The organism is Janthinobacterium sp. P210005 (genome assembly GCF_036231865.1).
In the GTDB taxonomy this organism is placed as follows: Bacteria; Pseudomonadota; Gammaproteobacteria; order Burkholderiales; family Burkholderiaceae_D; genus Janthinobacterium; species Janthinobacterium kumbetense.
In genome coordinates this window covers 1-57,671 of sequence record NZ_JAZARC010000009.1, presented here as the reverse complement: position 1 = coordinate 57,671, position 57,671 = coordinate 1, and the positions used below count along the sequence as shown (strand labels likewise).

The window sequence follows — 57,671 nt, the reverse complement described above, 5'->3', positions numbered from 1 at the left end:
GTAGCGGTTCGGATCTTCGCCGCCTTCGCCCGTGTTCGACTTGCCGCCGATGCGGTTCATGGCCACGGCCAGGGTCGCATGCGCTTCCGTGCTGATGGAACCGAGCGACATGGCGCCCGTGGCGAAGCGCTTGACGATTTCCTTGGCCGGTTCCACTTCGTCGAGCGGGATCGCCTTGGTCGGGTCGAGCTTGAATTCGAACAAGCCGCGCAAGGTCAGGTGGCGACGGCTCTGGTCGTTGATGATTTGTGCATACTCTTTATAGCTGGAGAAATTGTTGCTGCGCGTGGAATGCTGCAATTTCGCAATCGCATCCGGCGTCCACATGTGGTCTTCGCCGCGCACGCGGAATGCGTATTCGCCGCCCGCGTCGAGCTTATCCACCAGCACGGGATCGTTGCCGAAAGCCAGCGCGTGCAGGCGCAGCGCTTCTTCCGCCACTTCAAACACGCCGATGCCTTCCACGTTCGAGGCCGTGCCCTTGAAGTATTTGTCCACCAGCGACTTGTTCAAGCCGATGGCTTCGAAGATTTGCGCGCCGCAGTACGACATATACGTGGAAATGCCCATCTTCGACATGACTTTCATCAAGCCTTTGCCCACTGCCTTGGTGTAGTTGTAGATGGCTTTGTCGCCCGACAAATCGCCCGGCAAGCCGTGCGCCATCTCGACCAGGGTTTCCATGGCCAGATACGGGTGGACGGCTTCCGCGCCGTAGCCAGCCAGCAAGGCAAAGTGGTGGGTTTCGCGGGCCGAGCCCGTTTCCACGACGAGACCGGTGGACGCGCGCAAGCCCTTGCTCACCAGGTGCTGGTGCACGGTGGAGGTGGCCAGCAGCGCGGGGATCGCCACCTGGTCGGCGCAAATGGCGCGGTCCGAGACGATCAGGATATTGTGGCCCGACTTGACGGCGTCGACGGCTTCCGCGCACAGCGAGGCCAGGCATGCTTCCACGCCTTCCTTGCCCCAGGCCAGCGGGTAGCAGATGTCCAGCTCGTACGACTTGAACTTGCCGCCCGTGTGGGCGCTGATGTTGCGCAAGCGGACCATGTCGTCAAAGCCCAGCACGGGCTGCGCCACTTCCAGGCGCATCGGCGGATTGACGTTGTTGGTATCGAGCAAGTTCGGTTTCGGGCCGATGAAGGACACGAGCGACATCACCATCGCTTCGCGGATCGGGTCGATCGGCGGGTTCGTCACTTGCGCGAACAGTTGCTTGAAGTAGTTATACAGCGGTTTGAGCTTGTTCGACATGACGGCCAGCGGCGAGTCATTGCCCATCGAGCCCGTCGCTTCTTCGCCGGCCACGGCCATAGGCGCCATGAGGAATTTCAAGTCTTCCTGCGTGTAGCCGAACGCCTGCTGGCGGTCCAGCAACGATGGCGGCTCTTTTTCGCCCTGGGCGCGGTCCTGTTTCGCCTGCCCTTCGGCCAGCTTGATCTCGTCGAGCTTGATGCGCACCGAGTTGATCCACGCTTTATACGGCTTGGCGTTGGCGTAGGTGTTTTTCAGTTCCTGGTCGTCGATGATGCGGCCCGCTTCCAGGTCGATCAAGAACATCTTGCCAGGCTGCAAGCGCCATTTCTGGATGATCTTCGACTCGGGAATCGGCAGCACGCCCGATTCCGACGCCATCACCACCAGGTCATCGTCCGTGACGATGTAGCGGGCCGGACGCAAGCCGTTGCGGTCCAGGGTGCCGCCGATGTGGCGGCCGTCCGTGAACGCCATGGCGGCGGGGCCGTCCCACGGTTCCATCATGGCCGCGTGGTATTCATAGAAGGCGCGGCGGTTGTCATCCATCGTCGTGTGGTTTTCCCACGCTTCCGGAATCATCATCATCATCGCCTGGGCGATCGGATAGCCGGCCATCAGCAGCAGTTCCAGCGCATTGTCGAAGCACGCCGTGTCGGACTGGCCTTCATAGATCAGCGGGAACAGCTTTTGCAGGTCGTCACCCAGCACGGCCGACTTCATCACGCCTTCGCGCGCGCGCATCCAGTTGAAGTTGCCTTTCACCGTGTTGATCTCGCCATTGTGGGCGATCAGGCGGTATGGGTGGGCCAGCGGCCATTCGGGGAAGGTATTCGTCGAGAAACGCTGGTGCACCAGGGCCAGGGCCGAGATGCAGCGCGCATCCTGCAAGTCCTTGTAGTACACGCCCACCTGGTCGGCCAGCAGCAGGCCTTTATACACGATGGTACGGGCCGACATCGACGGCACGAAGAATTCCTTGCCGTGCAGCAGTTTCAATGCCTGGATGGCGTGGCCCGACGATTTGCGGATCACATACAGTTTGCGCTCGAGCGCGTCGGTGACCATGATGTCCGGGCCGCGGCCGATGAAGATCTGGCGAATCACCGGTTCCTTGGCGCGCACGGTGGGCGACATCGGCATGTCCGTATCGATGGGCACGTTGCGCCAGCCCAGCACAACCTGGCCCTCGATGCGCACGGCGCGTTCGATTTCCTGCTCGCAAGCGATGCGCGATGCGTGTTCCTTCGGCAGGAAGACCATGCCCACGCCGTATTCGCCAGGCGGCGGCAATTCCACGCCCTGCTTGGCCATTTCTTCGCGGTAATACTGGTCGGGAATCTGGATCAGGATGCCGGCGCCATCGCCCATCAGCGCATCGGCGCCCACGGCGCCCCGGTGATCGAGGTTTTTCAGAATCAGCAAACCCTGTTCGACGATCGAATGGGTCTTGTTGCCCTTGATATGGGCGACGAAACCGACGCCGCAGGCATCGTGTTCATTGGCTGGGTCGTACAGGCCTTGCGCTTTCATGGGCTTCTCCGCTGCATATGACTATCGAAAAACTAGAGTAGTGCAACGCAACAAAAAACTCAACTACAACAATTAGGGTCGGAGTCGAATTAAATTCGATTCCGTCGCTCTAAAAATTTAATAGGGACATAGTCGAAGCAATTTCAATAAAAGCGCGGAAAGGAACCATTTTTTGTTTTAAATGCGAATGCTTTTTAATTAGCGGCCGCGTCGGCCACGATTTTGCGGGGACGGCCCCGCTTGGCAGGCAGCACTTGCCGCTGCATTTTCTGCTCCAGCGCCTGCTTGAAAGCGTTGGAACCCAGCGGCCAGCCCTTCAATACAGCCTGTTCCACCACTTTCACCTGGCTGCTGCCCAGGCCTTGCTCGAACAGGCGCAGATACGCCGCCTCGCGGTCGAACGGCGTATTGCCCAGCGCCCAGTACAGCGCATGGTCGGTGATGACGGGATCGGGACGCACGCCCGCATGGTGGGCATAGCTGGACCAGCTGTAATCGAGCGCCTGGCCCGCCAGGCCCGTTTGCACGGGCACGCATTCCAGGTAGCGGCAGCACGTGAGGAAGAAATTGTCGGGATCGATGACGGAAGTTTTGTAGCGTCCCTGCCACAAGGCACCTTCGCGGCCGTATTTCTGGTTGAAATACGGCACGTAATAGCGTCCCAGCCACTGCATCAGCTGCCCCAGGCCCGTCGCATCGGCCGGCGTGGCCAGTAAATGTAGCTGATCAGGCAATAAAACATAGGCGTGAATGGCCACCTTGAACATTTTCGCCCCCGTTTTCAGCCAGGACAGGAATTGCGCGTAGTCCGCCGCGTCCTGGAACACGGGCTGGCGGTTGCTGCCGCGCTGAATCACGTAATGGGGCAGTGCTGGAATGATGAGGCGGGGCAAACGGGCCATGGCAGAATCGGTAAAAAGAAGGCTAAGGCCTTGATTTTACACACTTGCGAGCGCAAGGCACGACTCTGACCCTGTTTTATTTGAAATGCGGAAAAAAGCGGTTGACTCCGTCCCTTTTATTGCGCCAGCCACTTGCGGGCGGCGCAACAAGGTCATCAGGACAGGTTGAAACTGGCCGACAGGCTGTAGCCTTCGCCATACGCGCTGCGCAGCGGCAAGTCCTGGCCCAGGCCCGTCTTGGCTTTCTTGCGCAAACGATACACGAGCATGTCGACCCGGCGGCCCGCATCGGGATCTTCGCCACCCATGCCGGCCACGATGACGTCGCGCGGCACGGGACGGGTATTAATGGTGAGCAAGTGCAGGAAGTTGAATTCCTTTTCCGTCAAGGCGATGACGGCGCCCATCAACTCAAGTTGGCGAGCGCTTACTTTCAACGTCCACTTGCCCGGCTCGGGTACGGGATCTTGCGGCCCCACGCGGCGGTCGAGCGCTTCGATGTGCGCCGCCAGTTCGGGGAATTTGATCGGCTTGGTCAGATAGTGGTCGGCACCCAGGCGCAAGCCCAGGATGCGGCTGTCGAAGGCGACACGCCCCGTCAACACCAGCACGCCGATTTGCGGATATAGCTGGCGCATGCGGGGGATGACGTTGAAGCCGTCTTCATCGGGCAAACCCAGGTCCAGTACGACCACGCCGACATTGCCATGGCTCAACGCCGTCCACATACCGCCAGCAGAGCTGGTGATATGGACTTCGTGTTCGAGCTCAACGAGGAACTCCGCCATGTCTTCGGCGTAGTCGAGATTGTCTTCGACGATCAGTATTTTCGTCATTGCTACGCCATTCTTCCGTTAGTGAGCACACCGAGGGCAAACCATGCCATGCACTTCTACACCATGATGGACGGCACAATAGGTTTACGTCAAGGAATTATCACGGTTGCCTTCAGCGGAAGCAAGGCTTTTCCTTGTCTAGACAGGAAGCGGCAGCCAAATGCGGAAAAGTGCCCCGCCTTCGGGCAGATTATGCCCCTGCAAACTCCCGCCATGCACGTCCACCACGGCGCGCGCCATGTACAGGCCCAGGCCCGCGCCCGGATGCGTGGCATTAGTTCCACGGCTTCCTTTTTCGAACAATTGCGCCAGTTCTTCTTCCCGCAAGCCGGGTCCCGCATCGCGCACGCACAGCGCCACGCCGCCCTCGGGCACCAGCCTGGCCGACAAGGTGATGACGCTGCCCGGCGGGCTGAACTTGACGGCGTTGTCCAACAATATTTTCAGGCACAGGGCCATGCCGGGCACGTCGCAACGCAGCCTGGCCGGCAAGTCTTCGTCGAGTTCCAGCTGCACGCGGTGGCTGACAGGCACGGTGGCGGCCGCCTGCTGCAGCAAGGCCAGCGGCGCGATGCCGTCGGCGGCCCGCTCGCGGCCGATGGCCGCCATGCGTTCGGGCGACAAATAGTCGTCGATCATGCCCAACAAACGGTCGACGGCCGTCTGGATTTTCACGTAGCGCTTGCGCGTGGCCTCGTCCGCCTCGGTGGACGTCGAAACGAGACGCTGGATGGCGCCGTCGATGGTGGCCAGCGGCGTGCGGAATTCGTGCGACAGCATCGAGGCGAAGCGCTTCTGCTCCTTTTCCCGCTCGGCTTCCTGCGCCTGCGCAGCGCTGACGTCGCGCAAGGTACCCGCCAGGGTCACGCCCCGCCCTGCCGCCGCGGGCACGATGGTGGAATGGATTTCCAGGGCCAGCAGGTGGCCGTCGGCGTGCGGCAATTCCACTTCGCGCAACAGGGTCAAACGGCTGGCGTCACCGTCGCGCCAGCGCTGCAGCCGGGCCGGCACGTCCGCCGCCAGCTGCGCCGCGTGCGCGCGCAAGGCGGGCAAGTCGTATCCCGTCAGGCGCTGCGCGGCGGGGCTGATATAGATCAATTCGAGGGTGGCGGCATCGAGCAGGAAGGCCGCGTCGCGGCCGTGTTCGGCCAGCAGGCGGAACTGCGCTTCGCCCGCCCGCGCGCGCAGCAGGGCGCGGCGCAACTGGACGAAGCGCAGCGCCATGAGGATGGCGCCGGCCAGCAGCAATACAAGAAAGGGCAGGAAGGGCAGCATGCGTTATACCTGGCAAGAAAGAATCGCCAAGTATAAGCGTGCGGCAACGTTAATCTTCCAGCGGGGCGAAAATCTGCTGCAAGTCTTCCTGCGTGAGGGCCATCTTTTGCGATTCGCCTTCGGCCAGGATCGATTGCGCCAGCTCCGATTTCTTTTGCTGCAGCAGCTGGATTTTTTCTTCCAGCGTGCCCTTGGCGATCAATTTGTAGACGAACACGGGCTTGTCCTGGCCGATGCGCCAGGCGCGGTCCGTGGCCTGGTTTTCCGCCGCCGGATTCCACCACGGGTCGTAGTGGATGACCGTGTCGGCCGCCGTCAGGTTCAGGCCCACGCCGCCCGCTTTCAGGCTGATCAGGAAGATCGGCACGGCACCCTGCTGGAAGGCCGCCACTTGCGCGCCCCGGTCCTTCGTTTCACCCGTCAGCAAGGCGTAGGGGATGTCGCGCGATTCCAGTTCTTCCTCGATCAATTCCAGCATGCTGGTAAATTGCGAGAAGACGAGAATCTTGCGCCCTTCGTCGAGCAAGTCTTCCACCATCTGCATCAGGTCGAGCAGCTTGGCCGAACCGGCCGATTGCTTCTTCGCCGGCAAGGATTTCACGAGGCGGGGGTCGCAGCACACTTGCCGCAGTTTCAGCAGCGCTTCGAGGATGACGATCTGGCTGCGCGCCACGCCCTTCTTGTCGATTTCTTCGCGTACTTTTTGATCCATCGCAAGACGCACGGTTTCATACAGGTCGCGCTGCGGCCCCGTCAATTCCACCTTGCGCACCATTTCCGTTTTCGGCGGCAATTCCTTGGCCACATTGTCCTTCGTGCGGCGCAGCAGGAAAGGCTTGATGCGGCGATTCAGGAGCATGCGGCGCAGCGGGTCATCCTGGCGCTCGATCGGATGGCGGAACTGGGTGTTGAAGGTCTTTTCGTCGCCAAGCAAGCCCGGCAGCAGGAAGTGGAATTGCGACCACAGCTCGCCCAGGTGATTTTCCAGCGGCGTGCCGGACAGGCACAGGCGGTGGCGCGCGCGCAGCAGGCCCGCGCTTTGCGCCGCCTTGCTGCGCGTATTCTTGATGTAGTGCGATTCGTCGAGGATGACGAGGTGGAAATCATGCTCGCGCAAGGTTTCCTCATCGCGCGGCAACAGGGCGTAGGTGGTCAGCACCAGGTCGCATTGGTCGATCTGGTCGAACTGCTGGGCGCGGTCCTTGCCTTGCAGCAGCAATACCTTCAAGCCGGGCGCAAATTTTGCCGCCTCGTCCTGCCAGTTGCCCATCAAACTCGTCGGTGCAATCACCAGCGCCGGATGCGTCAAACGGCCCGCCTCCTTTTCCACCAGGATATGCGCCAGGGTTTGCACGGTTTTTCCTAAGCCCATGTCATCGGCCAGGATGCCGGCCAGGTCGTGGTCGCGCAGGAATTGCATCCACGCCAGGCCATCGGCCTGGTAATCGCGCAGGGTCGCCTGCAGGCCGGCTGGTGCCGCCACTTTTTGCACGGCGCCGAACTGGCTCAGCTTGCGGCCCATGGCGCGCAGCTGCTCGCCGCCCGTCCACTGCATGTCCAGGCCGCGCGCCAGCTCCTCCAGGCGCGCCGCGTCCAGGGTCGACATGCGCACGGCATGTTTGATCTTGTCGCTGAAATACAGTTCCCCCAGCGTGTTCAGGATGGGGCGCACCCTGCCCCACGGCAGGGCCACGCGCGTGCCGTCCGACAAGGTCGCCAGCATCTGGTCATCGTCCGCATGCGCTTCGATGACTTTCGGGTTGAAATCGTTGGGCGCGTTGCGGATCAGCTGTACCAGCACGGGCAGCAGCGGCACGCGCTCGTGGTTGACGACGATGCCCAGTTCCAGCTCGAACCAGGCGTTGCCGCTGTCCGGGTCCTGGTCGTCGATTTCCGCGTACCAGTCGCCCACGTCGCTCACGTCGTAGCGGTACTTGGCCGTCTTTTCCACGATCCAGCCCTGCGCCAGCAAGGCGTCGATGCCGGACTCGGCAAAACGCAGCCATTCCGCCTGGGAAGGCAGCTGCAAGGCGCCCTTCAAGCCGCTCAAGGGGGCGGAGCCCGGCTTCTTGAATTGCAGCTCGGCCAACGTCGCCAGCGCGCGCGCTTCATCGACCGTGTTTCTCTGGATAATTTCCGTCACATCGCCCACTTGCCGCACCACGCGCTGCGACGGGTCGAACGAGACTCTTTCGCCATCGTAGTCATAGGACAGCACGGCGAAGTCGCTCCAGCGCTGCGCGCCGCCATCGGCCAGCATGGCGCTATCGAGCAGCAAGACCGGTTGCGCCGGCACATCCTTGCGCAAGCGCTGCGGCAACGGTTGCGGCAGCGGCATCAAATGCTGCAAGCCCTGCGCCAGCAGCAGTTGCGACACGCGCACCTTGTCGTTCGCGTTCAGGGGCGGCGCCTGCGCCACCAGCGCCTGCAAGTCGGCCAGGGAAATGTCGGAGCCGCCCTGGTTCAGTTCCAGCACGCCGCACGACAGGTTATCGATGTACCACGGCGGATCCGTGGGCAGCATGTAGTCGATCTGGTCGGCGCCATGGTGCTTCGCGCCTTCCGGCGGGTCCACTTGCCAGCCCAGGCGCATGGTCTTGCCTTCGTCGCGCCAGAACAGGCGCGCGGGACGCACGGGACCTTCCTTCAACGGGTACACGAGGCCATTGCCGACGTCGGCCCAGGAATTGGCCCACAACAATTTATCCTGCTCGGCCAGCATTTTCAGCAGGGCCGCGCCCACCTTGCCCTTCGGCTCCGTGGCGCTGCCCGTCTGCGAATTCTGCCCGCTGCGCATGGCCACGAAGAAACGCACGAGGTCTTCGTCGGCTGGCGTCAAAAACGTGGGGGGCGCCGACAGCAGGGAAAATATTTCACTGATGGGGGACGCCGCCGCCACGTCGCCATTCGGCCGCAGCCGCGCCTTGTACAGGCACAGGGCCACGTGGCGGCCACCGCTGGTGGGCGCCAGCACGTAGATCAATCGATGCTGGTTGAGTTTGGGGTCCGGTTCGGCAATGCTCAGCACGGCTTTCGGATGGGCGGCTGCCTCCACCCGCTGCAGCCAGGTGGCGACGGCATACGGCAAAGGCGCTCCCGGCGCGCTGGCCGGGGCAACTGGGGTTTCACTGGTTTCGTCGCGGGTAAAATCCATGGGGCGCATTTTTGTGTAAAGGTCGTATCCAAATCGGCAACAGGCAATATTATCCGCCATACAGCCGTTGCTGGCTTGATTCACACACGCTCTTTGAGCAGTTTTAATGCGCGATGCCTAAAAAATAAGTATTTAATACGACACTTGGGACCCGCAGATGGCAAAAAAGGCCCGTCATGGGCCTTTTTTGCCGCCGTTGACCCGCTTATCAGGCCGACACAGTTTCTTCTTCTGCCACGTTGACGGCTTCGACGAGCGGAGCGGTGCTCGTATCGGCCGGCGTAAAGTTGCGCAAAAACAAGAAGAACTGGCCCATCATCTGCGTCCACAGTTGCAGATTGATATTCAGGTACTCGCGGCTGACGCCGCCGGCGACCAGCACATCCATTTCCAGCACGACGAAATCGCCATGCTGGGCCACGCGGGCAAAACGCTTGCTGCGGTGCCATTCGGCCAGCAAGCCGGCCGGCAAGTCGCCGCCCTGCACGCGCAGCGGGCAGCTCAGGGTCAGATCCGCATACTGGCCAGGCGATGCTTCATTGCCCCACAGCACTTGAAAGCCGATGCCATGGCTGGCGCTGTGCAGGCGCACGACACCGTCGTGTTCGATGCTGGTGACGGCGCAGCCGGCCGCCTTGATGGCCTCGGCCGTTTGTTCCGCATTCAGGGTGGTCAGCAAGCTATTCGTGTTTTCCATCGTCATTCCATTCATTTCAAAAAGTAAAATTATTGGGGGGCCGGCGCGGGGGCGGCCGGCGTTGCTGCCGCTTCGGTTTGACGCGCATCAAAGCGCCCCTGGTACAGCTGGTCGCCGTACTGCTGGGCAATCTGTTCGAGTTTCACCCGGCTTTGCGCGGCGAACGGCTGGCGTGCCTTCATGACGTCCAGCACGTCGAGCCCTTCATACGCTTGCAGGATTTCCTGCCCGGCCGCATACAGCTGGGCATTCTTGCTTTCGCAGCGCGCCAGGGCGCCCCGCTGCGACGCCACTTCGCCGTCGAGGCGCGCGCGCTCCGCTTCCAGCTGCTTGCCCGTGGCGGCCAGCTGTTCGCTGGCCTGGCGGTACTGCGCCAGGCTGGCGCTTGCCTCTTGCGCGGCGGCGGCGCTGCGCTGTTGCTGCTCGCCCAGTTTTTCCCGTTGCGCGCGCTCCTGCGCCAGTTGCGACTGGCTGCGCGCCAGTTCCTTTTTCAAGCCATCGCTGGCAGGCGCGGCGACGGGCGCCGCCTTGGCGGCAGGTGCGCCCTTGGCTTTCAGCAATTCCAGCTCGCCGCGCGTCTGCTGCAGTTGCGCCGTGACATTGCGCAACTCGGCGCGCAGGCGCTCTTCCATGCTCTGGCCCTTCTGTCCCTGCGCCTGGGCCGTGCCGGCGGCCAGCAAGCTCAGCAACAGTAGCGGCACGCGCATTTTGTTGGATATCAACATCATGGCTCCTTAAAAACGCGCGTTCAATTCGATTTGCAGGGTGTCGATCGACAGTGCCGAACCGAACACTTCGCGGCTCGACGTCCAGCGGCCGTTCAGCCAGGTATTCTTGTCGAGCGCATACGCGCCGCCCAGGTAGTAGCCGCGCGCATTCGTGCCGCCCAGGTGGAAGGTGGAATCGTTGTAAGCGTCAGGCAAGGCATCCGGTTCGATGCGCTTGTAGCCCAGCAAAACGTTCCAGTCGCCGCGCGCCGCCGGATTCGCCTTGCCCAGGGTCGCCTGCAGCATGTAGGCATTGCCGCCGCTCCGGAAATCGGCTTGCGACACGCCGCCCGTGCCGCCGAAATTGTTCATGATGCCGCCCTTGGCGCGCGCCCACATTTCGTTCTTGTCGTAGGCCATGTTGCGCACATAATCGCCTTCGATGCGCAAATCCGTGCCGCCGGCCACCTTGCTATCCCAGCGCGCATTCAGGTTGGCCAGGCGGAATTTCGACGCCAGGCCCACGAATTGCGGCTGCGGCGTGTTCGCCGGGTCCAGCGGGTTCAGGGCGATATTGCGCAACAGCATCAAACTGTTGCCCTTTTGCATGCTCGATGGACGCGACCAGTCCGTGTTGCAGCCATCGGCGCCCGCGTACAGCGCGCACGGCTGCGAATACTCGCCGCTGATGTTGCGGAAGTTGTAGTAGGCCAGCGCGCCGCGCAATTGGTGGTCGCTATTGATCTTCCACGACGCGCCCACTTGCGCGCCCAGCAGCCATTTGTTTTCGCTGGACATTTTTGTCTGGCTGCGGCTAGGCGCATTGTCGGACGAATACTCGAGCGGAATCAGGCCCAGGGTGCCGAACACGGTGACGTCCTTGCTGTCGCCCACCGGTTGCTGCACCTTGGCGGCGATGCCGTCGAAATTGAGTTCGCTGGAAAACAATTCATCACTGGAAACAAACGGATTGTCGAAGCGGCCCGCCGTCAGTTTCAGCCAGGAAGCGGGCTGGTAGGACAGCCAGGCCTGGTCCAGCCAGATGTTTTTCTTGCCCAGACCGCCGCCCAGGGTTTGCGTGGTGGACACGGGGCTGTCATCGTTGCCGCTGGCCAGGCGGATGCCTGCTTGCGTGCTGTCGGAAATGTCGGCCAGGATGCCCAGGCGGGCGCGCGCGCGCAGCAAGTGCTTGCGGTCTTCGCGCGTGTTCAGCAACGCTGGCAAGGCCAGGTTGGTGTTCGAATTGACGTCGTAGCCGCCGCCGCTGTTGAGCGAGCGCCAGTCGATCTCGATATTGCTGTTGGCCATGTCGTAATAGCGCGATTCGTAGCGCGCGCGCACGTCGCCTTCCACGCGGATGCGCTTGGTCCAGGCCGGCGTCTCATTCGGCGCCGCCCAGCCGCCCGCCTTCGCCTCGGCCAACACTTGTCCCTTGATTTCGTCGCGGATCTGCTCGCGCACGGTTTGCGAAATATACGGCACGCGCACGTCACCCGGCTGCACCTGCGCCAGGGCCGCCGGCGCGGCAGCAGGACGCGCTTGCGCGGCGGCCAGCGCTTCGCTTTGCGCCTGCGCCAGCAGCGCTTCGCCGGCATCCTTGTTGAGGGCGCCGCTCTGGATCAGGCCGCGGATCAGTTTGACCATGGTGCTATCGGCCGGTGCTTGCGCTTGCACGGCGCTCGCTGCCACGCTCAGGGCCAGGGCAGCGAGCGCCAGCGGAAGGCGGCGCAGGCGTTGTGGGGAAGAAAATAAGGAATTCATTGTTTCTCTCGAAAAAAATTAATATGAATTGGGGCGCTATGGCCGGCGGCCTTTAATGGAAACGCGGGCCGGGAAACGCAGGGACACCGGCGGCCGCTCGTCGGCGCGGAAGTCGCGCACCATGGCCAGCACTTGCTCATCCGTCTGCGCATTGCCCGTGCCTTGCACCAGCTGCACTTTCGTCGTCCTGCCTTCCGTATCGAGCCACAGGTCGACGCGGATATCGGCAAACGCCAGCTGGCGCGTGCGCGGATCGCGGGCAAAGGCCAGCTGCAGCGCGTTGGCGACATAGCGGCCATACGATCCCGCGCCGAGTCCGCCGCCACCGCCACCGCCCGTCATGCCGCCGCCGCGTCCGGCCTGGATGCCGAAGGCGTCGCTGCCGGCCTGCGCCGCGCCATCGATGGTGACTGGGTCGCCCTTGTCCGGCGACGGGCTTTCCGGCGCGTCATCCATGGGCTTGTCGGCCGGCGTCGGTTCCGGCTCCGACACTTCCGGCACCACCTTGTCGGGCGTCGGTTCCGGCAGTTTTTCCGGTTCCGGCGGCGGTGGCGGCGGAGGGGGCAGCATCAGCATCGGCGGGGCCGCCACTTCGCGCTTGGTCGCGGCCGTGTCCGACAGCAAATACCAGACCAGCGCGGCCAGCGCACCGGCCAGCAGCGCGCCGCCGGCCACGCCGCCCCAGCGGCGCCACCACTGCGCCGCGCCCGACGGTTCCGAGGCAGCCATCTTCATCATGTCGTCACGCTTCACCTTGCGCTCCTCATGCCGGCTTGCCGGTCACCAGGCCCACCTGGTTCAGGTCTATGCGGCGCAGCAAGTCCAGCACTTCGACCACTTTCGCGTATTGCACGGCGGCATCACCGCGCACGATCACGGGGAAGTCGGGCGTCAGGGCCTTTTCCGTGCGCAAGCGCTCTTCCAGCTCGGGCAAGGTGACGGGATAGGCGTCGAGGAAGACCTGGCCCGCGTTGTCGATGGTGATGGCCTTGGTCTTCGGTTTTTCCAGCGCCATGGCCGAACTGGCCTTGGGCAGGTCGACCTTGATGCCGGGAATGCTGGCATTGCTGGTCAGGATGAAGATCACCAGCACCACCAGCAGCACGTCGACGAAGGGCGTGATGTTGATGCCGCCGCTACGCTTGCGGGGGGTAAACTTGGCGGAGGTGGCCATGGTTATGCGCCCCTCACGCCTGTTGCAGCACGGGACGCATCTGGCGTCCATCGCCCTGCTCTTCAGCCAGACGCGTGGCGAATTCGTCGACGAAGACGGCCATATCGGCGACGATGGCGTCAGAACGCGACGACAGCCAGTTGTAGCCGAACAGGGCGGGAATCGCCACGCCCAGGCCCGCAGCCGTACACAACAGCGCCGCCGCCATGCCCGGCGCCACCGAGTTGATGTCCACGGCGCCGGCCATGGCCGCCACGACGAACACCAGCATGATGCCGATCACGGTGCCGAACAGGCCGACGTACGGCGCGCCTTCGATGGTGGTCGAGAGCCAGATCATGCGTTTCGACATGCGCTCGCTTTCGCGCACCATCACGCCATCCATGGCGGCGCGGATGGCGCCGATCGTCGCGTTGGACACGGCGTTCAAGTCGTAGCCGCGGTCGTGGCGGCGGCGCATCTCGTCGATGGCCACGTCATACAGGCGCCACAGCGAGGAATCCGTCTTCACGGAAGTGCTCAGCTTGCCGTTGCGCGCCAGGTGGTCCAGCGGCGCGCCGGCCGCTTCGTGGAACGACTGCATGAATTGCGCATTGGCGCGCGAGATGGCGCCATAGCTGCGGCCCTTGCCGATCATGATGATCCACGACAAGACCATCATCAGGCCCAGCACGCCGACGACGATCCACGCGTCGAGCGGCATGGCGGCGATGATGAAGCCGAAATGGCTCTTGCCGGCCTGCTGTTCGTCGGCGCCAAACACGGCCAGGCGCGATTCGGAACCTTGCGAGACGGCGTCGGCCAGCAGCAGGGCGTCGGGACGGGCCGTGCGCGACAGGCGCAGCTCGTCGATGGCGCCCGTGAAGTTGTTCAGGGTGGCGGTGCCGGAAGCGACCGGCGCCGCATCGGCGCCCACCGACGCGGCGCCGGTGAAGGCTGGCAGCGCGGTGGCCAGCGACACGGCCGGACGGCCGCCCACGTACAGGGCCACGTTGGCTTTATCGGCTTTCACAGCCAGGTGCGACCATTGCGCAGCCTGGATCGGTTGGCCGGGCTTGCTGCGCTGGCCATTCACCTGCACGAAAGGCACGCCCTGGTCGACGCCGATCAGCAATTCGTTGGCGCCATCGCGGCGCGCATACAGCACTTGCTGCGGGCCCAGGTTGTCGGGACGCACCCAGGCGGAAAAGGTGAAGGGCGCGCCGGCGGCCAGCGCCAGCGAAGGCGAGGCAGGCAGCATCAGCGGTGCCGTACCCAGGCGGGCGCCGGCGCCGATGACGGAACCGTCCAGCGCCGGCACGGCCGTCTGGGCATGGTTGCCGTAGGCGGTGCTGTCGCGCGAAGGCACGCCAGGCTCGGTGAAGTGGTACACGAGGCTGTAATCGGGGTCGAAGGTGCGCTGGCCGTTGCCGGAAGCGGGCGCCTTCGGATTGCCGTAGTACATCCACAGCTGCTGCGGCGTGCCGGCCGTCAGGGCCGGTACGTCGACCCAGATCAGGGCGATGCCCAGGAGCGGGTTGAACTGTTCGATCTGGTGGTTCAGCACCGTCTTGTCGTCGCCCGCCACGAAGCGCAGGTCGGCGCCGTTGTCGCTGACGCCTTCGAAGTTGAAGTTACCAGAATGCAAGCGCAGCAGCACGGGAATGCGGCCGGGATCGCCGCCCACGGCGCCCGCCTTCGGGCCGGCGTCGACGGTGACGGGTTTGCGGTAAGCCCAGTCGGGCTGCCACCAGGCATGCGCCAGGCCGGGAACGAGCGTGCCCAGGATCGTGAGCAGGAATAAGAGACGTCGAAAACATTGCATGACAGTGATTCTCCGAAGAAAAGTCTAAAAAAGTGCAGTGCTGGTGAGCTGGCCCGTCAGTAGCTGGCCGACAGGTTGAAATTGATGCGGCGCACGTGTTTGTGCGTGCGCGGGCCATCGCGCAGCGGGTAAGCGAAATCGATGCGGCCATTCAGGTAGCGCAGGAACTGGAAGCTGCTGCCCACGCCCACGGAGGCCAGGCCGAACAGGTCTTTCTGCTCGATCATCGGATCGCGCAGACGCAGGCGCGCGCCATCGGCAAAGGCAAACAGGCGCCAGTTTTCCAGGCGGCTGAAATACGTCAGCTGGGGCGTGCGCCATTCGACGGTGCCCGAGACGCCATAGTCGCCCGTCGCTTCGGCCGACAGATAGCCGCGCACGGAATTGGCGCCGCCGGCGGCCATCTGCTCGCCCGACACGAGCGCCGCGTCGGCCAGCTGGCCCGACATGCGCCCGTGCAGCTGCGCGCCGCTGCCCAGGGTGTAGGTGGCGTTGGCGTCGCCCTTCAGCACGAGGAAGCTGGGCGAAGCCTTGTAGCGCTTGTTGTCGTAGGCGGCGCTGTCGCTGCCGTAGCCGAACGCGGCGCGCGTGCCGGCCACCAGCGACAGGCCCAGGCCGTAGGTCGCCGCATCCGTCTGCGCAAAGCCGTTATACGACACGCTCAGGGGCACGTACTTGAGCGGAATATTGCTGCCCGTGCCATTGAGCTTCAAGGCTTCCTGGTTATCCTTGAAATCGATGCCGGCAGAAAAGCTGTGCCACCAGATGCCGCTGTTGGGCACCGTGTAGTTGACTTTCATGCCCAGCGCGTGGCCCTTGCCCAGCACGCTGGTGCCGCCCGTGCTGGCCACGTTGCTGTTCGACTGGTAGCCGGTCGCTTCCACGCTCCAGCCCTGCGTGCCGATCGGTGCCACGTACGAGGCGGACCACACCTTGGTCTGGCTCAGGTCGCCCGGCGTGCCGAAAAAGCTGATGGTGGCGCTATGTCCCATCTGCCACAGATTGTCGTGACCGACCGACATGCTGCTGCGTAGCTTCTTGGTATCGGCGCTGTAATCGTTGTTCAAGCCGACGCTGGCGCGCCACGGGCTGCTGTCCTCGACCTTCAAGTCCACGTCCATGGTGCCGGGCAGGCTGCCCTGCTTGACCAGCGGCATCACCTGGCGCTTGGGACCGCGGTTCAGGGCCGTCAGCTCCACTTGCGCCTGCGTGAAGTCGGGCACCTTGCCTTCCGTCAGGGCCGGCACTTGCTGGCGCACGTCGAGCGGCGAGTTGTATTGCGCGCCGACGACGCGCAAGCGTCCCACCTTCGTTTCGCTCACCTGCAGCACCACCACGCCCTGCTCCACCTGCTGCTCCGGCAAGTCCACGTAGACGGACTGGTAGCCGCGGGCTTGATATGCCGCAACGAGGGCGTCGCGCGCCCCTTCCACGTCCTTCAGGGTGCGGCCCGGCCCCAGGAAGGGCGTCACCGCCTCTTCGATGGCACGCGCATTGAGCACGGTATTGCCGCGCACCAGGTATTCCTCGATCGTCACCTGCCGTTCCGGCGCGGCCACAGGAGCGGCCGCCGGGACCGCGTCCTGCGCGCGCGCCATGCCGGGCAGCGCCAGCATGGCCAGGCACAGCATCGTCAAGGCGGTTGCAGGCGCCGCTGGCGGCACGCCCCTGCCCTTGGTTGTCATTTCACGCATCTTCCATTCACCTTAAAATCAAACGGTTGCCCTGTGTTGCGGCGCTGGGCCGGCGTATTTTTGTTGCTAATGCTGATCTACTGATGCCTAGACAGCCGCCGCGCGCGGCGACTGCCGAATGTCATCAAATGTTCATAAAACTCCGCTCAAGGCTGCAAACCGCGCCGCTCGTTCGGCGTGAGCGCCTGCAGCTGCGGCGCCGTCAACGGCCCCGCCCCCAGCACCTGCACCACGCCGGCCGGCTGGTAGCTGGACGCCTGCGGTTCGCCGCCCGTGTGCTTGCCAACACCGGCTTCGTCCGCCTGCTCGTTGCCAAAGCCCAGCACCTTCACCGTGAACAGCGACGGCTGCGCCTGGCGCGTGGCAGCCCGTTCGCGCTGCAGCACGTCCTGCGCCGCCGTCACAGCTTGCGTGGCGGCCGCGCTGGCATTGCTGAGCGCCCCCACGTTCACCGAGGCGATCACGGGCATGCCCGTGGCCTTGCCCTGCACCTGGATGTTTTCCGCGTTGACCACCTGCAAGGCCGCCAGGTTGACGTTACCCGAGACGCGGATGCCCGCCTCGCCCGCGTCGATGGTGCCCAGCGGGGCGATCAGGTCGATGTCGCCGGGCGGCACCTCCGGGATCGGGTTCAGGGTGGCGATGCCGGCGCCCGTCGTCGGCGTGCTCGGCGACAGGCTGACGAGGCCGATGCTGTCGTAGGTGCGGCGCTGCGGCGTGTAAACGACGGTGGACTTGGTGCCGCGGCCCGCATTGATGTCGCCCGTGGCCGACCAGGCCAGGATGTTGCCGCCGAATGTGGTGAAGATGCGGCTCTGGCCCAGCAGGATGCTGTCTTTCGCATACATCTGGATCTCGCCCGCCCCCTGCGTCAGCACGCCCGAGCCTTCGCCCGGCGCATAGCCGCCGTCGACGCCGATCAGCGCGCGCCCGCCCGGCACCGCGATGCCGATATCGCCGCCGAAATCCGTGTGGATGCCGGCATCGTTGACGATCACGTGCGGCACGTTGACGGTCGGACGCCCCGCCTCGGCCCACTCCTGCGGACTCAGGTAGCGCACGCCCGCGACGGGCCGCTTGGTATAGATGCCTGCGTAGTCGTTGACCGTGTACAGAGCGCTGCTGAACATCGTCAGGTCGCCCTTGTACTCGATCTTCTTGCCCGCCTTGTCCTGCGTCGGGAAGAGGGTGGCGATGGCTTCGCGGCCGCGCAGGTAGCTGCCGCGGCGCACGCCGTCCGGATCGTTGTACTCGCGCCCGGCCGCCTTCAGTTCGGCAAAGTAGACATTGCTCAGGTACACCTGCTGCTGTTCCTTCGGCAAGGCGGCAAAGAAGCTGCGCGCATCGGTGGCCGGGTCGTAACGGATACCCAGGCCGCTGTCGCCGCCAAAGCGCGTCGTCAGCCAGTTCACCAGGTGCAGCTGGCTGACCTGCGCGTATTCGCGCGCCAGGTCGCGCCGCACGCCGCCCGTTTGCGAGCCGGCCTTTTCCAGTTCCGCCTGCTTCGTGCTGAGGAAGGCGGCAGCGCCTGCCTCGTCGCCTTTGTAGCCGAACTGGCCGCGCAGCCAGTCGGCCAGGGTCAGCTTGCCGCCGTAGACGTACACGGCGCTGCCGGCCTGGTCGGCCAGCGGACGGCCCGGGTCGGCCAGCTTGGCCGGGTCCAGGTAGCGCGCCGCGAAGGCCGCGTAGTCGGGGCCGTTGCGGCCCACGCCGGCGGCCACGCTGATGCCGGCGCCATTGCCGCGCTCGCCGGGACCGGTGCTGACGATGGAACCGAGGCTGCGCAGCTCGCCCTTGTCGGCCATATACAGGTCGCGTCCGGCGCTCACATTGAGCTGGCCCGGTCCCGCCACATAGAAGGTGCTGTAGCGGATATCGCGCCCGGCGCTGACGACAGAAACGTCATCGGCATGGCGGTGCACGAACAGGTTGCCGCGCGCCGTCGAGCTGCCGGTGACGACCGGCTTGTCCGGATAGTCCGGCCGGCCGACAAAGCCCTGGCTGGTCCATCCGGCCGCGCCGTCCGGCACGCCCTCGACGCTGCCGAGCGGCGTGCCCGAGTTGACGATATCGCGTCCGGCGCGCACGGCCACGGCGCCGCCGCCCTCGTACCACAGCCCCAGGGCGCCGCTGACGCCCTTCAGGTTGCCCCGGTACACGATGCCGCCCGTGCGCAGACCGACGATGTCGCCGCTGCTGGCATAGAAGTGCGCGGGCAGCTGGCCTGCCGGCACATAGTCGGACACCGTCGGCGGCGTCATGCTGAACAACGGATACAGTTGTTGCCCGGCATCGCTGGCACCGTTCGGGGTCGAGCCGAACCATTTCAGCGCACCGGGCGCCAGCGCATCGGCGCTGACGTTATGCAGCGGCAGCAGGCCGAACCAGACCTTGTCCAGGGCGCCGACGAAGCCCGGATTGAACGGATTCGGCAGCATGCGCGGGTCGGCGCCCGATGGCGTGATCGGATAACCGGCCGCATGGATGGAGTCGGCGGCCAGCATTTCCAGCTGGCCCGTGCCCGTCCTGACAAATTGCGGCGCCACCGGCGACGGCGCCAGGATCACGCCGTTTTGCGGCATGTCCACCTTGCCGCCATCACCACCCAGCCTGCCCAGGCTGGCATTGCCGTAGTACAAGCTGCCGCTGGCGGCCACGGCGCGCAGCACGGACGGCATGACGAAGCGCCCGTCCGTCGGCGCGTGGTTGTCGCCGATCGTCGAATTGATCCAGGACGAGGTGGGCGTCAAGTTGCCGCCCGCGCTGAACAGGTCGATGGCCGTGGCCGGCGTCCACAGCGAGAACCAGCTCCAGCCTTCGCCGGTGCGCGCCACGCCCTGGTAGTTGAACGGCGAACCGTTGCCCAGCTGCTTCACGCGGCCCGCATCGGCCGTGCCGCCCAGCACCAGGTCGCCGCGCGCATCGATGCGCACGCCGCTGTCGCCCGGCACCAGGATAGGCCCGCCGCTGGCGATGGACGTGCCCGCCGTGTAGGTTTCGTACGGCCGCGATTCCGTCGGATCGGCGCGGTCGAAACGCAGTTCGACGCCGCCCACGGCGCCCGCCTCCATGCGCAGCGCGCCACGCAGGTTGGTGAAGGTACTGTTGAGCGTGGGATACTGGCGCTCGAAGCGCGTATCGACATTCGCGAAGTCTCCGTTGCGGTCGAAACTGCGCACCGCGGCGACCGGATTGAGGCCGCCGCCGATGCGGATGTCGAGGTCGCCCCCGCCCGTCAGCAGCAGCTTGCCGTCCGGCGTCACCCTGCCCGTGCTGCCCACGGCCACGTTCAGGCCCTGGCTGCGCGGCGCGAATTCGCCGGCCGGGTCGGCACGCGAGGTCAGCATGCCGGCGTCGCCGCCCGCCTGCAGCAGCACATTGCCGCCGCCCAGGGTGCCGATGCCCGTAAAGCCCGACAGCACCGGCAAACCGGCAAACAGGTCGGGACCTTCGGGGCGCGCGACGTAGGTGCCGAAATTGATCCACCACGCCGTCGGCACGCCCGCGCCCGTGCTGCCGCTGCCCTGGCGCCACAGCCAGCTGCCGATATCGCTGGTGTCCTGCTGCGCGTTGAGGAAGCCGATGGCATCTTCGCGGCGTTGCGTGGAGGTGCCCAGGGTATCGCCCTTGACGTCGCCCTGGGCGCGCAGCAGCAGATTGCCGCCGTGCTCGGGATACCAGGCGCGGTACAGGCTCTCGCTGCCGCCATCGACGAAGCGCGTCAGCTTGTCGCCCAGGGCGCCGAGCAGCTGGCCCTTGGCGTTCAGGCCGCGCGGCAAGTTGAACAGATCCTTGCCATCGACCAGCGGCGAGGCCGACTGCGTGCCCGCCGTGTAAACGCCATACAGCGAACGCATGTCGAAGTCGCCCGCGGCCAGCAAGTCGAGGTCGCCCGTGCCCGTGCGCAGCACACTGAACAGGGGCTGGCGCGCCGGTTCCACATTGGTCACATATTCGGGCGGCGTGCCGTCCGCCACCTTGATCACATAATGGGCATAGTACTCCAGCATGAACTCTTCGCTGCCAAACCACGTCTCGATATCAACCTCGCCTTCCGGCATGCCCTCGCTGATGGCTTGTTCACTGAAGATATATTTGCCCGGCAAACCCGTACCCGGCTTGACCGACGTCTTTTCCCCCATGCCGTAATGCGTATCGGCCAGCATCAGATGGGCGTCCTTCGCATGCGGCCGCAGCGCGCGCGTATCGGCCGCGGCCGTATCGGCGCCGCCCACCAGGCGCAGCGACCACGCTTGCGAACCCTGGGCCAGCATGGGCGCCAGCGCCAGGTTGCGGCCCTGGCTGCCGCTGCCATCCTCGCTGCGCAGCGCCACCATGGTCGCGTCGCCAGGCAGCTTGACCAGCGTGCCGGCTGGCAGCACGCTGCCCTTGTCCAGCGCCAGCGCGGAGGCCAGCACCACGCCATTGATGGAATTGACGCTATCGCCCGTGTCGCGCGGTTGGCCTTCCGGGAAGGGCAAGGCCACATTCGCCGGCCACACCATGGCCGCCACCTTGGCCGCGCCAGGCAGGCGCAGGCCGGCATCGAGCTGCATGCCGCTCGATAAGGTCAGCGCCTTGGGCAAGACGGTGCCGGCCGCGTACAGCACGCTGCCGTCGGCATTGCGCACAGCACCGCCCAGCACGCTGCCTGCTGGCAAGTTCAACTCCGCCGTCAAGGTGGCGCGCGCCGCCAGCAAGGTGCCGCTGCGCAACTCCATGGCTTTCATCGGCACGGCAAAATTGACGCTCGTGCCCGATTTGAAATACGTGTCCTCGGCCAGGGTCACCAGGCCCGCTTGCGGCACGACGACCTCGCCGCCCCACGGCAGCCGGCCTTTCACCAGCTGCCAGCCCTTGTCATCCACCGTGACGGGCAGCTTGCTGGTATCGAAACCATCGGTGATGCTGCCAAAGACGCTGAGCTTGCCACCGGCGCGCACTACCAGCGCACCGGCCTCGCCCGAGCCGTACACGCCGCTCAGGCGCGCCAGCGGATTGACGCCGTCGTAGCGGTGGCCGGACAGGTCGATGTCGCCATCGATATGCAGGTCGCCGCCCGGCGTGGCGCTGACGATCTCGACGCCGGGACGCAGGTGGAAGGCGTTCGCATCGCCGCGCAAGCCGCGCAATTTGTTGTTCATCAAGTTGCCGTTCGCCAGCGCATTGACCATGAAGGTCTGGCTGTCCCCGTGCTTCCCGTCCAGGTAAGCCTGGTTGATGCTCTGGTAGCTGCGGCCATCCGCGTCCTTGCCCGTGCCGGCCGGGGCATCCTTGTATTGCCAGAAGGCGTTGACGTTGACGGTGCGCGCACCGGCGATGTTCAGCGCGCCTGCCGCATCGATGTCGATGTCGTCGCCCGTGGCGCCACCGAGGCGGCGCGCGTTCAGGTCGATGCTGCCATAGTTGCCGCCGCCTTTGCCTGCCTCGCCACTGCGCAGATCGAAGCGCGCGCCGTTTTCCAGGGTCAAGCGGCCGCCAGGCGACGCCAGTTCGATCACGGCGCGGTTCGGCGCCTCGATCACCTGGCCATAGCTGTCCGTGCGCAGCACCGTGCCGTGCGCATCGAGCACGGCGCCGGACTGGATGGTGACGCCGTCGCGGCCGGCCAGGCGGATGCTGCCCACCTGTTCGCCGCTGGCGTCGATGCGGCCATGCACCGTCAGGCTGCCGCCGTCGACGGAGACGCTCACTTCGCGCGCCTTGAGCTCGTCGCCGATGGTCAAATTGCCCTGCTTGAGCTGGAAGCTGCGGCTGCCGAATACCTTGCCCGTGTTCAAACGCTGGTTCAGGCCGGCGAAGTCGCCGACCTGCTGGGCGCGGATCTCCGCACCACCGGCCGCGTACAGCACCTGGGTGCCGCCCGCGTCATAGCTGCCGCTGGCGCCGCCCAGCAAGGTGCCGCGCAAATCGACGCTGCCGGCAGCGTCACCGGTGGCTGTCGCGCTGAGCTTGCCGGCGCGGTTGTTCACGGCCGACACGTCGATCACGGAGGCGGCCGCCTGGCGCACATCGCCTTCGCGGCTGTCGAGGATCACGTCGCCGCCCCAGCTGTATTTGCTGGTGTCGTAGAAATCGATCTTGCGCCCCGCCAGGTCCAGCTTGGCCTTGTCGCCCAGCAGCACATCGCGCTCGGCCGACAGGGTCAATTTTCCGCTCGGCAAGACCACCGACGTATCCACGCTGACATTGTTGCCGCTGAGCGCCACTTCGGCGCCCAAGGCGCCGGCCAGTGCCGCATTCGTCGGCGTGGCGGCGGCCGCGCCTGCCGGTGCGCTCACCTTCAGGTCGCCGCCCGCCGTAATACGGTTGACGGAGCCGGCCGCGCCCGTCAGCAGCGGCGTGTTGATCAGCAAATCGCCGCCGCTGTAGCGGTAGCCATTGGTGGCCGTATCCCACGCGCTTTGCGACTGGTAGACGGACAGGCTGCCCTTGTTGTTGGCCGTCAGCTGTTCGCTGGCGTTGAGCGCCACCTGGCCGAAGCCCAGCACCAGGCGGTCCAGCTTGTGGATGGTGTCGGGACGGCTGTCCGGCGTGAAGCCGAACTCGATGCGCTTGGCATCGACCTGCAGACGGCCGCTGCCCGTGCCGGGGCCATTGGCAACCACGGCGCCGGGCGCGTTCGTCGCGCCCTGCCACACGAGGGTGTCCGTGTGGATGCGCGCCAGCGCGTCCGCGCCGCCGTAGCCGTAGATGGCGGGCGTATTGAGCACCAGGCGCGACAGCGACGACTTGCCCGTGGCCGCATCGATGGTCGACAGCTGCGACGAATCATAGAAGTTGAAGGAATTGCGCGCCGTCAAGCCCAGGCTTTCCAGCGCCGGCGCACCCGTGCTGGTGTCGCCGCGCAGCAGGCGGTCGAGCACGCCCTGGTTCAGCGCCAGGCCGTCCGGCAGAGCGCCGCGGGCGCTGGCGTCCGCCAGGGACGCCTCGCTGCCGACATTGATCGCCCCCATCGCCAGCACCAGGTTGCGCGTGCCATAGCGCACGTTGTCGCGCAGGGTGAACGCGCGCTCCGTCACGGCGGCGATGGTACCCTCGGAATACAGCGAGGTGCCGCCGCCACAGGCGCCGTCCGCCTTCCTGCAGGCGCCGATGTCGATGATGCCGGGGCCATACGATTCGGACGACGGCGCTGCGGCCGGCAGCATGTCCAGCCAGCCGTTCGAGACGGCCAGCACGCTGCCCATGGGCAGGTACACATAGCCGTCGCGCGAGTCCCAGGCCGCCTTGCCGCGGCCCAGCGTATTGATGCCGGAACCCTGCTCGAGGATGATGCCGTCGTCTTTTCTCGCCGTCACCAGGAACACTTCGGCCGCCTTCAGCACGGCGCCGTCGCGCAGCACGATGCCGCCCGCCGATTCGTTGATGGCGGCGATATTGGCGCGCTGGTTGCTGCCCGTGCCAAATTCGCTGTAGGTCACGCGCGGCAAGCCGCCGATGCCCACGCGCTGGGCGCCGAAGGCATTGATCTGCGACGCGTGCACGGAGACGCCATTGAAATCGGCCAGCGGCGCCGTGCCGTCGGCCAGCACTTCGTAGCGGGTCGATGCATGGTTGCCCGTGCCCAGCAGCAGGGAGCCGCCGAAGCCGCCCTCGGCCGGCGCGTACAGGGTGCTGCCATCCATCATCAATGGCGTATGGTTGTTCTCGACGCTGTGCAGGGATGGAGCGATCAGTTGCAGCCGCACGCCCTTGGCGTCGCGTTCGAGCATGGCGCGCGGCACGCCGTCGCGCGTGGCCTGCGCCACGGCAAAGGCGGCATAGCCCGTTTCATTGTATTGCGAATAGCTGCGCAGCACGTCGGCCGGCGTCAGGATGGCTTGCTGCGCCACCACGTCGCGGAACGCCGTGCCCGCCACGCCCGTCTGCGCCGCGGTGGCAAACGAGCCATTGCGCATGGCGATCGTGCCGCCTGTCTCGACGGCGCCGGCCGGGCCATTCAATTCCACGCGGAATGCACCGGGCAGCAGGGCAAAAGTCGATGGCAGCAAGGTGTAGGTGCCGGCCGCCAGGCCGGGCACGCCCGCGCCGATGGTGATCTGGCGTCCCACGGCGGGCTTGCCCGCGCCTTGCTCGGCCGTCAAAGGCGCCACGTCCGGCTGTACGCCGGGAATGATGGCGTACACGGGGTTGGTATTCAGGCCGGGCAGGGTGAAGCCGCCGTTCGGCTTCATCTGCACCAGCGGATTGAGGCGCGCGTCGGTGGAGCCGCCGCGTCCGGCCAGGAAGGCCGCGCCCGTCAAGGTGCCGCCGCCCGACAGGTCGAGCACGGCGCCGGCTTGCACGTCGACGGCGGCGCCCGTCAAGGCGATCTCGGGACCCTTGCCCACGCCCTTGAACACGACGTCGTTGCCGTCATACAGGTAGCTGAGGCCATCGAGCGTGCCGCCGTACGGCATCGTCAAGCCTTTCGCGCTGACGGACGTCAGGCTGCCCGGCAACAGGTTGACATGGCCCGTGTAGGCTTCATAGCCTTCGGCGCCCAGATTGATCTGGCCCAGCGGCGCGCGCAGCACGCCATGCTGGTTGATGGTGGGGGCAACCAGGCTCAGGCTGCCAAACACGGAGAACGGCTGGTTCGGCGTGGCGCTGCCGGCGCTGCGCCCGATATCGAGCGTGCGCAGCGGATCGAGCGTGACGCGGATAATGCCGTATTCGTCGATGGCGCTCTTCTGGCCCACCGTGACCATGCCGCTGTCGCCCGTGGCCGGGTAGATTTGCGCGGCCACCAGGGTGGCATTGCCCGGCTGGTACAGGGCGGCGCTGTTCGACAGGCGCATGTCGCCGCGGCTGTTGAGGGTCAGCTGCTCGAAGGCATCGCGTTCGACCACCAGGTCGGCGCCGCTGCTCTGCGCGATGGTGCCGCGCGTACCCATGTTGACCTCGCCCGCGATATCGAGCATGCCCGCATCGATCTGCAGCAGGGAATCCTCGGCCACCAGCGGCACGCCCAGCATGCCCCGTCCCCTGCCCAGGTTTTTCGAGCCTTTCACGGCATTGGGCACGATGTAATCGTCCTTCTGGGCACGCACGGCCGTGCCCAGGCGCACGTACGGTGCCGCCAAGCGCACCTGGCTGGCAAGGCTGGCCGCCTTGTCCTGGCCATCGGGCAAAGGCTGCTGCGCCAGCCCCAGCGAGGTGGCGCTCAGGCGCAGGCTCTGGCCCAGCGACAGGTTGACGTCGCCGTCAAAACTGAGCATGCCATTCACATGCAGGGCAAGGTTGTCGAAGCCGCCCGCCTGCACGCGGTCGACGCCCAGGCGCGCGCTGCCATAGCGCAGCGCCGCATCCTGCTGGCCGGCGCGCAAGTCGACGGGCAAGGCACTTTCGCCCTGCGCCTGCGCCAGCAGCATTTCGCGCGGCACGCGCACCGCGTTGTCCACGTTGCCGCCTTGCAAGTTGTAGCGGTCGACCTTGCCATAATTGGGCGTGTCCAGCGCCAGCGCCAGGGTGCCGCCGGCCGCACCGGCGCCACCGGCCGCGGCGCGCAGGGTGCCGTCGGCAAAGATGCCATTGTACGAACTGAGCGAAATCAAGCCGCCATTGCCAGCCACGTTGACGGCGCCCTGGTTCGGCAAGTCCAGTGCGGCTTGCGCGCCGCTGGCGTCGAGCAGGGCGCCCGGACGCACGACGACAAAGGCATCGGCTGCGTCGACGCTGGCAGCGTCAGCCTTGTAGCGGGCGCCGATTTCGATGCTGCCGCCCTGGTCCGCACGGCCATAGCGGCCGCCGCGCATGTCGGTGGCGACCGTGGCGCGGCCAGCGACATCGAGCACGGCCTTGTCGCCGATCCAGATCGACGTGGTTTGTCCCTTGCCGTTCGGCAAGTCCACATCATTGCCCGTGCCAAACGTGCCTGGCAGGATGGCGATCTTGCCGCCCCAGGCGTCGAGCCGCCCATCGACGGTGATCTGGTCATTGCCCGTCAGGCTGATCTGGCGGCCCGGATCGACCTGGATGACGGCGCCCTGGGCCACCGCCAGGGCGCCCTTCACGTGCGGACTGCCGGCCGTCAGCGACAGGTTGGCGCCGGCGCGCTGCGTCAGGCGGGCCTTGCGCGCATCTTCCTGGTACAGCTCCGGCGTCCACAGTTCCAGCGCGGCGCCAGGATCGGTGCCGCCCGCTACCGTATGGCCCGTGGCGGGATTGAAATGCAGCACGGGCATGGTGACGTCAATATGCGCATCCTTGACCACCGCGACGCCATCGCGGCCCGTGATGGCGTAGTCGGCAAAACCGCTCCGGAACAGGCTCGCGTCCAGCGCCAGCAGCGGCTTGACGGCCGCGTCGCGCCCCAGCACGATGCCGGCCGGCAGCACCAGACCAGGCGGCGCGCGCAATTCTTCGGTGGCGATGCTGCCCGCCGCGTACTTCGTCGTCACCGGTACGATAGGCAAGCCCTGCGGAAAGGCAGCCGCCGACACCACGAAGCCGGCATTCAGGCCATTGATGACCGTCAGCACGCTGCCGGCTGGCACGATGGAACCCTCCCATACATACGTCGCGTTGTTGATGACGACGTGCGCGCCAGGCGGCAACAGCAGGTCGGCCCCCAGCACCAGCGGTTTTTGCACCGACACATCCACCACCACGGGTTTGCTCAAGGCCTGGCCCGGCTTGATCACGCTGGTGGTCAAGGTGAAAGCCAGGGGAATCGTCTCGCCCTTGGCGATCAGCAATTCATCGGCCAGGCGCAGGGCCAACGGCGAACTGCTGCCGCCTGGCAACACATCGCCTTCGAGCAGTTGGCCGCCGATGCTGACGGCCGCGCCGCTGTCGATCACCAGGCGTCCGCCGCCTTTCACGCCATGGCCGCGCAATTCGCCATCGAGCTTGAGCATGGCGCCCGTCGGCGCCTTCTCCGTCGGCAGATCGACCGCCAGGGTGATGTCGCCGCCGCGCCCGCCCTGCAGGCTGCCATTGCCCATCAGGGCCGCGCCGGACGAGACGTCGATGACGCTGCCGCCCGTCAGGTCGATGCCGCCCGAGCTTTTCAGGCTGACCTTGCCGCCATTGATATACGGCAAACCGGCGCCGGCGCCGGGATCGAGTTCTAGGTTGCTCCACAGGCCGCGCGCATCGAGGCGCACGCCGGGCGCCACGCGCACGCCGGCCGTGCCCGTGGGACGGTTGTCCGGCACGAGCTTGCCATCGGCCCATACCGCGCCCGCATTCGCCAGGTAGCGCGAGACGATGTCGCCGGCGGCGATGCTGCCGCCGCGCGCGCTCACGTTCGCTTTCAGGGCCACGTCGGTGGCGTGCAGGGCGATGTCGCCGCCATCGGCCACGCGCACGTCGGCATTGACGTCGAGCTTGTCGTAGGCATAGATATTCAGCACGCCCAATTCCAGCCCGTTGAGCCAGTCGGCGTCGAGCTGCAAGGTCTGGCTGCGCGCGGCCGGCAAGGCGGCGTCCAGCAGTTGGCCATCGGCGATGCCGGCCACCTTGCCGATTTGCACCTTGTCCAGCACGGCTTGCGGGCTGTCGCGCATCTGGCCCGTCTTGGTATCGAAGACGGGTGTCATTTTGCCGACGATCAGTTGGCCGGCGCGCGCCGCCGCCGTCTGCGCCTGCTTGTAGCCATCCACGCCGTCATCGCGCTTGCGCTGCTGGCGCTCGCCCTGGAACACGGACGTGTCGATATCGCCTTCCAGCACGGCCGCGCCCGTGGAAACGATCAGGCGGCCCGCATCGCGGCCCACCGTATAGCCGTTTTCCAGGCGTTCGCGCGGGCCGATCAGGGCATTCGCATAGGTTTCCGTCGTATTCGCGCCCCAGCGCGCATGCGTGCTTTCATAGCCGCGGTACAGACCCGTGTACAGATTGTCGCCCGGCGCCGTGCTGAGCTTGTACATCGCGCCATCGGCGCCCTTCAGCCACGTCTGCTTGACCATGCCCGTCTGCACGTCCAGCGAGCCGCCGGCGATATTGATGCGCGAACCGGCCTGCGTCACCACTTCGCCGCCGCCAAAGCCGACAGTGCCGCCCTGGGCCGCCCATTCACCGATGCCGTGGCCGCTGGTGTTCAGGTAGCCGCTCACTTCCAGCAAGCCGCCGGCCGTGTACCAGCGGTCCGTGGCATAGCCATTCGTGCCGGCCGGCACCAGCACCAGGTCGCGGCGGTCGACCCACACATCGCTGTTGTTCAGGTATTTGGCGTCGCGGCTGCCGGGCGCGTCGCGCTGCTCGTTGCCCTGCACGTTGATCAGCACATTGTTGCTGCTCATGTCGACCTTCACGCCGACGGCGCCGGAGACGTCGATGGCGGCATCGCGCGCCACGTGGCTGCGGCGGGCCGCGTCGACCAGCACCTGGCCGCCCGTGGCAAGGGTCAGCGAATCGCCTTCGAACTCCACGTTGCCGGCCGAAACGATGCGCACCAGCGACTGGTCGCGCCGGTCCAGCGGCGTGTCCGTTCCCTTGCCCGTGTCTTTCAGCAGGGTGTCGCGCTGCACATCGAGCGCCGTGGCGCCGTTATCGTCGATAACAATGGCGCTGACGCTGCCGCGGCCCATGGTGACCTTGGCGTCGTCGCCCGCCGCCGCCAGGTGGATGGCGCCGCGTCCGTTGACGGAGGTGCTCGACAGCAGCACGCCGTCCTGGCGCAGCGTGTTGCCGCTCAGCGTGATGTCGCCACCGGCCGACTGGATCAAGCCGCTGTTGACGACGGCGCCGGCGTCGCTGCCGGCCGCGCGCAGCATCCCGACTTCATTGCCGCGCGTGCTCGAATACTGGTTCTTGTCCGTGCCCTGGCCCGGGCGCACGACGATGGCGTCGCCGGCGGCCAGCGTAGTCTGGCCGTTCGGCGTGGTGATGGCGCCCGCGTTGTGGACGCCGCGGCCGGCCAGCAGCACATAGCCGCCGCCTTCCGTCACCGTCTGCGGCTTGCGCGTGTCGATGCGCGCGCCGGCGGCGACGACGACATCGGCCTCGGCCTTGCCATGCTTGAAGGTATTCTGGTCCAGCAACAAGTCATTCGCAAAGGTCGGCACGGCGCCCGTGCCCTGCGCCTTGCCGTACAGGCCGCTCTTGAACTGGCTGTCGCTCATGCCCATGGCGGCGGCCGCCAGATTGCGCGTATCGACCTGGCTGCTGCCCGTAAACACGATGCCGTTGCGGTTGACGATCATCACCGTGCCATCGGCCTTGATCTGGCCCTGGATCTGGCTGGGGCGCGCCAGCGGATCATTGACCCGGTTCAATACGGACCAGTTCGATTTCTGGTCGAATTGCAGGGTGGTGTTCTTGCCGACGTTAAAACTTTCCCAGTTCAGTATCGCCTTGTCGTCCGTCTGCACGACCTTCACGACGGTCTTGCCGTCGGCCTGGCTCTGCACCGGTCCCTGGGCGTTGAGCCAGCCGGCCGTCAGGCTGTTGCTGTCGACCTGCAAGCCGCCCTTGACCAGGCCATCGGGAGCGCCGCCCGCCGCCAGCGCCGCCTGGCGCGCGGCTGCCTGCACCGCCTGCTCGGCGGCGATGCCGCGCGCGGCCAGCAACAGGTTATTCAGTGATTGCTGCAGCTTGCCTTCCGCCTTCTGCTGCTGCAGCAAAGGATTGTTCAGCGAGGTGGCTGGCTGGCCATTCGGCAAGCGTCCCGTGGCCGCGGCCGTGCCCTGCTGCGCGCCCTTGCCGGCAAACCAGGCGCCGCTGAACGGCTGCTGCGCCTGCGCGCCGCCCGCCTGCAGCAGCACGGCGATGGCCAGCGCCAGCGGTTTCAGGCGTACCGGGCGCCCGGTCCGGTTGCCCGCCATGGCGGAGGAGGATGCGTGTTTCGTGACCGACTTGCTTCGCTGCATGGCGACATTCCCTTTTCATGTTCCGTTGCTGACCGATATCGCGAGGCGGCGCGCGGCACGCACGGGGGCGGGCGGCAGGCACTGATTCGCGGCTTCCAGCAGCATTGACAGGGAACAAGGTCCGGGACTGCAAAAGGTCATGAAAATGTCATAATTGGCGGCATGCCATCGGCATGCATCGCTAGCCAAACAGCACGATGCCGCCCGGCAGTCGCGTCACGCGCGCGCCATACGCGTCCTGGATCAGGGCGATCACGTCGTCGAGACGGTCGAGCGAAAAGCTCGCTTGCACGCGCGTGAGTTTCAAGGCGTCGCCATTGAGGATCAGCTTGCCGGGACGGTAGCGGTTCACCTCGTCCACCACCTCGGCCAGGGTGCTTTGCTTGAACACCAGCAAGCGCTGGCGCCACGCGCTGACGTCGCCCCTGGCCACCGCGCGGGCGATGCCGAAATGCTCGGGCCGGTAGCGCAGCTGCTGGCCGGCCGCCAGTTCCGCATCGTTGCCGGCCTGCGCCACGCGCAGGCGCCCCGCCAAACACGTCACGCACACTTCCTGGCCGAACAGGCGGATATTGAAACGGGCGCTGCCGGCCGACACGGTGCCGTCGCCCGCCTGCACGCGCACGCGCGCCGCGCCGCGCAAGCCGGCCTGGAATTCCGCCTCGCCCGCCAGCAGCACCAGCGCCGCGGCGCCGTCCTGCACGGGCGCCGCGTCGAGACGCGTCTGCGTATTCATCTGCACCAGCACGCCGCCGTCGAGCGCCACTTCGCGCTGTTCGCCCGTGCCCGTGGCGTAGTCGGCGGCAAGACCCGCGACGGCCGGCCACAGGTCCATGGGCGGGCGCAGCACCAGCAAGCCCAGCGAGGCGGCCACGGCGCCGCCGAGCCAGGCGCGCCGCGCCGTGTTGACGGGGGCCTGCGCCCGCTTGACGGCGCGCGCGGCCGGCGCCATGGCGCCCCACACGGCGCGCGCCTCGGCAAACGCGTTGGCATGCTTGCGGCTGCGCGCGCACCAATGGCGAAACACTTGCGCATCGCGCTCGCTGACCTGGCCCGAGGCCAGGCGCACGACCCACGCCTGCGCTTCCTTCTGGATGACACTCATGTCGTCTTCCGCTTGTTCAGTCATGATGTTTAGACGTTTTTCCCGCGCCGGGACCGAAGCGCTGAATGAAATCGCGTCCCATGCGCTCGCAGCAATGTTCCAGGCCGGCGCGCAATTCCTTCTCTACCGTGCGGGCGGAAATGCCGAAGCGCTCGGCGATATCGCGGTGCGGCAACTGGTCGACGCGGGCGGCGATGACGATGGCGCGCCGGCGTTTCGGCAACTCCTGCAAGGCCCGTTCCAGTTCTTCCAGCTCGGCGCGCGCGCTGAAGGTGCGGGCCGGGTCGGCCAGCTCGTCGGCCATCTCGTACAGGTCATCGATATCCGGCAAGCTGAGCAGGCGCGCATTGTCGCGACGTTGATCTTCCGCAATGTTGATGGCGATGCGCATCAAATACGCGGACGGGTAGCTGATGGCCTCGGGCGCATTCATCCGTTCGACCCGCAGATACGTTTCATGCAGCGCGTCGTTGGCCAGGTCTTCCGAGCCCAGGCGGCGCTGCAAGTGGCGGCGAAACTGTCCGTAGCGTTCCAGGAACAGCTTGCGCAAGGTGGTTTTGAGCAATTCCGGCATGGTCAGGGCGCCCCGGCCAGCAGGTAGGGCGCGCAATCGGCATCCGGATCGGGCCGCGGCGTCAATAAAATCGTCAGCGGCTGCGGCAAGCCCGCCGGTGGCGCGCCATCCATCAGCAGGTTGCGCAAACGCTGCAGCACGGCGCGGTCGCGCTGTTCCACGCCGCTCGGTTCCAGCACGTGTACGGCGCGCACCTTGCCTCGCTCGTCAAGCCACAGCTGGAAAGCCAGGCGGTAGCGGCCGAAGGCGTCCGGATGCAAGCGGCACAGGGCGCGCGTGAGCGAGCGCTGCAGGATGGCCGCATAGCCTTGCAACGGTGGTGCGGCAGGAGCGGCCTCGGCCGGCACAGGCGCCGGCGCCACGGGGGCGTCGGCCAGCGCCAGCAAGGTAAACGCGTTGCTGCCGCTGAAGCGCGCGCCCAGCTGCGTGCCTGCCAGCAAGCGCTGCAGCGCTTCGGCCGGCGTGTAATCGCCGCGCACGGGCGCTGCCACGCGACCGGCCGCCAGCTGGCTGCTGACGAGCACGGAATACCCGGTCACTTCGCCAAACGCCACCAGGGCCGCATCGAGCGGCTGGGCGGGCAAGTCGAAGCGCAGGGTCGCGTGCGCGCTGGCGTCAGCACCGTCCGCGCCCGCAGCCGGCCGCACGAATGTCATCAATGTCATGAATGTCATCAGCAAGCAGGCGGACAGGGCATTGCCCGTTGCGGCGCGGCGGTGGCTTAGTGTCATTTTCCAGGGGAATCAACGAAAAATCCTGCTCATGAAGTGTCTTGACTGCAATGTTGTCTGCAGAATGGCAAGATGGTAGCTTCATAAAATGACAACTGCATGACATGGCATCGGCCCGCATGCCGGCCTGTGTCATCGCCGCGACATATGATCTTGCTATGCTGAACGTCTGATCCACCGTTCCGGGAGCCGCCATGGCACGCCTGTTATCACTATTGCTGCTGGCCTGCGCCGCCCTGTCCGCACAGGCGGACGAGCACACCGTCGTCGTGAAGGCGGCCGCGCCGGAGAAGGGTTGCGTGGAAGTGGAAGTCAATGGCAAGCGCGCGCAATCGATGTCTTGCTTGAATGAAAAATTATTGCCAGATAGCAACACCGTGAACCGGCAGCCGCCCGCCCTGTCCGGCGCGGAAGCGATCGTGCAGCGCCCGTCGAACCAGCTGGGCCTGTACAACCGCGCCGCCCTCGAACACCGCATGGGCAATGCCTTTGGCAAATCCGTCACGCCGCAGCGCCCGCCGCAGCCGACGCCCGCCAGCCCGCTGCTGCCGGCCCGCTGACGCTGTTGTCAACGCACAGTCCATTTGCGCTGTCAAGATTGCGCAATCGCGCCGATTGCGTATCATTCCAAGCTTGATCGCTCTGGAAACAACCATGCTGCCCACTATCGAACAACGTCTTGCCCTTGAACTTGCCGCCAAACCCGTGCAGGTTGCCGCCGCCATCGAACTGCTCGACGAAGGCGCCACCGTGCCCTTCATCGCCCGTTACCGCAAGGAAGCGACCGGCGGCCTCGACGATATCCAGCTGCGCCTGCTCGAAGAGCGCTTGCGCTACCTGCGCGAGCTGGAAGAGCGACGCGCCGCCATCGTGGCCTCGATCACGGAACAGAACAAGATGACGCCCGAGCTGCTGGACGCCGTCATGCACGCGGAAGACAAGACGCGCCTGGAAGACTTGTATCTGCCATACAAGCAAAAGCGCCGCACGAAGGCGCAGATCGCCATCGAAGCGGGCTTGATGCCGCTGGCCGACGGCTTGCTGGACAATCCCGAACTGACGCCGGAAATGGAAGCGGGCAAGTTCCTGCGCGAAGCGTTTACGAGTTCCGACGGCAACAACCCGGGCGTGGCGGACACCAAGGCAGCCCTCGACGGCGCGCGCCAGATCCTGATGGAGCGTTTCGCCGAAGATGCAACCTTGCTGCAAACCTTGCGCGAATACGTGCAGGAACACGGCATCGTCGAATCGAAAGTGGTGGAAGGCAAGCAGGACGAAGGCGAAAAATTCGCCGATTATTTCGATTACTCGGAAACCATTTCCACAGTGCCATCTCACCGCGCGCTGGCGCTGCTGCGCGGCCGCCGTGAAGGTATCCTCGACGTCACCCTGCGCCTGGATACGGAGGCGGAAAAACCGAAATGGGATGCGCCGCACAACCCGTGCGAAGGCCGCATCGCCGCCCGCTTCGGCATCAAGCAACAGGGCCGTCCGGCCGACAAATGGCTGGCCGATACGGCGCGCTGGACCTGGCGCGTGAAAAGCTTCATGCACCTGGAAACGGAACTGATGGGCGCGCTGCGCGAACGCTCGGAACTCGACGCCATCAACGTCTTCGCCACCAACCTGAAAGCGCTGCTGCTGGCCGCGCCGGCCGGCCAGCGCGCCACCATGGGCCTGGATCCTGGCTTGCGCACGGGCGTCAAGGTCGCCGTGGTCGATGCCACCGGTAAAGTAGTCGACACGGCCGTGATCTACCCGCACCAGCCGAAGAACGACTGGGATGGTTCCTTGCATACCTTGGGCCGTCTTGCCGCCAAGCACAATGTGTCCCTGATTTCCATCGGCAACGGCACCGCCTCGCGCGAAACGGACAAGCTGGCGCAGGATTTGATCAAGCAGCATCCGGAAGCGAAGATGACGAAGATCGTCGTTTCGGAAGCGGGCGCGTCGGTGTATTCGGCGTCCGAGTTCGCCTCAAAAGAGTTGCCGGACATGGATGTGTCCCTGCGCGGCGCCGTCTCCATCGCGCGCCGCCTGCAAGACCCGCTGGCCGAACTGGTGAAAATCGACCCGAAATCGATCGGCGTGGGCCAGTACCAGCATGACGTGAGTCAAAGCCAGCTGGCCCGTTCGCTCGATGCCGTGGTGGAAGATTGCGTGAACGCCGTCGGCGTGGACGTGAACACGGCGTCGGCGCCGCTGCTGGCGCGCGTCTCCGGCCTGTCGGCCAGCGTGGCGCAAAGCATCGTCACCTACCGCGACATGAAGGGCGCGTTCACCTCGCGCGCGGCGCTGAAAGCCGTGCCGCGCCTGGGCGACAAGACCTACGAACAGGCAGCGGGCTTTTTGCGCGTGATGGGCGGCGAAAATCCGCTGGACGCCTCGGCCGTCCACCCGGAATCGTACCCGCTGGTGGAAAAAATCCTGGCCGATATCAAGAAGGATATCAAGGCTGTCATCGGTGAAACGGCCCTGCTGAAAACCCTCAGCCCCGCCAAGTATGCGGATGAAACCTTCGGCGTGCCGACCATTTCCGACATCTTGAAGGAACTGGAAAAACCGGGCCGCGATCCGCGTCCGGAATTTACGACGGCCACCTTCAAGGAAGGCGTGGAAGAAATCCGCGACTTGCGTCCGGACATGATCCTTGAGGGCGTGGTCACCAACGTGGCCGCCTTTGGCGCCTTCGTCGACATCGGCGTGCACCAGGATGGCCTCGTGCACATCTCGGCCCTGTCGAACACCTTCGTCAAGGACCCGCACACGGTGGTCAAGGCGGGACAAGTCGTGCGCGTGAAAGTGCTGGAAGTCGATGAAAAGCGCAAGCGCATCGCGCTGACCATGCGTTTGACGGATAGCGCGCCGCAGGCGGGCAGCAAGCCGGAACAGCGTGGCGACCGCAACGACCGCCGCAGCATGGCGCAGCACCAGTCGCAGTCGCGCAACGCGCCGGAACCGGCCGGCAGCATGGCCGCCGCGTTCGCCAAGCTGCGCGGTTAAGTTCGTGGCCGCCGGGCAGGACCTTGTCATCCTGGCGGCGGACGCGGCCGGCCCGGATGCGCAGCGGCTGCTCGACGAATTGTCGGAAGCATTGCTGCGCATCAATGGCGACAGCGGCCGCTCTTCCTTCGATGCCGAGGCAGCCACGCCGCGCGGCGGCTTTTATCTTGCCCGCGATGGCGCCGGTGACCTGCTGGGCTGCGCGGCCCTGCGCCCGCTGGGCGGGCCGGACAGCGCCACGGCAGAACTCAAGCGCATGTATGCGCGCCCCGGCCAAGGTGGCGTGGGCGCGGCCCTGCTGGCCCATGTGGAAGCGCAGGCGCGCTGCTTCGGCTATGCGCGGCTGCACCTGTCCACCCGCGTGGCGAATACCCGCGCGGTGGCGTTTTATGCCAAACACGGCTATGCACCCGTCGTTGCCTGGGGCAGATACGTGGGCGCGGCACAATCGGTGTGCCTGGGCAAGCAGTTATCAATAGCAACGAGCGCCAGCGTGGCTGACTTGCCCGATTTATGACTTGAGCGCATACCCGTGCCGGCGTTTTCTTATAAAATGACGGCATCTATTTATTTACCCATCAGAGGCAGCTATGAGCGACGTACAAACCTGGATCAAAGAAACCGTGACGAACACGCCAGTCGTGCTGTTCATGAAGGGCACGGCCCAGTTCCCGCAGTGCGGCTTTTCCGGCCGCGCCATCCAGATACTGAAAGCATGCGGCGTGGAAAACATCGCTACCGTCAACGTGCTGGATGACCCGGAAGTGCGCCAAGGCATCAAGGATTACTCGAACTGGCCAACCATTCCGCAGCTGTATGTCAAAGGCGAGTTCATCGGTGGTTCCGATATCATGAATGAAATGTTTGAATCGGGCGAACTGAAGTCCCTGCTCGATGCCTGATAGTCAACAACAGCGGCCGCGCCGTATCGTCGTGGCCATCACGGGCGCCACGGGCGCCGTGTATGGCTTGCGGCTGCTGCAATTGCTCGGCGCCATCCCCGGCGTCGAAACGCATCTGGTCTTGTCGGATGCGGCCGTACTGACCCTGCACCAGGAAACGGGCGTGGGGCGCAAGGACATCGAAGCGCAGGCGCACGTGGTGCACAAGCTGCGCGACATCGGCGCAAGCATCGCCAGCGGCTCGTTTCAATCGGATGGCATGGTCGTCGCACCGTGCTCGATGAAGACCCTGGCGGCCGTGGCCCATGGCCTGTCGGATAATTTGATCACGCGGGCAGCCGATGTGGTGCTCAAGGAGCGCCGCCGCCTGATCCTGATGGTGCGCGAAACGCCGTTCAACCTGGCGCACCTGCGCAATATGACGGCCGTGACGGAAATGGGCGGCATCATCTTCCCCCCACTACCCAGCTTTTATCACCACCCGCACAGCATTGCGGAGATGGTCGACCATACGGTCGCGCGCGTCATCGACCTGCTGGGCATCGAGCACGGCCTGGCACCGCGCTGGAATGGTCTCAAGGCGTCAGAAAGCTGACACCACTCATGCCGCCAGCGTATAAGCGGCAAATACCTACCAAGTCATGATGCCTGACAAAAGCGTAGCGAGCGGAAGGAAGAGGTAGTCGAGAAGCGCAACCGTACTTTAGTACGGTGAGCATCGCAAACTACCTATGCCGACGCGCAGCAGCTTTGGTCAGGCATCCCTCACCTCTTGTCGAACTGGTGGGCACTTGCCTGCTTCAAATCCCTGGCTTCTTCAACCATCCTGCGGTGGGCGATCCGTTTGCGCATCACTTCCGCATGTTGCGCGGCAGTCATGGGGGGCACGGTCATCAAGTCCTTCAGCTGCGCGGTATTGCTGTAGTTACTTTTCATAAGACGGCTCAAATGCTCGGCTCCGTAGTGGATGAACTGGCTGCTTCTGATGTGATTATGCGCTGGTATTGGCCGCTGCGCCGCTGCGTGCGGGATTATTGTCAAATAATTCCGCTGCAGCGCAACATGCGAGGTCTTATTGTGCGACAAAATCATGTCTCCAGTATGACGTTGCGCAAATAAAAGGACAGGAAGAGCGCCGCCAGCGAAAGGCGGACGGCGCCGGCCGGGGATGGCCTGAATGCTTACTTTTGGTAGTTGACTCTGACCAGCATGCGAATAAATTCTCGCGCGATTTGACGATGATGTTCATCTAATCTTTGCAAATCGGCAATTAATTTCACATCGGCGGACTCAAACCGCGACAAAGCGCTGCCCGCTTCGCCATTCGGCGTGGCGCTTTCCGGGCCGCCAAAACGCAACCATTCCGCCGGAACGCCCAACCATTGGGCAATCATGCGCAATTTCTCTTGCGTCGGAATTGCTTCACCTACTAACCATTTCCTAGCTGCATGCACGGTAATCGGGCGCCCGTCGAAACGGATATTGAATTCCCGGGCCAGTCTGGTCGGGCTGTCTGGAGAATAATGGGCGTTTTTGAGAGCCAACTGAAGTCGCTGGCTGAAGCTTTCGCGTTCGTTAGAAGAATTCATAGGTGTACTATTTCATGTTGTAACATGAAAGTCAGTTTCTTGAATGACCATACAGAATGTTACATTTGAAAAGAGTATCAATTAACAATTAACACTCCGGCCGGGCTTTCCGGGTAGAAAAGTGGGCCGAATTTTCTCTTGTGATTCTGCGTGGCTTCGGGTCAAATTCGCGGCTGGCCTTGATTTTCGCACTGCAGCACGATTCAAAGCCTCGGTTTGGCATTACAACGTACGGTATCGGATAATGCCCTCCTCTACCGATGTACGCAATGCCCATGTCATACAATTTCTTGTAGACAAAGTTTTCAGAAGGGCCATTTTGTTTCCAACATGGAAACGATTCGAACAACGTGCTCAGAGCGAAACGTTGTTTTTTGATCGTGCCGGCTGGAAAGAATCTGCGCCCGAAAAATTTTACTGCCATCGCAGCGAAAAGAATGTCGCTGTTATGCCAGGAAAGCTCTTTTTGGTGTCATCTTGGCCACCAACTCTCGATCTTAAGCGCGTTTGCGCCAGAAGAATCAATTTATTTTCAGTAACTGTTGCCTTATTCGCCAAATCCCCCTGTCCAGGTCCTCTTTTTTCTTTGTTGCAGCACGGGCAGGGCACGCTACAATAGTATTGACGTTGACGTAAACGGCACTTTGCCACCCATTACCCCGCAGCACCCATCCAGCGACCGACCACCCATGCAACCGACACCGCCCGCAGCAATGACGACCTATACCATTACCGAACTGGCGCGGGAATTCGACATCACGGCGCGCGCCATCCGCTTCTATGAAGACCAGGGCTTGCTCAGTCCGAAACGCGAAGGCGCGGGCGGGCGCAGCCGCGTCTACACGCCGCGCGACCGCACCCGATTGAAACTGACCCTGCGCGGCAAGCGCCTGGGCCTGGCGCTGTCGGAGATCAAGAGCCTGGTCGACATGTACGAGTCGCCGAAGGACACGCGCGCGCAGATGGACCGCTTCCTGGGCGTGCTGGCGCAACACCGGCAAACCCTGGAACAGCAGCGCATCGATATCGAAATGGCACTGGCGGAAATCAGCGCGCATGAAGACGCTTGCGCGCACATGCTGGCGGACTTGAACCTGGATAAGGCGCAAACCAGCTAGGCAGCGATGCGGCGGCGCAGGCCGCGCGCGCATCGCTTTACGTTTACGTAAACGTCACAACTGAGTATCATAGCTTCACTGACCCGGCATCCATGACCGCCACACTTATAACGACGAGGACGACATGCTCCATCTCCCAGGCTTGACCTTTGACCACGGCGAAGACATCGCCTCGCTGCGCGAAGCGATCCAACAATTTGCCGCCGCCGAAATCGCGCCGCGCGCGGCCGAGATCGACCGCACCGACCAGTTCCCCATGGATCTGTGGCGCAAGATGGGCGACATGGGCTTGCTCGGCATTACCGTCAGCGAAGAATACGGCGGCGCCGGCATGGGTTACCTGGCGCACATCATCGCCATGGAAGAGATTTCGCGCGCCTCGGCCTCCGTCGGCCTGTCCTACGGCGCCCACTCGAACCTGTGCGTGAACCAGATCAAGCGCAACGGCACGGCCGAACAAAAGGCCAAGTACCTGCCGAAGCTGATCACGGGCGAGCACATCGGCGCGCTGGCCATGTCGGAACCGAACGCGGGTTCGGACGTCGTCAGCATGAAGCTGCGCGCCGACTTCAAGGGCGACCGCTGGGTCTTGAACGGCACCAAGATGTGGATCACCAACGGCCCCGACGCGGACGTGCTGGTGGTGTACGCGAAAAACGACCTGGAAGCGGGTCCGCGCGGCATGACGGCGTTCCTGATCGAAAAGAATTTCAAGGGCTTTTCCATCGCGCAAAAGCTCGACAAGCTGGGCATGCGCGGCTCGCACACGGGCGAACTGGTGTTCCAGGATTGCGAAGTGCCGGCCGAAAACGTGCTGGGCGGCCTGGGCAAGGGCGTCAACGTGCTGATGTCGGGCCTCGACTTCGAGCGCACCGTGCTGTCCGGCGGCCCGCTGGGCATCATGCAGGCGTGCATGGACCTGGTCGTGCCTTACGTGCATGACCGCAAGCAATTCGGCCAGCCCATCGGCGAATTCCAATTGATGCAGGGCAAACTGGCCGATATGTATTCGACCATGATGGCGTGCAAGGCCTACGTGTATGCCGTGGGCCAGGCGTGCGACCGCGCCACCACGCCGGAAGCCGTGCGCCAGTTGCGCAAGGATGCGGCCGGCGCCATTCTGTATAGTGCAGAGAAGGCGACGTGGATGGCGGGCGAAGCGATCCAGGCCCTGGGCGGCAATGGCTACATCAACGAGTTCCCGGCCGGCCGCCTGTGGCGCGACGCCAAGCTGTACGAAATCGGCGCCGGGACCAGCGAAATCCGCCGCATGCTGATAGGCCGCGAACTGTTTGCGGAAACCAAGTAAGCACGGGCGCGCGGCGATCGACTGGGTGAAGAGCTATTTATGCGAGCACAGCTATGACGCACATTGCCTTCCCCAAATTGCTCTCTTCCCAGATTGCATTCGATATCGCGCGCACCATCCGCGACGGCTTCGACAAGCATTACCGCCTGTTCCGCGAAACCAGCCAGCAAGCCAAGCAGTATTTCGAGCAAGGCGCCTGGGCCGCGGCACAGACGGCGGCCCGCGAACGCATCGACTTTTATGACAAGCGCGTGCAGGAATGCGTGCAGATGCTCGAAGATGAGTACGAAGAGTCGGAGTTGAGCGATGAAGTGTGGCGCGAACTCAAGCTGCACTACATCGGCATGCTGACGGAACACAAGCAGCCGGAACTGGCGGAAACCTTCTTCAATTCCGTCTGCTGCAACATCCTGCACCGCACGTATTTCAATAACGACTATATTTTCGTGCGTCCCGTCGTGTCCACGGAATACATCGACACGCAAGACCCGGTCCCCACCTACCGCGTGTATTACCCGGGCAAGGACGGCTTGCGCCACACCCTGACGCGCATGCTGACGCACTTCCAGCTGGATTGCGCATTTGCCAACCTCGAGCGTGACGTGGCCCAGGTGGAAGCGCGGCTGCAGCAGCTGTTCGGCGGCGACAGGATCGAACCGAACCACCAGATCCAGGTCTTGACCAGTTTGTTCTACCGCAACAAGGGCGCCTATCTGGTCGGCAAGGGCATCAACGGCAACCGCGAATACCCGTTTGTCGTGCCCATCCTGCACAACCGTCACGGCAAGCTGGTGCTCGACACCGTGCTGTTCGAGCAACAACAGATCGCCGTGCTGTTTTCGTTTACGCGCGCGTATTTCCTGGTCGATATGGAAGTGCCGTCGGCCTACGTGCAATTTCTCCGAAGTTTGCTCCCGCGCAAGCCGCGCAGTGAGATTTATACGATACTGGGCTTGCAAAAACAGGGCAAGACGCTGTTTTACCGCGACTACCTGCAGCATTTGAAACACTCGTCGGACCACTTCGAAAGCGCACCCGGCATCCGCGGCCTGGTGATGCTCGTGTTTGCCCTGCCGTCGTTTCCGTATGTCTTCAAGGTGATCAAGGATTTTTTCCCGCCGCCCAAGGAAACCACGCGCGCGCAAGTCCAGCAAAAATATTTGCTGGTGAAACACCACGACCGGGTGGGCCGCATGGCCGACACGCTCGAGTATTCCAACGTGGCCTTTCCCCGCGCCCGTTTTGCCGAGGAATTGCTGGCCGAGCTGAAACAGTTCGCCCCCTCGCTGATCGAAGAAGACCGCGAACAGATCATCATCCGCCACCTGTACATCGAGCGGCGCATGGTGCCGCTGAACATGTGGCTGAGCAATGCCGAGAAGGAAGGCCGCGACGACCTGGTCGAACACGCCATCGTCGAGTACGGCAATGCCATCAAGGAATTGGTGGCGGCGAATATCTTTCCGGGCGACATGCTGTATAAAAATTTTGGCGTCACGCGTCATCAACGTGTCGTTTTTTACGATTACGATGAAATCGAGTACATCACCGATTGCCAGTTCCGCGTCATTCCCCAGGCGCGCACGGAGGAAGAAGAAATGTCGGCCGAACCTTGGTATCCCATCGGCAAGCACGATGTGTTTCCCGAACAATTCGGCACCTTCCTGCTGGGCAATCCCCGTATCCGCACCTATTTCATGCAGCACCATGCCGACCTGCTGACGGCGCAATATTGGCAGGCGCGCAAACAGCGCATCGAAGACGGCCATATCGAGGACGTCTTCCCTTATCCGCAGCACCTGCGTTTTTGTATGCAGTCATCATCCCCACCCCTAACCGGAGATCCAACATGAATGATCCAGTCGTAATCGTCGGTGCCGCGCGCACCCCCATGGGCGCCTTCCAGGGCGACTTTGCCAACGTCACCGCCAGCGACCTGGGCGCCGTGGCCATCCGCGCCGCCGTGGAACGGGCCGGCGTGGCGCCGGATGCCGTGGAACACGTGTTTTTCGGCAATTGCCTGATGGCGGGCCAGGGCCAGGCGCCCGCGCGCCAAGCCTTGCGCAAGGCTGGCTTACCCGATTCCACGGGCGCCGTGACCCTGTCGAAAATGTGCGGCTCGGCCATGCAGACGACCATGTTCGCGCATGACACCTTGCTCGCCGGCAGCGCCGACGTGGTGGTGGCGGGCGGCATGGAATCGATGACCAACGCCCCTTACCTGGTGCCGAAGGCGCGCGGCGGCTACCGCATCGGCCACGGCATGATCTATGACCACATGATGATGGATGGCCTGGAAGACGCCTACAGCCGCGATGAAAAGGGCAACGCCCGCTCGATGGGCACGTTTGCCGAAGAGTGCGCCAGCCAATACCACTTCACGCGCGAAGCGCAGGATGCCTTCGCCATCGAATCCGTGAAACGCGCGCAAGCGGCCACCAAGGATGGCAGTTTCGAATGGGAAATCGTGCCCGTGACCGTCTCCGGCCGCGGCGGCGACACCATCGTCAGCATCGATGAAGGCCCGCAAAAAGCCCGCCTGGAAAAAATCCCCACCTTGAAGGCAGCGTTCAAGAAGGATGGCACCATCACGGCCGCCTCGTCTTCGTCGATCAACGATGGCGCGGCAGCCCTCGTGCTGATGCGCGAATCGACGGCGAAAAAGCTCGGTTGCACCGTCATCGCGAAAATCCACGGCCACGCCACGCATGCGCAAGCGCCGAACGAATTCACCACGGCCCCCATCGGCGCAGTGAAAAAACTGTACGCGAAAACGGGCTGGAGCAGCAGCAATGTGGACTTGTTCGAGATCAATGAAGCGTTCGCGGCCGTGCCCATGGCCGCCATGCACGACCTCGACATTCCACACAGCAAGATCAACATCCACGGCGGCGCGTGCGCGCTGGGCCATCCGATCGGCGCCTCGGGCGCGCGCATCATCGTCACCCTGCTGGGCGCCCTGAAAAAAACCGGCGGCAAGCGCGGCGTGGCAGCCCTGTGCATCGGCGGCGGCGAAGCGACGGCGATGGCGATCGAACTGGTATAAGCTCTTCCTGAGCCCGGGCGCGCACCGCAGTTCACGGTGCGCGCCCTTTCATTTTATTTTCAGGGAGAAAACATATGCCTACCGCATTGATCATCGGCGCCTCGCGCGGCATCGGCCACGAAATCGTCCGTCAATACCGTCACGATGGCTGGCGTGTCATCGCCACGGCCCGCACACCGGACGCTTGCGACGCCCTCGCGCAACTGGGCGCGGAAGCGCACCAGCTGGACGTGACGGACGTGGAAGGCTGTGCCGGCCTGGGCTGGAAACTCGACGATGAAAAGCTCGACGTGGCCATCCTCAACGCGGGCGTGTACGGCCCCCGCCACGACGGTTTCCCCGCGCAAGCCGATTTCGACCTCGTCATGCACACGAACGTGCTGGCGGCCATGCGGCTGCTGCCGATCCTGGCGCCGCTGGTGGCCAACGCGAAAGGCAAGCTGGCCGTGCTGTCCTCGCACATGGGTTCCCTGAGCGAACGTGGCAACGCCACCGGTTCGCTGTACCGCGCCAGCAAGGCGGCCCTGAATTCCGTGCTGATCGATACGGCCCTCGTGCATGGCCCGCAAGGCGTCAGCTGCGTGGCGTTTCACCCGGGCTGGGTGCGCACGGACATGGGCGGCGCCGGCGCCGATATTTCCCCCGAGGAAAGCGCTGCCGGCATCCGCGCCACCCTGGCCAGCCTGCCGGCCACGGACAAGGCCGTGTTCCGCAACTACGATGGCAAGCCCATAGCCTGGTAATTCCACCACACCATATAAAAACAAACGAGACGACGTCCCATGATACTCAATGAAGAACAGACCATGATCCAGGAAGCGCTGCGCAGTTTTTCGCGCGAGCGCCTGGCGCCCAACGCGGCCCGCTGGGACAAGGAACATCATTTCCCGAAAGAAGAATTGCAGGAACTGGCCGCGCTGGGCGCCTTTGGCGTGGCCGTGCCGGAAGCGCTCGGTGGCGCCGGCCTCGACTACGTGTCCTTGGCCCTGGTGCTGGAAGAAATCGCCGCCGGCGATGGCGGCACCTCGACCATCATTTCCGTCAACAATTGCCCCGTGTGCAGCATCGCCATGATGTACGCCAACGATGCGCAAAAGGAACAATGGCTGCGCCCACTGGCGCAAGGCACCATGCTGGGTGCGTTTTGCCTGACGGAACCACACACGGGCAGCGACGCGTCGGCCCTGCGCACGACGGCCACGCGCGACGGCAATGACTACGTGATCAACGGCACCAAGCAGTTCATTACCAGCGGCAAGTATGCGGACGTGGCCATCGTCATGGCCGTGACCGACAAGGCGGCGGGCAAGCGCGGCATCAGCGCCTTCTGGGTACCGACGAACACGCCCGGCTACATCGTGGCGGGACTGGAACAAAAGATGGGCCAGCATTCGTCGGACACGGCGCAAATCCTGTTCGAGAATTGCCGCATCCCGGCGGAAAATATGATCGGCGAAGAAGGGCAAGGCTACAAGATCGCCCTGTCCGGCCTGGAAGGCGGACGCATCGGCATCGCCTCGCAAGCCGTGGGCATGGCGCGCGCCGCGTACGAAGCGGCCCTGAGCTATGCGCGCGACCGTGAAAGCTTCGGCAAGCCCATCTATGAACACCAGGCCGTGCAATTCCGCCTGGCCGACATGGCGACGCAAATCGAAGCGGCGCGGCAACTCATACGCCACGCGGCGGCCATGAAGGATGCGGGATTGCCATGCCTGAAAGAAGCGGCCATGGCCAAGCTGTTTGCGTCGGAAATGGCGGAAAAAGTCTGCTCGGACGCCATCCAGGTGCACGGCGGCTACGGTTATGTATCCGACTTCCCCGTCGAGCGCATCTACCGCGACGTGCGCGTGTGCCAGATTTATGAGGGGACCAGCGATATCCAGAAGATTTTGATTGCGCGGGCTTTGTAAACCCCACGGCAAATGCTGGGGTCAGTCACTTCGTGATCGAAATACGCCCCATTGGGGCGTATTTCCCCGCCGGGTCTGACCCCGAGCGACTGCCAACGATGGACGAAAAAAAAGCCTGCACATATGCAGGCTTTGTTCCAATGTATTACCAATGCTTTAATCGTGTCATGGACGCCAGTGCTATCTGCAAAGTGCCTCCTGATTTTCGGACTCCCATGCTATCTGCATGGTGACTCCAAGTGTAAATCGACCAACGTATCCGGAATTACAAAAATCCACTCTTTCGCACTGTCACGCCATCGACATTACACCTGTCGGTCGCCGCGCTGAGCCTGGATAGTGAGACTATTCGCAAGCGAATCTCAATCACTGAACGGAGTATAGCACAGCTTTTTGTGCAGTGCAATAATCTTTTTAAATCAAGTCCTTAGCGCCAGCGGCTTGTCTTCTTCGCCGCCACGGGCCACCCTTTCGTACTCGGAAATCACTTGCGCGCCCAGCAGCAGCAAGGTGGCGCCGATTTCCAGGCTGAACATGACGACGATGGCCGTCGTCATCGAGCCATACACGATATTGACCTGCGACAAGGTGGAAAAATACCAGACCAGCACATGGCGCGCGATTTCCCACAGCAGGGCCGCCGTCACGCCGCCGATCAGCGCATGCGTGATCGACAGCCGTCCGACGGGCATGACCAGGTAGATCGAACTGAGCACGAGGATTTCACCCGCCAGCCCCAGCAAATACAGCAACACGCCGGACACGCCTTCCAGGCCCCAGTCGTGGCGCAAAAAGCGCACGCTTTCCTCGCTCATCACCTGCAAGCTGCCCGCTACCAGGGTGATCAGCAAGATGCCCACGCCCAGGCACAGGATGTAGCAGTACGGCAATACGGCGGAAATGAGGAAATGGCGGCGGCGGATGGCCACGCGGTGAATGAAAATCACGCTCATGGCATTTTCCAGCACGGTAAACGCCAGCGAACTGAAAAACAACATGGTCAGCAGCAAGAGCCAGCCGATCACGCCCCGGTTGTCGAGGAAATGCGCGATCTCGCCCACGATGGCCTTCGATTGCCCGGGCACCAGCCATTCCAGGTAATGGCCGATTGTCTGCAGCAATTCGTCCTGCGCGATCACGTGCGACAGGGCCACCACCACCAGCATCAGCAAAGGCACGATGGACAGCAGCGAGTAATACGCGACGGCGCCCGCCAGCAGCAAGCCCTGGTTGGCGCGAAAGCCCTTCAGCACCTGCAGCACGAAGGCCAGCGGGTGGCTCAAAATGTAGGCGCTGGCGCGGCGGTTGATCATGAGCAAACCGTTCAAGGATGCCGGCATGGCCCGATGCCTTGCCGCACATGCCCCTAGCATACTGGCTATCCCCGTACTGTGCCGTGCGCGAACGAACAGACTAGCTCACGGCGGCTTCCAGCAAGGTCAAGGTTTGCCGATCCGCATCCAGGGTGGCGAGGATGCCCATCGGTATCGTGAACTGGTGGCGGATGTGGCCAAACGAATAGCCGCTGACAGCCGGCACGCGCAAGGGCTGCAAATGCTGGTCCAGGGTGGCATCGAGGGTCAGCGCCGTGTCGCCCTCGGCCGCCTCGCAATGCTCGAAGATGCCCAGCATCAATGCCGCCGCCTTGTTGAAGCCCACGGACAGGTCGAGCTGGCACAGCATGCGGTCGATGCGGTACGGTACTTCATTGATTTCTTCGAGGAAAAGGATGTGCTCGCGGAAATCGGCCGCATACGGCGTGCCGGCCAGCGCGCTGACCATGCACAGGTTGCCGCCCGTCAAGCGTCCCGTCGCCTGGCCGCCGTGCACGGTGCGGATGGCGAAATTCGGCTGCGTCTGCGCGCGGCGGTGGTTGTCGAGCGCCATGGGGATCGTGTAACTGTCTTGCGGCGTCATCAGCACATTGCGCAGCTGCGTCACCGTGTAGTCGGACAACGTCGATGACGCCACGGGGCCGTGGAACGTTACCAGGCCCGTCTGGCGGCCGATGGCCAGGTGCAGGGCCGTGATGTCGGAATAGCCGATCAGCACTTTCGGGTTGCGCTGGATCAAGCCGTAGTCGAGCAGCGCCAGCAGCGAAATGCAGCCGGAGCCGCCGCGGATGGCCCAGATCGCCTTGACGTCCGGGTCGCGGAACGCGGCGTGCAAGTCGTCCAGGCGCTGCTGCACCGTGCCCGCATAGTTGCCGTGCACGGCACGGATATTGGCGCCCAGGCTGGCGCGCAGTCCCAGCGATTCGATATTGCGCTGGGCCTTGGCGATGGACTCCTCATCCGTAAAGCCGCCCGGTGCGATGATGGCGACCAGGTCGCCGTCGCGCAGGCGCGCCGGTTTGATCAATGCGTGTTGCTGTTGCATGCGTTTTCCCTTCCCTTGCGCGGCCGCCGCCCATGCCGGTGTGCCTGCCGCCCCGAGGGTGGCGGCCAGCAAGCCGCCGAAGTGGCGCCGGCTGAGATTGGTCTGACTGGACATGCGGCCCTTTCCTGGAATAAAAAACGGCGACGCCAGGCGCCGCCGCACGAGGTTAGCATGCCGGCGGGATCGCCGCCGGCATGGTTGCCTTACATGAACTTGTACTTCAGCTGGAACGACAGCGAACGGCCGCGCGGGTCGGCCACGCGCGGGTCCCAGCCGGCGCCCACCACGTCATCCACGTTGTGTGCGGTGAATGGCGGATCGCGGTCGAACAAGTTCTGGATACCCACTGTGATGGTGGTATTTTTGAAGCCCGTGTACGTGCCCGACAAGCTGTACGTGGTGTAACTGGACACATCGGATTTGAAGCCCGGTGGCGGCGTACCCTTGCCGCCATTCGGCACCTGGTCCTTGTAGCCGGAAGCAAAACTCTGCACGAGCAAGCCGCTCCAGTCGCCGCGCGATACGCTGAAGCTGGCATTGTGTTTCCAGCGCAAGTACAAATCACGCGTGTAGAAGTTGCCAACCAGCTCCTTGTATTCTTGCCCCTTGTATTCGGCAAACTTGAAGCTGTCCATATACGTGCCGTCCAGGGTTGCGGTCCATTTCACGTCCTGGACCTTGCCTTCGCCGCGCAAGCTCACGTCCAGGCCGCGCACGCGGCTGCCACCTGCATTGAACCAGCCCGCCTGCACGTAATCGATGGTGCCATCGGGTTTGCGGAAGATGTACTGGTTCAGCGCCTGGTAATTGGCCAGCACGACTTGCGGCGTGCGTTTCAGGAGCTGGTCCTGGGTATTGATGGCCCAGTAATCGAACGAGGCGGAGTAACCCTTCACCGGTTCGATGACGATACCGACGCTGCCCTGCTTCGACGTCTCCGGCTTCAGGTTCAGGTTGCCGCCCGTCGTGTAAATGAGGCGGGGAATGGAACAGTATTCGGTCACGCCGGGATGCTTGATACAGCCTTCCGGATCTTTCACACCATTCGGCAATTCCTGCGTCAATACACCTGAATAGAGCTGGTCGAAACTCGGTGCCAGGAATCCCTTGCTGGCCGAGGCGCGGAACAGGACGAAGTCGGCTGGCTGGTAACGCAAGGCAATCTTGGGATTCGTGGTGGCGCCCACCTGGCTGTAATCGTCACGACGCACGGCCAGCTGCATTTCCAGGTCTTTCATGACCGGCACCAGCAACTCGGCATACACGGCCTTGACGTTGCGGCTGACATCCTTCAAGGCGGCATTTCCTGGCGCCAATAGAATCAGGTTGGCATCGACATCCTGTTCAAAACTGTAGCCCTCGCGGCGCAAATCAAAGCCGGCCGCCATTGCCACGGCACCAGCCGGCAGCTGGAACAGCTCGCCGGAAACGGAACCGTCGATCTGCGTCAGGGTCGTCTTGCCATGCTGGAAGGCGCCACGGAACTTGGTCGACTCGATCAATTGCTTGGCCGCTTCCGTCTGGCTTTGGCCCGCGCCCACCCAGGGATTGATGATCCCTGTCCCCAAGGCCGCATATAACTTGCCCGTGTAGGAATAGCCATCCGTCAGCTTGGTCTTGGTGGTGCTCTGTGCGTAGGACACGCCGGTCTTGTAATCCCACTTGCCGAAGTTGCCTTCAAAACCCAGCAGCACGCGCGCATTGTCGGTGGTGTTTTCCTGCGTGCGGTTACCGATCTCATTGGCGCGCCATTTGTAGGCAATCGGCTTGGTATTGTCGAACGTGGGAATATAGGCCGACAAATCCTGGTAATACGCGCCGCCCACCGGATACACGCCCTTGTTGGCGATGCTCGTCTGCACCTGCATCGGCGTCAGGATCGCCGTGGCCTTGGTGCGCGATCCGAGCACTTCGACAAACATGCGGTGGTCGGGCGCCAGCTGGACAGTTCCACGCGACAAGAAATTGACCCGTTCCACAGGGAATTGCAGTACATAGTCGGCGCCGTAGTCATACGCACAGGAATGCGTGGTGCTGAGTGGTGAGGTCACGTCTTTCCACAGTTGCGTCTGGTACTGTGACATGCCGGCGATGCTGTCGCACTTGCCCTGGAAGCTCAGGGGATTGGCTTGCAGATACACCGTCGGGTCGCCAGGCAAGGTGTAACCGCCAATAAACGTCCCTGGTTTTTTCGGATCAGGATTGGGGATTTGCAGTGCCGTGCCCGGCCCCGACATCTGGTTGGCGAATGGCGTGCCCGTGGTATCGGGCGACAGGCCACGGCCCGGCTGGAAGCCGCTGACGAAGGAACGGTCGCTGCCATTCAGGCGCTGCGCCTTGTCGACGGTCAGGCTGGCCATGATGTTGTAGCGGTCCTCTTCCAGCGAGCCCGTGCCGGCCAGCAGCGAAGCGCGGCGCGTGGCGCCGCCGCCTGCCTGCGTATCGTTGGTGGAAACGGACGCTTCCACGCCGCTGTAATTGGTTTTCAGAATGAAATTGATCACGCCGCCGATGGCGTCCGTGCCGTAGATGGCCGAGGCGCCATCCTTGAGGATTTCCACGCGTGAAATCGCCCCCAGTGGAATCGAATTCAAGTCGACGGCACGGCCACTTGCACCATGCGTGGCCACGCGGCGGCCATTCAGCAGTACCAAGGTCGCGCCCGGTCCCAGCCCGCGCAGCGAGGCGAACGAGGCGCCACCGGCAAGACGGTCGGCGTCGGCGCCGAACACGTTATTGCCCGAAGTCATGTTCTCGGCACCCGTGCCATTCGCCGACAGGGTGCGCACCAGTTGCTCGGCCGTCGTGATGCCCTGTTTTTCCATCTGCTCAAAGCTGATGACTTGCACCGGCAGCGCGCCTTCCTTGGCCACCCGCTTGATGCTGCTGCCCGTCACTTCGACCCGTTGCATTGCTGGCGCCGCCGCTTCCTGTGCCATCACTGGCCCCACCACCCCCATCAATGCCACCAATTGCGCTAGCTTCTTCAATCTCACGGGTCTCTCCTTTATTTGGGCAATCGAAACTTGAGTTCTCAAGTCAGGCTGTTTTTTTCACGTCGCAACTGTCTGTCTCGCAGTACATTTTTTTATGACATTTGCGCATGACTTTATTTGTTTTCATTTTCAGAGTAGCGCGATGCATCCGGGCCCAGCCAATGAAAAATGCTTTCCTAACCATAACTTTTTGGAATGAATGCCCTTTTCAGCGACATGGTCACTTGCCTGCGGGGCTGGCCCTGGTTTTATCCACGTCCAGATAGCGCCAGGACGTGAATTCTACGGGGTGGCGCCTGTAGTTTTTTAGCCACGGTTGTTGCAGGTCGGCAGAGATGGGATGCGTCAGCAACACCCACGGCGTATAAGCGTGGATCAGCTGAAACAGGTCGAAGTACAGACTGCGTCGGCGCGGCGTATCGGATAGCAGGCGCGCCTCCTCATAGCGTTTATTGTAATCGGGCAAGTTGAAGCGGGCATAGTTGGCGCGGCCAACGTTGCCACCGTACAACAATTGCATAAAGTTATCGCCATCGGGGAAGTCGGCGATCCAGTTGGTCTCGAACATCTGCACCTTGCCCAGGCGCGAGGCCTTGATGATTTCCGTCTTCTTGTCGCTTTTAAACTCCACGCGCACGCCGATGGCGTTCAGGTTGCGGCGCCACAATTCGTCGCGCAAGCGTCCCACCGTGCTCGGTTCCGTATGCATGGTCAGGATCAGGGGCGTGCCATCCGGCTGCGTGCGGAAACCGTCGGCGCCCGCCTTGTAGCCGAAGCGGTCCAGCAAGGCGCGCGCCAGCGCGGGATCGTAGCCGACGGGGCTGCGGTACTGCTTGTCGTAACCGAGCACATTCGGCGGCAGCGGCGACTGCGCCGGCAAGGCCAGTCCTTTTTTCAGCAGCGCGATGTCTTCGCGGCCGTTGTAGCTGAGGGCGATGGCGCGCCGCAGGGCCAGCTTGCCCTTGCTCATGCCGCCCAGCACGGGGTCGTCCATGTTCATCCACATGTAATACGTTTGCAGCACGGGAAAACGCGTCAGCTGCAAGCCCTTGGCGGCCAATGCCGGTTTCAGCGCGCCGTTTTCCAGCACCATGTCCGTCATCGATTCCGGCACTTGCTCCAGGTAATCGAATTCGCCCTTCAAAAAACCCAGCATGCGCGATTGATATTCCTCAACGATGCGCACCTCGATGCGCTCGACCAGCGGCAAGCGCTGACCTTCCAGCGCGGTGGCGATGGCGCGCGCATCGACCGGCAAGGCGGCCAGCGCCTTGGCCTCCGTATGGAACACGGTGGCACGGAAAGTCGGGTTGGCCTGCAGCACGATCTTGTCGCTGCGCTTCCACTCCTTCACGAGAAACGGCCCCGTGCCCACGGGGTGGTTGCCGATCTGCCCTGCCGCCGGGTACGCTTCGGCCACTTCGCGCGCCACCACGGCTGTCGCCGGCATGGCCAGGTAAAACAGGAAGTTCGGATCGACACTGTTCAGGCGGATGCGCAAGGTGTATTTGTCCATCGCCTGCAAGCCGGCGATCGGCGTGTCGTAGCTGAATTTGGTTTTCAGGGCCGCATCGCCCACCAGCTTGTCTTCCAGCAAGAATAGCCACGGCGACTTCAGGCTGGGGTCATACAGGCGCGTCAGGCTGTAGACATAATCCTGCGCCGTCACTTCGCGCGGCTGGCCCTTGAAAGCGGGATCTTGTGTAAAGAAGATGCCGGGCTGCAAGTGAAAGGTGTACGTGCGCCCGCCATCTTCCACCGTCGGCATGGCGCGCGCCGTATTGCCCTGCAGTTGCACGGGGCGCGCCAGGTAGTCATAGCGCAGCAGCGGATCGAAGATGTTTTCCATCAAATTCAGGCTGGCCAGGTCGGACGCCACGGCCGGGTCCAGGCCCGTCTCGCTGGTGCTCAAAAACAAGTGCAGGGTCTTGTTCGCGCGAGCAGTGCTGGCGGACGCAGCATCGGCGGCGTGGGCCGGTACATTCAACAGCGTCAACAGGGCCAGGCCGGCGGCGCAGGCGGTTTTGCGTAAAAACATCATCAGTGATCCAGTGCAGACAAGGTAACGAACAGCGATTAGCGACAGGCATCCCCCACACTACGCGGGCAAGCTACGGGGCGCCAATGAAAACAGGCTGCCAGCTTATAACTTTTTGGCATGCGATTGCTGCATTCTTTCATCAACTCGTATCGGGCTACCCCTATACTTTGTTTGCAGACATTTTTCACTCCCGACACACAGAACTGATCGCATATGGCACTTAATTACATCTGGTCCGGCTTTTTCCTCGTTGGCTTCCTGGCCGCAGTGCTGCAGTGGCTGTTTCTCGGCGATACCGATATCTTCAAGCGCATCATCGATGGCACCTTCGAGACGGCGCGCATGGGTGTGATGGATATCGCCCTGCCGCTGGCCGGCGTGATGACCTTGTGGCTCGGCATCATGAACATCGGTGAAAAAGCGGGTATCGTCGGCTGGCTGGCGAAAGTGATCGCGCCCTTCTTTTCGCGCATCTTCCCGGAAATTCCGAAAGACCATCCGGCCACGGGCCACATGGTGATGAATTTCTCGGCCAACCTGCTGGGCCTGGACAATGCGGCCACGCCCTTCGGTTTAAAAGCCATGGAAAGCCTGCAAACCTTGAACCCGAACAAGGAAGAGGCGACGAATGCGCAAATCATGTTCCTGGTGCTGCATACCTCGGGGCTGACCCTGATTCCGCTGGCCATCATGGCGCAGCGCTCCATCCTCGGCGCGGCCGACCCGTCCGACATCTTTATCCCCTGCATGATCGCCACCTATGTGGCCACCATGGTCGGCATCATCACCGTGTCCATCAAACAACGCATCAACTTGCTCAACAGGGTCGTGCTGGGCTGGATGGGCGGCATGACGAGCGCCATCGTCGCCATGATCTGGTATTTCACGCAATACCTGACGAAACAGGAAATCGAGCTGGTCTCGAAGGTGGTCAGCAACCTGGTATTGATCAGCGTCATCGCCATCTTCATCATCGGCGCCCTGCGCAAGAAGGTGAATGTGTATGACGCGTTTATCGAAGGGGCGAAAGGCGGCATCCAGACGTCGATCACCGTGATTCCCTACCTGGTCGGCATGCTGGTGGCCATCAGCGTGATCCGCAACGCAGGCGTGTTCAATTTCCTGATGAGCGGCATGAACTGGTTCTTCGCCAACCTGGGCATCAATACGGACTTTGTGCCCGCCTTGCCGACGGCCATGATGAAGCCGCTCAGCGGTTCCGGCTCGAAAGCCATGATGATCGATGCCATGAATACCTATGGCGTCGACTCGTTTGTCGGCCGCCTGGCCTGCGTCTTCCAGGGCTCGGCCGACACCACCTTCTATATCGTGGCCCTGTATTTCGGTTCCGTCGGCATCCGCAAGACGCGATATGCCATCACGGCCGGTCTGATCGCCGATCTGGCTGGCGTGATCACGGCCGTCTTCGTTGCCTACGTCTTTTTCCACTAAGGAGCACCATGTTACGTCCTGTTCTGATGGCTGCGCTGTTGGCGGGTCTGGGCCTGTCGAGCGCCCATGCGCAATTGCCCGAATCCGTCAGCCTGCTGCTGCGCAGCGCGAATATCCCCGAAGACGCCATGGGCGCCATCGTCTTGCGCGGCAACACCACCGTGCTGTCGCATGGGGCCGAACGCAGCATGCAGCCCGCGTCCACCATGAAGCTGGTGACGACGGCCGTGGGCCTGGAGCAGCTCGGTCCCATCTTCCGCGGCCGCACGGAGCTGCGCACCAGTGCCGACGTCATCAATGGCGTACTGAAGGGAGATTTGATCCTGCGCGGCGGCGCCGATACGGATTTCAATGCGGACGTGCTGGCGCACATGCTGCAAACCCTGCGCAACCAGGGCATCATGAAAATCAAGGGCGATCTGATTCTCGACCGCCAGCTGTTCCAGCCGGCCCGGCCCGACATCGGCGCCGCGCCCTTCGACGAGTCGGCCGAGTTCCGCTACAACGTCATCCCCGATGCCTTATTGCTGAACACTAATCTGATCGATATCAACATCAGTGCGACGGAACGGCAATTGAGCTTCCAGATGCAGCCGCCGCTCGAGAATGTCAGCATCACGAGCGACATGAAATTGGTCAAGGGCAGTTGCGCCAAGTGGGAAGATGGCTGGCGCCCGCCCGAATACCGGCGCGATGCGAGCGGCAAGCTGCAGGTGATACTGCATGGCACCTTCCCGCAAAACTGCAACAAGGCCACCAGCATCAATGTGCTCGATCGCAACGATTATGCGGACCGCTTGTTCCGTGCCACCTGGAAACGCCTCGGGGGCACGATCACGGGCACGGTGCGCGAAGCACCGGGCACGGGCTTGCCGCCGACGGCCGAACCGGTTGGCACGCGCATGCTGGCCGACCACGTGGCGCGCGCCTTGCCGGAGGTCTTACGCGATATCAACAAGACCTCCGATAACACCCTCGCCCGTACCCTGTTCCTGAGCCTGGGCAGTTTGCAGAGCGATGGCTGGCTGGGCAGCCGCCCCGTCGCCATGGCGGCGCCGGAAGATACGGCCAGCCGGGCGCGGCAAGTCATCCAGGAATGGTTCCAGCGGCACCATATCGATACCCAGGGCATGCTGGTCGACAACGGTTCCGGCTTGTCGCGCACGGGACGCATTGCGCCTGCGCAAATGGCCGGCGTCTTGCAGGCGATGCAGCAAAGCCCATGGGCGCCCGAGTTCCAGTCCAGCCTGCCCATCGTGGCGCTGGACGGCACCATGCGCAAGCGCCTGTTGAACAGCCCGGCCGCCGCGCGGGCCCGCATCAAGACGGGCACCTTGAAAAATGTCGTGGCCATCGCCGGCTACGTGCCCGACGCCAACAACCAGCAATGCGTGGTGGTCGCCATGATCAATAGCGACCTGGTGGGTAACGGCAATGGCCGCGCGGCCGTCGATGCGCTGATCGAGTGGGTCGCCAGGAGCGGCGCCACGCCGGCAGTCGCCGGACAATAGGGCCGCCAGGTGAACTAGTCCCGCGACGTGCCCGGTGCACTGGCAAAAGCCAGGCGCAGCACGTACGCGGCGACGGCGCCGATCAGCAAGACGGTCACCAGCGAACCTTCCACGCCGAAGGCGCCGCCGGTCAGCACGGTATTGCCAGCCAGTTCGCCGCGCAGCAGACCATCCGTGGCCGCATGGCCCGATACGGTCGAGGAGAATACCTGGCCGACGCAATAATTCCAGCCGATATGCGTGCCGATACACACCCACAGCCGGCGCGTCTTCATATACAGCGCCGCCTGCAGCACGCCATACGCGACAAGCGCGATGATCGCCAGCAGCGAAAAGCCGGCATTGGGCAAATGGGCCAGGGCAAATACCAGGGATGAGATCACGATGGCAGCCTTGTTGCCCAGCGCACGCGCCGTCACGCCGAACAGGATGCCGCGAAACATCATCTCCTCGGCCATGCCGACCAGCACCAGTTCGGCCAGAGGGAGCAGCAACAAGACGCTCAGGGCGTTGACGCCGCTAAACTGATACACGCCCAGCGCAGCCAGCACACCGAAGGTCAGGGCGACCAGCCCGGTGCCGAACAGCAATCCACGTCCCAGTTCCCCCGCCATGCCCGGCATTGCCAGTTCAGCCGGCTGGCGTTTTTCGATGCGCCTCACATAGAAGCGGTAGCCAAACCACACCAGTACCGCCGCCAGCAACTGCGGCCACAGGATGCGGTAAGGCTTTTCTACCAGCTGGGAAGCGAGACCCATCACCAGCGGTACAGCGGCAAAGGTGAGAACCATCCCCAGCACGATCTGCACCAGGGGATAGGCCATCAGGCGCGCCAGGGGGGATTTCTTCGTTGCCATGCTCAGGGTGCTGTCCATCATCGCTTTCCTCGTGGGTTGTCAGGGAGTGGCTGCTGCTTTCTTGTTTCATGTAGCGATAGTAACAGCATTTATATAAGCACTTATATAAATATCGAAGGATGTTGTATTTTATGCACCCGTAGTGAGTGAGCGAAAGCGGGAGGGGGAACAGCAAGGAAGCGCCAGACGAAAAAAAACCCGCTCATTGCTGAGCGGGTTTTTCTCTTACTGCGAATAACAAGCCTGACGATAACCTACTTTCACACTGGTTGCAGCACTATCATCGGCGCAAAGTTGTTTCACGGTCCTGTTCGGGATGGGAAGGGGTGGGACCAACTTGCTATGGTCATCAGGCATAACTTGTACTGGCATTTGTCCTCTGTGGAGCGACAAAGCCTGAATCTGGAAGAAGCAAAGATTGGGTAATGAATAGTTGTATCAACACACACGCAACGTTGTACCGTCTTATCCTCTGTACCTGCTAAGGTTATAGGGACAAGCCGTACGGGCAATTAGTACTGGTTAGCTTAATGCATTACTGCACTTCCACACCCAGCC

The 57,671-nt window shown here is 63.6% G+C and carries 37 protein-coding genes and 1 rRNA gene (1 of these 38 running past the window's edge); 14 read left to right on the top strand and 24 right to left on the bottom strand.

The window, feature by feature from the left end; genetic code table 11:
• The 16 genes from VPH40_RS26965 to VPH40_RS26890 all read right to left on the bottom strand — a co-directional run.
• Positions 1-2,787, bottom strand: partial view of a glutamate synthase-related protein gene (locus VPH40_RS26965; protein ID WP_328574961.1) — the 5' portion only. It extends 1,914 nt beyond the left edge of the window; only the first 2,787 of its 4,701 coding nucleotides appear in the window; its start codon is at positions 2,785-2,787; its stop codon lies off the left edge, out of view.
• A 194-nt stretch (positions 2,788-2,981) separates the two neighbouring features.
• Complete coding sequence (locus tag VPH40_RS26960; RefSeq protein WP_328574960.1) at positions 2,982-3,689, bottom strand: transposase; 708 nt, start codon at positions 3,687-3,689, stop codon at positions 2,982-2,984.
• A 155-nt stretch (positions 3,690-3,844) separates the two neighbouring features.
• A complete protein-coding gene (locus VPH40_RS26955) occupies positions 3,845-4,525 on the bottom strand; it encodes a response regulator transcription factor (protein ID WP_034753797.1) in 681 nt (226 codons plus the stop codon).
• A gap of 138 nt (positions 4,526-4,663) precedes the next feature.
• Positions 4,664-5,800: a PAS domain-containing sensor histidine kinase gene (locus VPH40_RS26950; RefSeq protein WP_328574959.1), complete on the bottom strand. Its 1,137-nt coding sequence runs from the start codon at positions 5,798-5,800 to the stop codon at positions 4,664-4,666.
• 49 nt (positions 5,801-5,849) lie between these two features.
• Complete coding sequence (locus tag VPH40_RS26945) at positions 5,850-8,954, bottom strand: DEAD/DEAH box helicase (RefSeq protein ID WP_251351534.1); 3,105 nt, start codon at positions 8,952-8,954, stop codon at positions 5,850-5,852.
• A 208-nt stretch (positions 8,955-9,162) separates the two neighbouring features.
• The gene (locus VPH40_RS26940; RefSeq protein ID WP_251351533.1) at positions 9,163-9,651 is read right to left on the bottom strand and encodes a YbjN domain-containing protein; all 489 of its coding nucleotides are present in this window, start codon (positions 9,649-9,651) and stop codon (positions 9,163-9,165) included.
• Between the two features lie 29 nt (positions 9,652-9,680).
• Positions 9,681-10,376 carry a hypothetical protein gene (locus tag VPH40_RS26935; protein ID WP_289907039.1) on the bottom strand — a complete coding sequence of 232 codons (696 nt, stop codon included), beginning with the start codon at positions 10,374-10,376 and terminating at the stop codon, positions 9,681-9,683.
• 9 nt (positions 10,377-10,385) lie between these two features.
• Positions 10,386-12,119 carry a putative porin gene (locus VPH40_RS26930; RefSeq protein WP_328574958.1) on the bottom strand — a complete coding sequence of 578 codons (1,734 nt, stop codon included), beginning with the start codon at positions 12,117-12,119 and terminating at the stop codon, positions 10,386-10,388.
• Positions 12,120-12,155: 36 nt separating this feature from the next.
• Entirely contained in the window at positions 12,156-12,872 is a 717-nt protein-coding gene (locus VPH40_RS26925; protein ID WP_328574957.1) for an energy transducer TonB family protein, read from the bottom strand.
• Positions 12,873-12,882: 10 nt separating this feature from the next.
• Complete coding sequence (locus VPH40_RS26920) at positions 12,883-13,293, bottom strand: ExbD/TolR family protein (RefSeq protein ID WP_034753784.1); 411 nt, start codon at positions 13,291-13,293, stop codon at positions 12,883-12,885.
• A 13-nt stretch (positions 13,294-13,306) separates the two neighbouring features.
• Entirely contained in the window at positions 13,307-15,097 is a 1,791-nt protein-coding gene (locus VPH40_RS26915; RefSeq protein WP_328574956.1) for a DUF2341 domain-containing protein, read from the bottom strand.
• 56 nt (positions 15,098-15,153) lie between these two features.
• Positions 15,154-16,791, bottom strand: a complete 1,638-nt coding sequence (locus tag VPH40_RS26910; protein WP_328574955.1) for a ShlB/FhaC/HecB family hemolysin secretion/activation protein — start codon at positions 16,789-16,791, stop codon at positions 15,154-15,156.
• 146 nt (positions 16,792-16,937) lie between these two features.
• On the bottom strand, positions 16,938-30,590 hold the full coding sequence (locus VPH40_RS26905; RefSeq protein WP_328574954.1) for a filamentous haemagglutinin family protein: 13,653 nt from the start codon (positions 30,588-30,590) through the stop codon (positions 16,938-16,940).
• Between the two features lie 181 nt (positions 30,591-30,771).
• On the bottom strand, positions 30,772-31,719 hold the full coding sequence (locus VPH40_RS26900; protein WP_099666066.1) for a FecR family protein: 948 nt from the start codon (positions 31,717-31,719) through the stop codon (positions 30,772-30,774).
• Positions 31,712-32,269: an RNA polymerase sigma factor gene (locus tag VPH40_RS26895; RefSeq protein ID WP_035823145.1), complete on the bottom strand. Its 558-nt coding sequence runs from the start codon at positions 32,267-32,269 to the stop codon at positions 31,712-31,714. Before VPH40_RS26895 ends, VPH40_RS26900 begins: the two co-directional genes overlap by 8 nt.
• A 2-nt stretch (positions 32,270-32,271) precedes the next feature.
• Positions 32,272-32,934 carry a secretin and TonB N-terminal domain-containing protein gene (locus VPH40_RS26890; RefSeq protein ID WP_328574953.1) on the bottom strand — a complete coding sequence of 221 codons (663 nt, stop codon included), beginning with the start codon at positions 32,932-32,934 and terminating at the stop codon, positions 32,272-32,274.
• 260 nt (positions 32,935-33,194) lie between these two features.
• Here VPH40_RS26890 and VPH40_RS26885 point away from each other — a divergent pair, with 260 nt between their 5' ends.
• The 5 genes from VPH40_RS26885 to VPH40_RS26865 all read left to right on the top strand — a co-directional run bounded on the left by VPH40_RS26885 (position 33,195) and on the right by VPH40_RS26865 (position 37,500).
• Positions 33,195-33,560 (top strand): hypothetical protein, encoded by a 366-nt coding sequence (locus VPH40_RS26885; RefSeq protein WP_328574952.1) that lies wholly within the window; start codon positions 33,195-33,197, stop codon positions 33,558-33,560.
• Between the two features lie 94 nt (positions 33,561-33,654).
• On the top strand, positions 33,655-36,003 hold the full coding sequence (locus VPH40_RS26880; RefSeq protein ID WP_328574951.1) for a Tex family protein: 2,349 nt from the start codon (positions 33,655-33,657) through the stop codon (positions 36,001-36,003).
• Positions 36,004-36,007: 4 nt separating this feature from the next.
• Positions 36,008-36,520 (top strand): GNAT family N-acetyltransferase, encoded by a 513-nt coding sequence (locus tag VPH40_RS26875; protein WP_328574950.1) that lies wholly within the window; start codon positions 36,008-36,010, stop codon positions 36,518-36,520.
• Between the two features lie 73 nt (positions 36,521-36,593).
• Entirely contained in the window at positions 36,594-36,905 is a 312-nt protein-coding gene (gene grxD, locus VPH40_RS26870) for a Grx4 family monothiol glutaredoxin (protein WP_034753766.1), read from the top strand.
• Positions 36,898-37,500: a UbiX family flavin prenyltransferase gene (locus tag VPH40_RS26865; protein WP_328574949.1), complete on the top strand. Its 603-nt coding sequence runs from the start codon at positions 36,898-36,900 to the stop codon at positions 37,498-37,500. The genes grxD and VPH40_RS26865 overlap by 8 nt, the downstream gene beginning before the upstream one ends.
• Positions 37,501-37,670: 170 nt before the next feature.
• Here the strand turns inward: VPH40_RS26865 and VPH40_RS26860 are convergent, their stop codons facing one another.
• Both VPH40_RS26860 and VPH40_RS26855 read right to left on the bottom strand, forming a co-directional pair.
• Entirely contained in the window at positions 37,671-37,997 is a 327-nt protein-coding gene (locus VPH40_RS26860; protein ID WP_077398249.1) for a hypothetical protein, read from the bottom strand.
• A gap of 89 nt (positions 37,998-38,086) precedes the next feature.
• On the bottom strand, positions 38,087-38,494 hold the full coding sequence (locus VPH40_RS26855; protein ID WP_034753756.1) for a hypothetical protein: 408 nt from the start codon (positions 38,492-38,494) through the stop codon (positions 38,087-38,089).
• Between the two features lie 244 nt (positions 38,495-38,738).
• On the opposite strand from VPH40_RS26855, the gene VPH40_RS26850 reads away from it, so the two are divergent.
• The 7 genes from VPH40_RS26850 to VPH40_RS26820 all read left to right on the top strand — a co-directional run bounded on the left by VPH40_RS26850 (position 38,739) and on the right by VPH40_RS26820 (position 45,877).
• Positions 38,739-39,113: a hypothetical protein gene (locus tag VPH40_RS26850; RefSeq protein ID WP_328574948.1), complete on the top strand. Its 375-nt coding sequence runs from the start codon at positions 38,739-38,741 to the stop codon at positions 39,111-39,113.
• 94 nt (positions 39,114-39,207) lie between these two features.
• Positions 39,208-39,612 (top strand): MerR family transcriptional regulator, encoded by a 405-nt coding sequence (locus VPH40_RS26845; protein ID WP_289914085.1) that lies wholly within the window; start codon positions 39,208-39,210, stop codon positions 39,610-39,612.
• 124 nt (positions 39,613-39,736) lie between these two features.
• Positions 39,737-40,921: an isovaleryl-CoA dehydrogenase gene (locus VPH40_RS26840; protein WP_077398251.1), complete on the top strand. Its 1,185-nt coding sequence runs from the start codon at positions 39,737-39,739 to the stop codon at positions 40,919-40,921.
• A gap of 53 nt (positions 40,922-40,974) precedes the next feature.
• Positions 40,975-42,774, top strand: coding sequence for a bifunctional isocitrate dehydrogenase kinase/phosphatase (gene aceK / locus VPH40_RS26835; protein ID WP_099666059.1), 1,800 nt, complete (start codon positions 40,975-40,977; stop codon positions 42,772-42,774).
• Positions 42,771-43,967: an acetyl-CoA C-acyltransferase gene (locus tag VPH40_RS26830; RefSeq protein ID WP_099666058.1), complete on the top strand. Its 1,197-nt coding sequence runs from the start codon at positions 42,771-42,773 to the stop codon at positions 43,965-43,967. The genes aceK and VPH40_RS26830 overlap by 4 nt, the downstream gene beginning before the upstream one ends.
• A 74-nt stretch (positions 43,968-44,041) precedes the next feature.
• Positions 44,042-44,710 carry an SDR family oxidoreductase gene (locus tag VPH40_RS26825; RefSeq protein ID WP_251351508.1) on the top strand — a complete coding sequence of 223 codons (669 nt, stop codon included), beginning with the start codon at positions 44,042-44,044 and terminating at the stop codon, positions 44,708-44,710.
• A 39-nt stretch (positions 44,711-44,749) separates the two neighbouring features.
• Positions 44,750-45,877: an acyl-CoA dehydrogenase family protein gene (locus VPH40_RS26820; protein WP_305063369.1), complete on the top strand. Its 1,128-nt coding sequence runs from the start codon at positions 44,750-44,752 to the stop codon at positions 45,875-45,877.
• A 419-nt stretch (positions 45,878-46,296) separates the two neighbouring features.
• Here the strand turns inward: VPH40_RS26820 and VPH40_RS26815 are convergent, their stop codons facing one another.
• From VPH40_RS26815 to VPH40_RS26800, 4 genes are all read right to left on the bottom strand, one after another.
• Positions 46,297-47,217, bottom strand: a complete 921-nt coding sequence (locus VPH40_RS26815; RefSeq protein WP_328574947.1) for a YihY/virulence factor BrkB family protein — start codon at positions 47,215-47,217, stop codon at positions 46,297-46,299.
• A gap of 73 nt (positions 47,218-47,290) precedes the next feature.
• On the bottom strand, positions 47,291-48,370 hold the full coding sequence (locus VPH40_RS26810) for a S66 peptidase family protein (protein ID WP_328574946.1): 1,080 nt from the start codon (positions 48,368-48,370) through the stop codon (positions 47,291-47,293).
• 89 nt (positions 48,371-48,459) lie between these two features.
• Positions 48,460-51,252 (bottom strand): TonB-dependent receptor, encoded by a 2,793-nt coding sequence (locus tag VPH40_RS26805; protein ID WP_289900570.1) that lies wholly within the window; start codon positions 51,250-51,252, stop codon positions 48,460-48,462.
• 220 nt (positions 51,253-51,472) lie between these two features.
• Positions 51,473-53,290 (bottom strand): ABC transporter substrate-binding protein, encoded by a 1,818-nt coding sequence (locus VPH40_RS26800; protein WP_328575024.1) that lies wholly within the window; start codon positions 53,288-53,290, stop codon positions 51,473-51,475.
• Positions 53,291-53,506: 216 nt separating this feature from the next.
• Here VPH40_RS26800 and VPH40_RS26795 point away from each other — a divergent pair, with 216 nt between their 5' ends.
• Complete coding sequence (locus VPH40_RS26795; protein ID WP_034753725.1) at positions 53,507-54,745, top strand: nucleoside recognition domain-containing protein; 1,239 nt, start codon at positions 53,507-53,509, stop codon at positions 54,743-54,745.
• Between the two features lie 8 nt (positions 54,746-54,753).
• Positions 54,754-56,256 (top strand): D-alanyl-D-alanine carboxypeptidase/D-alanyl-D-alanine endopeptidase, encoded by a 1,503-nt coding sequence (gene dacB, locus VPH40_RS26790; RefSeq protein ID WP_328574945.1) that lies wholly within the window; start codon positions 54,754-54,756, stop codon positions 56,254-56,256.
• 14 nt (positions 56,257-56,270) lie between these two features.
• On the opposite strand, the gene VPH40_RS26785 is transcribed toward dacB, so the two are convergent.
• Complete coding sequence (locus VPH40_RS26785; RefSeq protein ID WP_328574944.1) at positions 56,271-57,134, bottom strand: CPBP family intramembrane glutamic endopeptidase; 864 nt, start codon at positions 57,132-57,134, stop codon at positions 56,271-56,273.
• A 220-nt stretch (positions 57,135-57,354) separates the two neighbouring features.
• Positions 57,355-57,467: ribosomal RNA gene (rrf, locus tag VPH40_RS26780) — 5S ribosomal RNA — on the bottom strand.
• Positions 57,468-57,671: the final 204 nt, after the last annotated feature.

Excerpts from the sequence above, each read along its gene's own strand:
- VPH40_RS26960 (WP_328574960.1), bottom strand. The coding sequence starts at position 3,689 with ATGGCCCGTTTGCCCCGCCTCATCATTCCAGCACTGCCCCATTACGTG.
- VPH40_RS26955 (WP_034753797.1), bottom strand. The coding sequence starts at position 4,525 with ATGACGAAAATACTGATCGTCGAAGACAATCTCGACTACGCCGAAGAC.
- VPH40_RS26950 (WP_328574959.1), bottom strand. The coding sequence starts at position 5,800 with ATGCTGCCCTTCCTGCCCTTTCTTGTATTGCTGCTGGCCGGCGCCATC.
- VPH40_RS26945 (WP_251351534.1), bottom strand. The coding sequence starts at position 8,954 with ATGGATTTTACCCGCGACGAAACCAGTGAAACCCCAGTTGCCCCGGCC.
- VPH40_RS26940 (WP_251351533.1), bottom strand. The coding sequence starts at position 9,651 with ATGGAAAACACGAATAGCTTGCTGACCACCCTGAATGCGGAACAAACG.
- VPH40_RS26935 (WP_289907039.1), bottom strand. The coding sequence starts at position 10,376 with ATGTTGATATCCAACAAAATGCGCGTGCCGCTACTGTTGCTGAGCTTG.
- VPH40_RS26930 (WP_328574958.1), bottom strand. The coding sequence starts at position 12,119 with ATGAATTCCTTATTTTCTTCCCCACAACGCCTGCGCCGCCTTCCGCTG.
- VPH40_RS26920 (WP_034753784.1), bottom strand. The coding sequence starts at position 13,293 with ATGGCCACCTCCGCCAAGTTTACCCCCCGCAAGCGTAGCGGCGGCATC.
- VPH40_RS26915 (WP_328574956.1), bottom strand. The coding sequence starts at position 15,097 with ATGCAATGTTTTCGACGTCTCTTATTCCTGCTCACGATCCTGGGCACG.
- VPH40_RS26910 (WP_328574955.1), bottom strand. The coding sequence starts at position 16,791 with ATGCGTGAAATGACAACCAAGGGCAGGGGCGTGCCGCCAGCGGCGCCT.
- VPH40_RS26905 (WP_328574954.1), bottom strand. The coding sequence starts at position 30,590 with ATGCAGCGAAGCAAGTCGGTCACGAAACACGCATCCTCCTCCGCCATG.
- VPH40_RS26900 (WP_099666066.1), bottom strand. The coding sequence starts at position 31,719 with ATGACTGAACAAGCGGAAGACGACATGAGTGTCATCCAGAAGGAAGCG.
- VPH40_RS26895 (WP_035823145.1), bottom strand. The coding sequence starts at position 32,269 with ATGCCGGAATTGCTCAAAACCACCTTGCGCAAGCTGTTCCTGGAACGC.
- VPH40_RS26890 (WP_328574953.1), bottom strand. The coding sequence starts at position 32,934 with ATGACATTGATGACATTCGTGCGGCCGGCTGCGGGCGCGGACGGTGCT.
- VPH40_RS26885 (WP_328574952.1), top strand. The coding sequence starts at position 33,195 with ATGGCACGCCTGTTATCACTATTGCTGCTGGCCTGCGCCGCCCTGTCC.
- VPH40_RS26880 (WP_328574951.1), top strand. The coding sequence starts at position 33,655 with ATGCTGCCCACTATCGAACAACGTCTTGCCCTTGAACTTGCCGCCAAA.
- grxD (WP_034753766.1), top strand. The coding sequence starts at position 36,594 with ATGAGCGACGTACAAACCTGGATCAAAGAAACCGTGACGAACACGCCA.
- VPH40_RS26865 (WP_328574949.1), top strand. The coding sequence starts at position 36,898 with ATGCCTGATAGTCAACAACAGCGGCCGCGCCGTATCGTCGTGGCCATC.
- VPH40_RS26860 (WP_077398249.1), bottom strand. The coding sequence starts at position 37,997 with ATGATTTTGTCGCACAATAAGACCTCGCATGTTGCGCTGCAGCGGAAT.
- VPH40_RS26855 (WP_034753756.1), bottom strand. The coding sequence starts at position 38,494 with ATGAATTCTTCTAACGAACGCGAAAGCTTCAGCCAGCGACTTCAGTTG.
- VPH40_RS26850 (WP_328574948.1), top strand. The coding sequence starts at position 38,739 with ATGCCCTCCTCTACCGATGTACGCAATGCCCATGTCATACAATTTCTT.
- VPH40_RS26845 (WP_289914085.1), top strand. The coding sequence starts at position 39,208 with ATGACGACCTATACCATTACCGAACTGGCGCGGGAATTCGACATCACG.
- VPH40_RS26840 (WP_077398251.1), top strand. The coding sequence starts at position 39,737 with ATGCTCCATCTCCCAGGCTTGACCTTTGACCACGGCGAAGACATCGCC.
- aceK (WP_099666059.1), top strand. The coding sequence starts at position 40,975 with ATGACGCACATTGCCTTCCCCAAATTGCTCTCTTCCCAGATTGCATTC.
- VPH40_RS26830 (WP_099666058.1), top strand. The coding sequence starts at position 42,771 with ATGAATGATCCAGTCGTAATCGTCGGTGCCGCGCGCACCCCCATGGGC.
- VPH40_RS26825 (WP_251351508.1), top strand. The coding sequence starts at position 44,042 with ATGCCTACCGCATTGATCATCGGCGCCTCGCGCGGCATCGGCCACGAA.
- VPH40_RS26820 (WP_305063369.1), top strand. The coding sequence starts at position 44,750 with ATGATACTCAATGAAGAACAGACCATGATCCAGGAAGCGCTGCGCAGT.
- VPH40_RS26815 (WP_328574947.1), bottom strand. The coding sequence starts at position 47,217 with ATGCCGGCATCCTTGAACGGTTTGCTCATGATCAACCGCCGCGCCAGC.
- VPH40_RS26810 (WP_328574946.1), bottom strand. The coding sequence starts at position 48,370 with ATGTCCAGTCAGACCAATCTCAGCCGGCGCCACTTCGGCGGCTTGCTG.
- VPH40_RS26800 (WP_328575024.1), bottom strand. The coding sequence starts at position 53,290 with ATGTTTTTACGCAAAACCGCCTGCGCCGCCGGCCTGGCCCTGTTGACG.
- VPH40_RS26795 (WP_034753725.1), top strand. The coding sequence starts at position 53,507 with ATGGCACTTAATTACATCTGGTCCGGCTTTTTCCTCGTTGGCTTCCTG.
- dacB (WP_328574945.1), top strand. The coding sequence starts at position 54,754 with ATGTTACGTCCTGTTCTGATGGCTGCGCTGTTGGCGGGTCTGGGCCTG.
- VPH40_RS26785 (WP_328574944.1), bottom strand. The coding sequence starts at position 57,134 with ATGATGGACAGCACCCTGAGCATGGCAACGAAGAAATCCCCCCTGGCG.